The following is a 56,071-nucleotide window of genomic DNA, read 5'->3' as shown; positions in this document are numbered from 1 at the left end:
CAGGCACTCGACCATGTGCTGCATCAGGTCTGGACCGACCTACTCGGCTTTGCCGGCATTGAGGTGCACCGGCGCATCCTCGGCCTCGCCCACAATGCCGATTTCGAGACCATTGAAGACGAGGATCTGCGCGCCTCCTGCGAGGCGAAGGCGCTGAAATTCGGCCGTCACATCGCCGTCAACCGGCGCCAGATTTATAGCATCGGCGAGGTCAACCAATTGGCCGCGCTGATCGAACAGGAGAGCGGCATTTGAACGTCGGCGAGCGCCACTATCGCACCATCTGGCTGAGCAACGACGGGCGTTCGGTTGACATCATCGACCAGCGCTGGCTGCCGCATGATTTCCGCATCGAGACAATCGGCAGCGTCGCCGGCATCGCCACCGCCATCCGCGACATGTGGGTGCGCGGCGCGCCGCTGATCGGCGTCACCGCTGCCTACGGCGTTGCCATGCAGATGCAAGACGATCCCTCGGATGCGGCACTCGATGCAGTGTGGGAAACCTTGCACGAAACCCGCCCGACGGCGATCAATCTGCGCTGGGCGCTGGATGAGATGCGGCGCTTCCTGCGGCCGCTGCCACCTGCAGAGCGTGCCGCTGCCGCCTACCGGCGCGCGGCCGAGATTGCCGAGGAGGATGTCGGCCTCAACCGCGCCATCGGCGCCAATGGGCTTGAGATCATCAAGGCGATCGCGGCCCGCAAGCAACCGGGCGAGCCGGTCAACATCCTCACCCATTGCAACGCCGGCTGGCTGGCCACCGTCGACTACGGCACCGCCACCGCGCCGATCTATCTCGCTGTCGAGGCCGGCATTCCCGTGCACGTCTATGTCGACGAAACGCGACCACGCAACCAGGGCGCCCAGCTGACCGCATGGGAGATGGCCGGCCACGGCGTGCCGCACACGCTGATCGTCGACAATGCCGGCGGCCATCTGATGCAGCGCGGCGCGGTCGACATGGTCATCGTCGGCACCGACCGCACGACCGCCGACGGCGATGTCTGCAACAAGATCGGCACCTATCTCAAGGCGCTGGCCGCCGCCGACAATGACGTGCCGTTCTATGTCGCGCTGCCGTCGCCGACCATCGACTGGACGGTGCATGACGGACTGGCCGAAATCCCGATCGAGCAGCGCTCGCCCGACGAGGTGTCGCTGGTCTGGGGCAAGACGGCGGACGGCAAGATCGCCCAGGTGCGCGTGTCGCCGGAAGCGACGCCGGCGGCAAACCCGGCGTTTGATGTGACCCCGGCACGGCTGGTGACGGGTTTGATCACCGAGCGCGGCGTGGCGAAGGCATCGCGCGAAGGGCTGAAGGCGATGTTTCCGGAGCGAGGGTGAGCCAATCGCCAATTGACAACACCGCCCTGCCCTTCCATATCACCACCGTCAATGTTCTCAGGGCGGGGTGAAAGTCCCCACCGGCGGTAAGGGTCTCGGCCCGAGCCCGCGAGCGCTTTCCGCTCAAACGGAAAGGTCAGCAGATCCGGTGTGATTCCGGAGCCGACGGTTAAAGTCCGGATGGAAGAGAACGAAACGGAAGACGGCCCGCTTCTCGCGGGCTCAATCCGTATCGTGCGTCCTGATTCTGGTTCGAAACGGAAGGATGGACCCATGAATCAGCATTCCCGCAAAGACTATGAAACCGTTCGCGTCGCGGTCATTCGCGCGCGCTGGCACGCCGATATCGTCGACCAGTGCGTGCAGTCCTTCGAGGCGGAACTGGCCGTGCTCGGGGAAAGCCGCTTTGCCGTCGATGTCTTCGACGTGCCGGGCGCCTACGAGATTCCGCTGCATGCCAAGACGCTCGCCGGGACCGGCCGCTATGCCGCGATCCTGGGAGTCGCCTTCGTCGTCAATGGCGGCATCTACCGGCACGAGTTCGTCGCCAGCGCCGTCATCGACGGCATGATGAATGTGCAGCTGTCGACCGGTGTGCCGGTGCTTTCGGCGGTGCTGACGCCACTCAACTACCATGATAGCGCCGACCACCACCGCTTCTTCTTCGAGCACTTCACAGTCAAGGGCAGGGAGGCCGCCAATGCCTGCGTGCAGATCCTGGCCGCGCGCGAGCTGATCGCCGCCTAAACCCATCAAAAAGGCCGGATTTCAGCCCTGCAACAAGAATTGCGGCCGCAAAAGCGTCTAACGGTTGCGATTGCGCTGAAATCCGGCCAGAAGCATCGACGGGCTGAACGGCAAGCGGACAGCCCGCAACCATTGGCCAGAAACCAGATACGGGAGACTATTGGGTGGCTCGCATCACATTGAGACAATTGCTCGACCATGCCGCCGAATATGGCTATGGCGTGCCTGCCTTCAACATGAACAATATGGAACAGGGCCTCGCCATCATGGAGGCCGCCGAGGAGACCAAGTCGCCGGTCATCCTGCAGGCGAGCCGTGGCGCCCGCGCCTACGCCAATGACGTGGTGCTGGCCAAGCTGATCGACGCGCTGGTCGAAATCCATCCCGACATTCCGGTCTGCATGCATCTCGACCATGGCAACAACGAAGCCACCTGCGTCACCGCGATCCAATACGGTTTCACCTCGGTGATGATGGACGGGTCACTGAAGGAAGACGGCAAGTCGCCGGCCGACTACGCCTACAATTCCGGCATCACCAAGCGCGTCGTCGACATGGCGCATTGGGGTGGCGTGTCGGTGGAAGGCGAGATCGGCGTGCTCGGCTCGCTCGAGAGCGGCGGCGGCGAGCAGGAAGACGGCCACGGCGTCGAAGGCGCGATCAGCCACGACCAGTTGCTGACCGACCCGGAACAGGCGGTCGAGTTCGTCAAGGACACGCATGTCGACGCGCTGGCTGTCGCCATGGGCACCAGCCACGGCGCCTACAAATTCTCGCGCAAGCCGGACGGTGCGGTGCTGGCGATGAACGTGATCGAGGAAATCCACCGCCGGTTGCCGAACATGCATCTGGTCATGCACGGCTCGTCCTCGGTGCCGGAGGATCTGCAGGAGATCATCAACAAGTATGGCGGCCAGATGAAGCCGACATGGGGCGTGCCGGTGGAGGAAATCCAGCGCGGCATCAAGCATGGCGTGCGCAAGATCAACATCGACACCGACAATCGCATGGCGCTGACCGGCGCGATCCGCAAGGTGCTGACCGAGAACCCCTCGGAGTTCGATCCGCGCAAATATCTGACCCCGGCCATGGCCGCCATGCGCAAGCTGTGCAAGGAGCGCTTCGAGCAATTCGGCACCGCCGGCAACGCACCGAAGATCAAGCCGCTGCCGGTCTCTGAAATGGCCAAGCGCTACAAGTCAGGCAGCCTCGATCCAAAGTTTGGGTGAGGCCGGCTGACTTCGCGAGGTAGCAAAGGGCAGGAGCCGATCGGCCCCTGCCCTTTTTCATGATGGGGTGGAGGTACAGCCTGTCCCCGAACGGACACCTGGCCCAAGGGTGATTTGCCACGCCGCAAGTCAAGAAAAAGGCCGGGCGCGAATACGGCCCGGCCAAAAAGAAGGTCTACAACCTTCAGAGGGGAACACCGTCCAGCGGAATGGGAGGAAACCGCCGAACGATTTTACCTTTTTGCGCTGATTTGCGGGCTTTTGCGACGAATGGAATTCCAAAAACTGTCGGAAAGGCGAAAATTCCTTTTCTATTTCCGCGGATGTCTTCAGGCAGCTGAAATCCCCGCCTCAAGCAGATCGGCATAGTGCCGGCGCGCCACGTCGGGATGGGAACGCAGGCGGCTTTTCAGCACGTTGGTTCCGACATTGCGAAACAGCGGATTGTCGGGATCGCTCGCCGGCCCGCGCGCTTCACCCGCCAGTTCCTCGGGCAGGTTGAGCAGCGGGATCGTCGCGTCGAGCCGGGCGCTGAAAAAGAAGGGAACGGAAATCCGCTCGACGCCAGCCGGCGGCGTCACCACCCGGTGGACCGTCGCCTTGAGATAGCCGTTCGACGCCAGTTCGAGCAGTTCGCCAATGTTGACCACCAGCGTGTCGGGAAGCGGGTCGACATTGACCCAGCTGCCATCATACTCGACCTGCAGGCCCTTGTTCTCGTCCTGCAACAAAAGCGTCAGGAAGCCGCCATCCTTGTGCGCGCCGACGCCCTGGTCGTCGCCGGTCGCGTCGCGGCCGGGATAGCGTACGATCTTCATGCGGTGATTGGGCTCATCTTCATAGATCGGGTCGAAGGCGTCCTCGGCCTGGTCGAGCGACAGAGCGAAGGCTTTCAGCAGGCGGATCGCCACCGCGGTCGCCTTGGACTGCCATGCCAGCAGCGCCGGTTTCAGGTCCGGCAGTGAAGCAGGCCATTGGTTCGGCCCTTGCAGCCGCGTCCAGGCGGGAACATCAGGCCCTTGCGCAATGGCCTGGCGCTCGACGCCGATGTCGAGCTGTTCCCGCCAGTCGGCCTTGCCTTTGGTCAGTTCGCCGCCAGCGCGCGTATAACCGCGAAATTGCGAGGATTTGACCATTTCGATGGCCAGCTTGTCGGCTTCCGGCAAGGCAAAGAATTGCCGCGAGGCATCGAGCACTTCGGTGGTATCAGAAGCCGATATGCCATGGCCGCTGAGATAGAAGAAGCCGACATCGCGGGCCGCTGTACGCAGGTCGAACAGAAAGGTTCGCCGCTCGGACACGCCCTGTTCGAAACGGCTGAGATCGAGCACGGGTACGATCCTGGGCATGGTCAAGCTCCTTCCTGTCGTTCCGTGCCTACGGTGGCACGCAGGCCATTGCGATCAAAGCAACGCACGATCCAATCTCCAGGCGAATGGCAGAACGTCAGCACCGCGTTTTGCCGCCTGCAGGCAAATAACGTTCGAACGGTCATCGCTCATGCCCGATGGTCCAGCCTGGCGACCAGCCGGTCGCCGGCCCACTGGATGCCGCAGACCAGGATGATCAGGACGATGACCACTGCGACCATGACGCTGGTCTCAAACCGCTGATAGCCATAGCGGATGGCAAGGTCGCCCAGCCCGCCGGCGCCGATGGCGCCGGCCATGGCGGAAGCGCCGATCAGCGTCACCAGCGTCACCGTGAAGCCGGCGACGATGCCGGGCAGCGCTTCCGGAACCAGAACCTCGCGGATGATCGTCCAGCGGTTGCCGCCCATGGCGCGGGCCGCCTCGATCAGCCCGTGATCAACCTCGCGCAATGACACTTCAGCGATGCGGGCATAGTAGGGCGTGGCGGCGATCGACAGCGGCACGATGGCGGCCCAGGTGCCGATCGAGGTGCCGACGATCAGCCGCGTCACCGGGATCAGCGCCACCAAAAGGATGATGAAGGGGACCGAGCGGAAGCCGTTAATGATGGCGCCAAGCGCGCGGTTGACCCACAGGCTTTCGGCGATGCCGCCGCGGTCGCTGGCGACCAGCGCCAGTCCAAGCGGCAGACCGAAAACCAGCGAGATGAGGCCGGAGGCGGCGGTCATCAGGATGGTTTCCCAGATCGAACGCAGCAGAAGCTCAAACAGAATTGGCGACATGGCCAAGCACCTCCACCCGCGCATCACGGGCTTTCAAGAACGCGATCACTTTACCCAGATGACTTACGTCGCTGCCCGGCACCGCGACGAACAGCGTGCCGACAGGCTGCTGCTGGATATGGTCGACGCCGCCATGGACGAGGCGGAACGGGCCAGGCACGGCAGCGCTGAGGTCCGACAGCAGCGGGCGGCTTGCCGCTTCGCCGGCGACGTCGATGCGCAGGATTGTTTCCGCGCCGGCCGCCGGCGCAAGTCGCGCCGCCAGTTCGGCCGGCAGCTGCGGCCGGATGGCGCCGAGCAGGCTGCTCGTAATCTCGGAGCGGGGGTTGGCAAAGACCGACCACACCGGTCCCTCTTCGACGATCCGCCCGGCGTCGATCACCGCGACACGGTCGGCGATCGAGCGGATCACCTCCATCTCGTGGGTGATCAGCAGGATGGTCAGGCCGAGTTGCCGGTTGATGTCTTTGAGCAAGGCAAGGATGGAGCGCGTCGTCTCCGGGTCGAGCGCCGAGGTGGCTTCGTCCGATAGCAGCAGCGCCGGCCGCGCCGCGAGCGCCCGGGCGATGCCGACGCGCTGCTTCTGGCCACCCGACAGCGACGACGGATAGGCTTTTGCTTTCTCCGACAGGCCGACGAGGTCGAGGAGCTCGGCCGCGCGGGCCAGACGTTCCGCCTTGGGGCGGCCTTCGATCTTCAGCGGCAGCGCGACGTTCTCCCCGACGGTCTTTGCCGACAGCAGGTTGAAGTGCTGGAAGATCATGCCGATGCGCCGCCGCAGCGGTTGCAGCTCACGCTCGCCAAGCCGACTGATCTCGCGGCCCTCGATGAAAACCTGCCCGGAATCCGGCCGCTCGAGACCATTCAGGCAGCGGATCAGCGTCGATTTGCCGGCGCCGCTGCGACCGATGATGCCGAGGATCTCGCCCTTCTTCACCGTCAGCGAAACGCCGTCGAGCGCCGGCGTGGCGCCGAAACGGCGCTTCAGCTCGGTGAGGCGCACGACCTCTTCCAACACCGGAGGATAGTCCCTCGCCGCCAGTTCGGGCGATGCTTTGATATGCTGGTTCATCGAGGTTCCTGTTGCGGCCTTCCGCAAATGCGACGGCGGTCCGCTCAACAGCGGACCGCCTGCTCCTGCCAACCAGGCGCCGATCAATAGGCGCTGATCCCGGTGCCCTTGTAGACCTTGTCGAACTCGGCCTTCACCGCCTCGTTCTGGTAGGACGCGACCAGCGTCTTCACCCAGGCCTCATTCTCGTTGCCTGATTTGACGGCGATGAAATTGCGGTAGGGATTGTCGGCCACCGGCTCCTGGGCGATGCGGTTTTCCGGGCCAAGGCCGCTCTTCAACGCCCAGTCGGTGTTGACCACGGCGGCGTCGAGATCCTCCACCGAGCGGCCGACAATGCCGGCGTCGAGCTCCTTGATGACCACCTTCTTCGGATTTTCGGCAATGTCGGCGGTCGTCGCCAGGTTGCCGGTGCCGTCCTTCAGCTTGATCACGCCTTCATTCTGCAGCACGCGCAGGGCCCGGCCCTCATTGGACGGGTCGTTCGGCAGGCCGATGACGGCGCCCTCGGGCAGATCGGCGACCGCTTTGTACTTCTTGGAATAAAGGCCGATCGGCCAGACGCCGGTGTAACCCACCGGAACGATGTGGTAGCCTTGCGTCTTGATCTGATTGTCGAGATACGGCTTGTGCTGGAAGGCGTTGGCGTCGATCTCGCCGCGCTCGAGCGCCTCATTGGGCTGGGTGTAGTCGTTGAACACCACGGTCTCGATGGTCAGGCCCTTTTCGGCGGCCTGGGCGACGACGACGCGCCAGACATCCTCATCCTCGCCGCTGATGATGCCGACCTTGATCGCCTTCTTGTCCTCGGCAAAGGACGGCGTCGGCGCCGTCAGGCCGACAAGCGTGACGGCCGAGGCAAGAAGTGCCGCAAGGGCAACACGCCGGCTGATTGCTGATGAAAGAAGAGCTATGGAAGCGTTTCCGCGTTCGGACATTGTCGATCCCTCGTAATCCTGAAGTCATATCGGCGAGGCGGAATGCCAAGCCTTGATGACATCATCGACAATGCTCTGCTGCGGATCAAAGAACCGCGTTTCTTCTCAAACGCCGAGCCGGGAATATTCTCTCAAAGATTGCGCACTTGCGAGAACGGCCTCGGCCTGAGAGCCTGTTTCGAAATTCGCTCCGGCGAGTCATGTGGTGGTGTTTTCGAGAACCGTAGCGCAGCGGACATTGGTCCGTGAGCAACGGAAGCGCAGAAGACGCCATCAGATGGCCGCCGGAGTAGAATTTCCAAACAGGCTCTGACCGATCAGAACGTCTCGACCCATGGCCGAAGTTCGACCTCGAAACTCCAGGCGCTGCGATGCTGGCGGTGCGTGGCGAGATACGTCTCAGCGATCGCATCGGGCGACAGCTGGCTCTCCGGCCGCTCGGGCTTCTTGCCAACCGGCTCGATCTGGCCGTCGATGATGAAATGCGCGACATGGATGTTTTTCGGAAAGAGTTCGCGGGCCATGGACTGGGCCAGACCGCGCAGGCCGAATTTCGGCATGGCAAAGCCGGCCGAGCCCGGAAAGCCCTTGATGCTGGCGGAGGCGCCGGTGAACAGGATCGAGCCGGAACCGCGTGCAAGCAGCCGCCGCGCCGCCTGCTGGCCGACCAGGAAGCCACCATAGGCGCCAACCAGCAAGGCCTGCTTGACCGCATCGGCATCGACCTCGGCGATCGGGCCGCGCGTGCGGCCGCTGGCGTTGAACACCGCAAGCGCCAGCGGGCCTTGCTTGTCGGCGGCCTCGAACAGGCTTGCGACTGAGGCCGGATCGGCGACGTCGGTTTCAATGGCCAGCGCGCCGGTCTCCTCGACCAGCGCTGCGAGCTTGGCGGTGTTGCGGGCGGCGAGCACCACGCGAAAGCCTTCCCTGGTGAGAAGGCGCGCCAGCGAAGCACTCAAGCCTGCGCCCGCGCCGGCGATAACTGCAACTTCGGATGCCATGTCGGTTCTCCCTTGTTGATATGTTCGTCCCATAGCTGGCGTCTTGAGCGGCAAGAGACAAGAACGGCGTTGCTCGATTTTCGCCGTTCGGTGAAAAACGCTGCCGTCATATGCGACAACTCTGTCAGGGATGCAGAGCAGGCGCCACGGACAGGTGGTCGATGTCAGCGCCGCCCCTCATTGCCCTGCCGGGCATTTCTCCCCGTATAAGTGACAGGGAGAAAGGGGCCGGCCGCAACCTGGGCGCTATTCCCGCAACGTTTGCGATTAGCGAAATCGCCGATGACAGCCCCCTCGCCCCGTTTACGGGGAGAGGATGCCGGCAGGCAGGTGAGGGGCAGCGCCGACGCTGGAAAATTCTGATGCGCTGGCTTCGATCAATAAAGGCAAAAGACTTGCCTGCCCAACCGATCCGTCCGACACGTTGTTCAACGACGATTCGAGAAAGCGACCATGGAACCAATCTGGGCCGTCGGCCTGATGACCGGCACCGTGCTGGACGGCAATATCGACGTCGCGCTGATCAAGACCGACGGCGAGCGGATCGCCGATTTCGGCACCTACACGCTGGCGCCCTACCCCGTAGCGATCCGCACCTTGCTGGAAGAGACGCTGCGCCAGGCAAGGACCTGGAACTTCGATGGGCCGGAGCCGGCGATCTTTGGCGAAGCCGAAGAGGCGCTGACGCGCGCCCAGTCCGTGGCGGTGAAGAACTTGGTCGAGAGCTACGGCCTGACGATGGCCGATATCGGCGTGGTCGGCTTCCACGGCCAGACGGTGCTGCATCGTGCTCCGCAACCCGGCCGGCTCGGCGACACAAGGCAGCTCGGCGATGGCGAACTGATGCGTGCCATACTGGGCACCAAGGTGGCCTACGACTTCCGCTCGGCCGATGTGCGGGCCGGCGGGCAAGGCGCGCCGCTCGCCGCCGCCTATCACACCGCGCTGTTGCGCGAGGCCGATGCCAGCGGCGACACGGCTGTGCTCAATCTCGGCGGTGTCGGCAACATCACCTGGTGGGACGGCAAGGACACTATCGTTGCCTTCGACACCGGACCAGCCAACGCGCCGCTCAACGACTTCATCAAGTCGAAGGGTCTTGGCGACATGGATCGCGACGGCGCGCTTGGACGCGCCGGGACCGTGGACGAGGCCCGACTGTCCCGGCTGCTGCAGCACCCCTATCTGACCAAGCCCTACCCGAAATCGCTCGACCGTTTCGATTTCGGCGCCGCGATGGCGGATGGTCTGAACGCCGAAAATGGCGCAGCAACGCTGACGGCCTTCACGGTCTCCGCCGTCGGCAAGGCGCTCGACCTGTTGCCGCATCGACCCAGGAGATTGGTGGTTAGCGGTGGCGGCCGCCACAACCCGACGATGATGGCCATGCTGGCCAGCCGCGCCGGCGTCGAAGTGGTCCAGGCCGAGGCGCTCGGCTGGAAGGGTGACGCGGTCGAGGCAGAGTGTTTCGCTTTCCTGGCGGTGCGCGTGCTGCGCGGCCTGCCGATCAGTTTTCCAAGCACGACCGGCGTGCCGCAGCCGATGCGCGGCGGACGGCTCGCCGGTTAATCAGCCAGCTTTTTCTGCAGGAAGATACGGCTGCGTCCGACGGGGAAATCGGGGAGCGTGCCGAAAGGCCGATAGCCCTGGCGCTCATAGGCCTTGGCCGCCTTCGGATTGAAGGTGTCGATCCAGGCATTTTGGCAGCCGCGCGCAATGGCTTCCTTCTCGGCCGCCTGCAGCATCCGGCCGGCCATATGCTGGCCGCGGAGCCGTTCGTCGACCCAGAGCCATTGCACATAGAGCCAACCCCAGGCGGTGTATCCCGAGATGCCGGCGACAACTGCGCCGCGCTCATCGCGCACGAACACGGCCAGCGTTTTTCGCCCGGAGACGCCGACATCGCTGTCGTTGAAGGCCGCCAGCCGCTCGCCGAGAAAAGCGAGATCCTGTGGCAAGGGATCGGCGGTGGTTTCAAGCGTCGTTTTCGTCAAATGCGTTGCATTCCTGGATAGGCACTTGTAGTTTTGTTTCTTCATCCTAAACGGTTATTTTGTAAAGATAAAATGGATTTGGCCAACTCTCTCGACCTGTCGCGTCCATCCCGGACGGCGTCCCGAATTCTGGAGGTGGTGGACTCGCATACTTGCGGCCAGCCGACGCGGGTCGTCATCGCCGGCGCCGATCTGGCGCCGGGGCTCGATCCCAACGAAGCGCGCGAACTGTTGCGGCGCGAACGCGACTGGGTGCGGCGTGTCTCGGTGCTCGAGCCCCGAGGCCATCGCTCGATGTTTTCAGTAGCTCTTATCGCGCCGGCACATCCCGGCGATGACTACGGCCTCGTCTACATGGACGCCGCGACCTATCCGGACATGTGCGGTCACGCGACGATCGGAGCCGCGACGACGCTGATCGAGCTTGGCCTGGTTGGGCCGACGATGCCGGGATATTCCGGCGCCTTCGAATTCAGGTTGCGCACGCCGGCCGGCCTGGTCGAACTGCGGGCCACATTGAAGAACGGGCGCTGCGAGGCGGTGGCCTTCCGGCTCGGCTTTGCGTTTTATCTGGGCTCATTGGAGCTGCGGCTGGATGACCGTCGGACCGTGCCGGTCCATATCGCCCATGGTGGCCAATGGTACGCCTTCATTGATGTGGCGGCCGCCGGTCTTCATGTCGAAGCGAATGCGATTGACGCGCTGATCGTCGCCGCGCAAGACATCCGGACCAGGATCGCAGCACAATTGACGACGGTCGACCCGCGCAGCGGCAAGCCTCCTGTGGTCGGTAACATCGTGTGGACCGACACGCCGCGTGACCCGCAGGCAGCAGGCTTCAATGTTCCGGTTTCGGCGGCGGGATCGTTCGATCGCTCACCATGCGGAACCGCGACCTGCGCGCGCATGGCGACACTCGTGGCGCTGGGGCAACTTGAGATCGGCCAATCCTTCATCAACGAGGGATTGATGGGCACCCTGTATCACGGCATGCCGGTCAGTGCCGGCGTCCAGGACGGCATTGGCGGCATCGTTCCGCAAGTCGAGGGAAGCGCCTGGATCACCGCTCATTCGCGGCTGCTCGTCGATGAGCGCGATCCGCTCGGCTACGGCTATCTGGTCGGTGGCGGTGCAGCGGTGCTGTAGACGGCAAGGCATCCACGCCGGAACGTGACTGCTTTCGCCTGGAAACCCCGGATCTTTCGATCCGGGGTTCTTCGTGTCTGCAACGCAGCGCTTATTTGCTCAGCTTCGCCTGCAAGGCGTTGACGTCATCCGTGGTCATTTCACCGTCGGTGGTCACCTTGCCGTCGACGATCTTCCAGAGGCGGAACGGACCGGTGATGTCGCCGTATTTGTCGAAAGCGACCGGGCCGATGACGCCTTCGTAACGGATCGGCTTGCCGTCCTTGATCAGGCCGAGTGCCTTGGCGAACTCCTCCTTGCCGGCAAAGATCGGCGTGCCGGCCGGATCGACCGCCTTGTACATGGCGTCCTTGATCTTGGCCGGATCCTCGGAGCCGGCAATGGCGATGGCCAGCCCGACGATGGCGCCGGCATCATAGGAACGGTCGGCGGCCGGGTTCGACGGTTCGATGCCGGAGAACTCCTTGTAGTTCTTCATGAAATAGTCGGTGGAGGCCGTCGGGCTGGTGCCCGAGGAGGTGCCATAGGCATCCTTCAGATAATCGGCGCCGACGGATTCGATGAAGTCAGGGCTGTTCATGCCGTCATTGAGCAGGAACTTCTGCACGCCGCCTTGCGAAATCCAGGCGCGGGCGATGGTGGCACCATCGACCGGCGTGCTGACGAGATAGAGCCCGTCCGGTTCGCCGGCCATCGCCGCCGTAACTTCGGAGGCGTAGCTCGACTGTTTTTCATTGTAAGGCGTGTCGGAGATGATGACACCGCCGAGCGCTTTGTAGGCACGCGAGAATTCAGCCGCCATGTTGACGCCGAAGTCGTTGTTGACGTGGATGATCGACAGCTTCTTGAAGCCCTTGTCGATGGCATATTTGCCGGCGGCAACGCCCTGCAGCGCATCCGAGGTGATGGTGCGAAAGAAGATGCCGTTGGTCTTGCCGTCGCGGCCGAGCGTCGTCAGCGTCGGCGAGGACGAAGCCGGCGAGACCTGCACGATCTTGGCCGGACCGGTGACCGAGGTCAGGACCGGGATCGACACCGAAGAGATGATGCCGCCGATGATGACCGGCACCTTCTTGACCTGCACCAGCTGGGTCGCGGCATCGACCGCGATATTGCCCTGGCTCTGGCTGTCGCGGGTGTCGGTGGCGAGATCGCAGCCACGTACTCCGCCGGCGGCATTGATGTCGCGGAACGCCATTTCGACCGACTTGGCGCCGGCCTGGCCGTATTCGCCGGCCGGGCCGGTCAGTTCCATGACCAGGCCGACGGTGATCTTGCAATCGGCGGCGTGCGCAGCACCGGCTGCGGTCAGCAAAGCGAGCGCGGTGGTGATTTGAAGTATCGTCTTTGTCATTGTTGTTCCCCTTTCGTTACTCGAGTCTAATTTCGTCTCTCAAGCCTGTTCAGCTTTCCGGCACCTGCAGCCAGGTTTCATGCAGATGTCGCCATTCGACGCCGTTCGGCGCCGATGAACTGGTGGTGAAAACAGCACTCGACTGGCGGCGGCTGTGCTTGCCGCCACGCAGCTGCGCTTCGACGTAGAGGACGACGATCGTGTCCGTCGTCTGCCAGCCGGGCCGGATGTCCTCGATCTCGATGGCAAAGCCGTCGTCGCAAGTAGCCCGGCTGTCCCGGACATGGCCGACGACGGCCTCGCGATCGAGGATATGACCGCTCGGCGCGACCATGGTGAGGCCCTCACCCATGACGGCTTCGAAACGGCTGAAATCCACCGCGCCAGCGCGGGCCTCGACGAACCAGTCGACGAAGAAACGATGCAGGTCGACAATTTCGGCGCTGGCGCGTGAAAAGAGGGAGGTGCTCATATCCGGCCTGCATTCAGATTGTAGTGCATGATCGAACCGTGGCGACCGTGGCGGTCGCGCTCCAGCGTGTATACGTCGCCCAAGGGGCCACCGCTTTGCGCGATGACGGCAGCGATCCGCGCCCGGTCGTCGGCGTCGAGCGCGACGTCCATGATTTTCGCATTGGCGAGCGCATGCGCCTGATTGCGGGCACCAACGATGACGGCAGCCACTTGCGGCTGCTCCAATACCCAGGCGCTGGCGATGGTGGCGATATCGACGCCGTGGCGGTCGCCGACGGTCTTCAATTCCCCGAGCAACTGCTGGAACAGCTCCCAGCCGCCGAAATCGTCGATGATCAGTTTGTATTTGATCAGCGACCGGTTCTCGAGCGGCGTCTTCGGCTCGGCAGCGCGCAGCCATTTGTCGCTCAGGAAGCCGCCGGCAACGGAGCCGTAGCAGAGAAAGCTGATGCCGTTCTGGCTGGCGAGCGCGGCAAGGCTATTGGCCGGCCGCTGGTCGAGCACCGAATACTGCAGCTGCTGGCTGACCAGCGGCACACCGGTCTTGAGGATTTCGGCCAGTCGTGGCGTGTCGAAATTGGTGGTGCCGACATTGCGCACCTTGCCTTCGAGGCGCAGTTCGTTCAGCCAGCCTATCGCATCGACGTAGCCGGGCAGCGCGTAATCCCACCAGTGGAATTGCACGAGGTCGAGCCGCTCGGTCTTCAGCCGCCGCAGCGACTGGTCAACGATGCCTCTGATATAGTCGCGGCTGATGCTGGCAAGCCTTTCGAGATCGGGCACAAGCTTGGTGTGCACCTTCATCCTGGCGGCGGCATCGAGACCGCGTTCATTGGCCAGCCGCAGGCGCGCCGCCCCGATCAGCTCCTCGACGCCGGTGTAGATGTCGGCGCAATCATAGGTCCAGATGCCGGCGTCAAAAGTGGCGATCAGATCGGTCACCGCCTGTTCGCGGTCGATGGCGCCATGCCCGCCGGCCAGTTGCCAGCCGCCGCGAATGACGCGCGAGATCGTGTAGCCGGGGCCGAGTTCGAAGGTCTTGGCAGTCATCTCTTGTCACTCTTCCCTAGGCAGCGGCACCGCCGTGGTCTCGGCATGGCTGAACCGGCGCTTGGCCAGCCTGACGATCCTGAGCCGGCTGCCGCAGTTCGGATCGGGACAGGCGATCTCGGCGTCCGAGGTCATCCAGTCATTCTTGTGGGTCGGGCGTTGCTTGGCCGCCAGCAGCGGCAGCACGGCCGATATCGAGTAGATCGAAAACCCCTGCCCCGCCGGCATCGACAGCATCTCGCCCTTGAGTTCGAAATAGTCGCCAGCCTTGGCGCCGCAATAGATCGGCTTGCCCTCGGGAATGACCGCCTCGACGCGAAGATCGAAGAGTTCGAAACTGTCATCGGCCATTCAGGCCTCCACCAGGCTGAAGGTGACGTCGCAGGCGCCGTTGCGGCGGATGACGCCGCAAGCGGCGGCGAACTGGTCACGCTCTTCGGGGCGCACCTGGGCGACGACGCTGCCGGCCAACCAGCCGATCGGGAACAGCAAGCGTGCGCCCTGGCCGTAATACAGGCCGATGTCGAAGATGGCGTTCGGATTGCCGCCCCACATGCGCGGCGGCACATAGGCGAGCACGATGTCGCCGGGCTGCGGCGTCAGCGTCGCATTCTCCGCGGGCAGCGGTTTGGCATAGGCCTGGCCGTCGAGATGAGCTGATGGAACCGGGCAGGAAATCTCCGGGCCTGTCCACATCGCATGGATGCCAGGAACGATGCGTGGCTGCGCCAGATACGCCAGCAGGAAAGCGGCGTTTTCAGGGGCCTTCTCCGGCAACAGCAGTGCCGTTACGGAAAGTTTCGAGCGCGGTTCTGTGATGCTGATGGCGGGCTTGCTCATGTCAGTCCTTCGCCGATTGAAGCTTGTCGCGCAGGAAGGCGAAGGGACGGCTGATATCGGCCACCAGCGCCTCGCGTGCCGCTTGCGCATCCTGTTTCGCAAGCGCTGCAACGATGCGACGGTGATAGTGGGCGGTGTCGACCTCGCCGGCCTCGGAGAAGGCGTAGATGGCGACGCGGATGCAGGGTCCCGATTGCAGCCAGAGGCTCTCGATCATCGGGATCAAGACGGCCGACCCGCAGCAGCGGTAGATTTCGAAATGAAAACTCTGGTTGAGCGTCGCTTCGCGGTCGATATCCTTCTTGTGCTTCAGCGCCCGCATCTCGTCCCACTCACCGAGCATGGTTTCGATCCTGGCGATCTGGCGTGGGCCCATGCGCGTTGCGGCGAGCGCGATCGCTTCGCCTTCGATCAGGGAGCGAGCACGTAAGAGATCGTCGATGCGCTCCAGCGTGATCGGCGGCACGCGCACGGAGCGGTTGGGCAGCGCCTCCAGTGCCTGTTCGGAGATCAGCCGTCCGAGGGCCTCGCGCACCGGCATAGTCGAGGTGACCAGGGCATCGGCGAGCCCGCGTATGGTCAGCACCTGGCTTGGCTCGAACAGGCCGCCGATCAAGGCGCGACGCAATTCCGAATAGACGCGATCCTGCACGGTCTCGCGGCCGACCGGCGTCAGCTGGGCCGCGATCGCCTCGTTGTTTCGCTCGATGGCAGCCTTTTGCATGACATTCCCGGTCTTGGCCCGCTTTGGCCCGTTTTCGGCTTGCGGAGAAAATTAAAGCCGATTAGCGTGATCAAAGCAAGTGTGATCACAAATCAAAAAATCAGAAAGCGGCAACGACCGCTCGGCCAGAGGGGTGCATGAGCGAGACAACGGCACGACAGGACGAGACCCCCGCACCAGTGCTGGCGGCGAAGAACGTCGTCAGGCGCTTTGGCGGCCTCGTCGCGGTCAACGACGTCTCGTTTGAGGTCAGGCCGGGCGAAATCCTTGGCCTCATCGGCCCGAACGGCGCCGGCAAGACGACGATGTTCGATCTGCTCGCCGGCAGCATCCTGCCTTCCAGCGGCGACATCTTTCTCGACGGCACCCTTGTCTCGGGTGAAGCCGCTCATCTGCGCATCGGCCGCGGGCTTGGCCGAACCTTCCAGATCCCCCGCCCCTTGCCCAATCTGACGCTGATCGAAAACGTCATGCTGGCTGCGCAGGGCCAGGCTGGCGAGAAGCTGCTCGCCAACTTCCTCACGCCGCGGCGGGTCGCCGCTGAAGAAAGGGCCGGCGAGAAAAAGGCCTTGGAGCTGCTCGAGCTGGTCGCACTTACCCATTTGGCGCATGAGCCGGCGCGCGTGCTGTCCGGCGGCCAGCGCAAGCTGCTCGAACTTGCCCGCGTGATGATGGCCGACCCGGCGATCATCCTGCTCGACGAGCCGGCTGCCGGCGTCAATGCGAGCCTGCTCGAAGTCATCATCGACCGCATTCGCGACATCAACGCGCGCGGCATCACCTTCCTTTTGATCGAGCACAATATCGACATGGTGAGCCGGCTCTGCCACCGAGTTCTCGTCATGGCGAGCGGCCAGCTTCTGTGCGAAGGCACGGCAGACGAGGTGGCGCGCGATCCGCGCGTCATCGAGGCCTATCTCGGAGGCGCGGCATGAGCGAGATCGTTCTCGATGTCCGCGACCTCGAAGCCGGCTACGAGTCCGGCGTGCCGATCGTGCGCGGCGCCTCGATCACTGTCAGCAAGGGCGAGATCGTCGTCGTGCTTGGCCCCAACGGCGCCGGCAAGTCGAGCCTGATCAAGGCCGTTGCCGGTCTCGTCCCGATCACATCAGGCACGGTGACGCTGGACGGCAAGGACATCACGTCCGCACCCGCCCACACCATGGTCCGCCTCGGCCTCGCCTTTGTGCCGCAGACCGAGAACATTTTTCCACTGATGTCGGTGGAGGACAATCTGAAGGTCGCCTGCGGCATCCTGAAGCCGCGCGAGACCCCCGCCCGCATCGAGGAGATGTACGCGGCCTTCCCGGATCTTGCCCGGCAGCGCCGCACCGCCGCCGGCAATCTTTCGGGCGGACAACGGCAGATGCTGGCGGTCGCGCGGGCGCTGATCGTCCATCCCAAGGTGCTGGTGCTCGACGAGCCTTCGGCCGGCCTGTCGCCGAAATTCGTCTCGATGGTGTTCGAGATGCTGGCCGGCATCCGCAAGTCCGGCGTCACCATCCTTTTGGTCGAACAGAACGCCAAGGCCGCGCTTGCCATCGGCGATCGCGCCTATGTGCTGGTCGAGGGCAAGGACCGGCACGAGGGCGTCGCCTCCGAGCTCTGGAACGATCCTGTCGTTGCCGAACTATATCTCGGCCAGCGCCGACAGGCCTCCGAAAAAGGGAGCGCGGCATGAACCTGCAATTTGTCGTCGACGGACTTTTGACAGGCTCGATGATCGGCCTCGGCGCCATCGGCGTGACGTTGACCTATTCGATCCTGCGCTTTTCGAACTTTGCACACGGCGACTTCATGGCCTGGGGCACCTATGCGACGCTGGCCGTCGTTAGCGTCATCGGCGCGACGGTCGGCAAGGTGGCGCCGATAGCGCCGCTCTCCTTCGGCTGGCCGTTGATCGTCGCGCTCATCGTCGGCATGGCGCTGACCGGCCTGCTGGCGCTGCTGCTCGACTTTGTGCTGTTCGCGCGGCTGCGCGCCAAGGGCCAGGCGATCATCGTGGTGATGGCGAGCTTCGGCGCCTCTATGGCATTGAGAAGCCTGCTCGAATTCACCTTCACCTCGCGGCCGACCTATTTCAGCCGCGCCATCCAGATCGCCATGCCGGTCGGTTTCGGCATTCGCATCACCCCCGACCAGATAGCGCTTTTGCTGCTGACCGCCGTGCTGGTGCTCGGCGTTCATTTGCTGATCACACGCACGCAAACCGGCCGCTCGATGCAGGCGCTGAGCCAGAACGCGGCGCTGGCCCGCATTGTCGGCATCGACGTTGCCAGGGTGGTGCGCGTCACCTGGCTGATCGGCGGCGCGCTGGCCTGTGTTGCCGGCGTCATGATCGGCATTCTCATCCAGATCCGCCCGTTCATGGGGTTCGACATGCTGCTGCCGATGTTTGCCGCCGCCATCCTCGGTGGCATCGGCAGCGTGCCGGGCGCCGTTCTCGGCGGCTTGATCATCGGCCTGGCCGAAGCCGGCGCGGTGCAGTTGATCGGCGCCGAATGGCGAGCGGCAGTCTCCTTCATCATCCTGATGGCGGTGCTGTTCGTGCGGCCGGTCGGTCTCTTTGGAGTGAGGGAACGCTGATGGATCTGCTCGGCTACGGCGCTTTCTTCCTGACCACGGCGCTGATCTTCTCGCTGGTCACGCTGGGGCTTAATCTGCAGTGGGGGCTGACCGGGCTGTTCAATGTCGGCCTTGCCGGCTTCGTCGCCATCGGCGCCTACACCTCGGCGCTGTTGACCACGCCCGATGATGCCGCGCGGCTGGGTGGCTTCGGCCTGCCAATCCTGGTCGGCTGGCTCGGCGCCATGCTGGTCGGTGGCATCGCCGCCGCCATCACCGGCATGGCCACGCTGCGCCTGAGATCGGACTATCTGGCGATCACCACTTTCGGCGTCGCCGTCGTCGTGCAACTGGTGGCGCTCAATGCGCAGAAACTGACCGGCGGCCCATTCGGCATCGGCTTCATTCCGCGTCCCTTCGGCAGCCTTGCCGAAACGCCCCTGCTGTTCAACCTGTCGAACCTGGCCGTTGTCTCGACGGTGACGCTGATCGTCTATTTCGCGCTCGAACATCTGTCGCGCAGCCCCTGGGGACGGGTGTTGAAGGCGTTGCGCGAGGACGAGCGGGCGGCGATATCCCTAGGCAAGAGCGCGCGTTTCTACCGCGTGCAAGCTTTTGCCGTCGGCGGCGCCATCATGGCGCTGGCCGGCGCGCTGCAGGCGCATTTCACTGGCTTCATCGCGCCGGACAATTATCTGCCGATCCTGACCTTCCAGGTCTGGGTGATGCTGATCGTCGGCGGCTCGGGCAGCAATCTCGGCGCCATCGTCGGCAGCATCCTGGTCTGGGCGATATGGGCGGGGTCAGGCACGCTGACCAGCCTGCTGTTCCCGCCGGAACAGCAGGCGCGCGCCGCCTCGCTGCAGATCGTCGCCATCGGCATCATGCTGTGCGTTATCCTTCTGGTTCGGCCGAATGGCCTGTTCGGCGACAGGCCGTTGCGAGCGCGGTTCGACAAGGCTGCAAAAGCAGTGGCAGGCGAGAGCAAGTGACGCAGGACATGGCCGGCTCGCGCAGCCTTTCGCTCTGGCAGGCCATCGGCCGCAATCGCCGCGGACGGCCGGCTCTCAATGGCGCACTCGATGTCGATCTGGCGATCGTCGGCGGCGGCTTCACCGGCCTTTCCACCGCCTTGCACGCTGCAGAGCAAGGGCGCACGGTCGCGGTTCTCGAAGCCGAGATTGTCGCCTGGGGCGCGACCGGCCGCAATGCCGGCTTCGTGGTGCCAAACTTCGCCAAAATGGATCCGGCTGACATCCTTGCCCATCTCGGACCGGAACGCGGCGAACGGCTGATCGATTTCGCCGCCGGCAGCGCCGACCTCGTCTTCGGCCTGATCAAGCGGCACGGTATCGAATGCGACGCGCTGCAGAGCGGATGGATCCAGCCGGCGCATTCGCCGGCCGCTTTCGAAAAGGTCAAATCACGCGCCAGCCAATGGGCAGAGCGCGGCAGACCTGTCGTCACGCTGGATAGGCGGGCGATCGAGGACCTGACCGGGGTCCGTGGCTATGTCGGCGGCTGGATGGACCGTTCCGGCGGTGTGCTCAATCCCGTGGAATATGCGCGCGGGCTGGCCGATGCGGCGGAGAAGGCCGGGGCGCGCATCTTCGAGCACACGACTGTCACGTCGATCGATCGCATTGCGGACGGCTGGGCCGTCAAGACGGCGGCTGGGTCGGTGCGTGCCGGAAAGGTGCTGATCGCCACCAACGCCTATGGCGGGCCGCTGTCTCAGACGCTGCAGCGGACCTATTTTCCGCTGAAAGTTTTTCAGATCGCCACGGCACCGCTGCCGCGCGCGATACGCACGCGCCTGTTGCCGGGCGGGCAAGGCGTCGGCGACACCAGGCGCAATCTCTTCACCTTCCGCTTCGATCGTGACAACCGGCTGATCAGCGGCGGCATGCATATTTTTGGACCCGGCGCCGACACGCGGGTGCCGCAGAAAATCTGGCGCCGGCTTGCGCAGCATCTTGAGCTTCCCGACCTGCCGCCACTTGAATACAGCTGGTCGGGGATGGCGGCCGTCGAACCCGACTTCCTGCCTCGCCTCGTCGATCTCGGGCCTGGCCTGATCGCCGGCTTTGCCTGCAACGGTCGCGGCATCGCCATGACCACCGCCATGGGCAAGGTACTGGCCGACTGGGCTGGTGGAACCGATGCCGGCGATCTGCCGCTGCCCTTTGCGTCGCCGTCGCCGATCCCGTTGCATGGCCTGATGCGGCATGCGCCGAACATGCTGCTGCCCTGGAGCATGCTGCGCGACCGGCTGGACGCGGCGGCCTAGCGCTGCTCGACCGACGAGGCTTGCCGCTGATCCGCGGCAGGCCATACCGCCGCCGCGGCGGCAACCAGCATCAGCAGCGCTGCGACCACAGCGCATGTGACATATCCAAACCCGGCATAGAGCGGGCCGAAGCTGGTGGTACCGACAAAGACCGCAAAGTAGGTTACCGCGCTGTTCAAGCCCATGATGGTGCCGCGCCGCGAAGGGTCGAGCGCCGTGAGGCGCATCACCAGCACGTTCAGTCCGAAATGATTGGCGAGGCCCCAGATGGCCACCATCGCCAGCGTCAGGCCGAAGCTGCCGCTTGCCGCGGCAAGCGCCACATAGACGATGGCGACGAGCAGGTAGGCGAATGGCATGACGCGTCGTGCGCCGAGGCGATCGATCGCACCGTCAAGCAGTGCCGCCGTGCCGAAGCCGGCGCCATAGGCAAGTGCTGCCCAGCCATTGGCACTCACCGGCTGCCCCAGGCCGCTGTGAAGATGATCGCCGAGATAGCCATAGACACCGTAGAAGGCGGTCATGAAGGCGCCGCAGGCGATGAGAAGCGGCACGATACCGGGAATGCGCAACGCAGCCAGCGGCGTCGGCGCCGGTCCGCTTTTCCTGACGTCGCTCAGCGAGGTCATGGCGAGACCGACCAGGGCAAGAACCGCAAGCAGTGCTACCGCCGCGAACACGGCGCGCCAATGCACGAGGTCGGCAAGCACGGCCGACAGCGAAACGCCGGCCACCATGGACAGCGTCCAGCCGGTCAGCACGACGCCGATCGTGCCGCTTTCGCGGCCGGGCGGCGCAATTGCCGCGGCACTGGCATAGATGGCCGGCATGGCGACGCCGGCGGCAATGCCGGCGACGGCCTGGGCCGCGACAAGCGCGATCACCCTTGGCGCCAGCGCACTGGCGAGAAGCGCAACCGCCAGCAACAGCAGCGCGCCCTGCAGCATGCGGCGGGCGCCGATGCCGTCGATATAGCGGGCGAGGAACAGGGCGCTGGCCGAGGTGCCGAGGCCGAAGGCGGCCGAAGCGGCCACGACCGCCGGCACGCTGGTGCCGAAGGACGCAGCGACGGCCGGGGCGATCGGGCCCAGAACCAGCGAGTTCGAGCCGATGACGGCGATGCAGCCGGTCAGGAGATAGGCCAGCGCCGGGATCGGCTGGGATGTCGTTGCTGCTTGATGCGTGTTCGTCATGGGAGCATAGTGACCGAACTGAATTCCGCGACAATAGGGAATTTCGATATGAATGAAGAAACAGATGGCATTCCGCAGAACAGGCCTGCCGCTCGGGATCTCGACGCAATCGACCGAAAAATATTAGGCGTCCTGGTCGACGACGCCACCATCAGCTATGCCGAACTCGGCGATCGTGTCGGCCTTTCGCCGCCGGCGGCCCATGAACGGGTCAAGCGGCTTCGGCGCAGCGGCGCCATTCGCAGCACCGCCGTGATCATCGAGCCCAAGGCGGTGAAGAAGCCGTTGCTCGCCTTCGTGCATGTCGACACCAGCGGCTGGGGCAAGACCCCGGAACTGATGGCGATTTCCGAGCACCCGGAAGTCGAGGAGATCCATTCGGTGGCCGGCGATACATGCATGCTGATCAAGGTCCGCACCGAGGACACGAGGGCGCTCGAAGGCCTGCTGCAGCGCCTCTACGAAACGCCCGGCGTCACCTCGACGCGAAGTTACGTGGTGCTGTCGACCTATCTCGAGCGGCCGGTTCAGCCAGGTGTCACGACCGATTGGCCGATGCCCCGGCACATGTCCAAGCCGCTGTATTGATCTGCACCATCTTCGTCTTGCCGGAGCCACAACAATCCTTCACAAACGGCACCCTATACTGATGCTGGGCATTGCTTGGGGTACGAGAGGCGCGGCTTGGAATTCGAACTGAAAACCATCGAGGCGCTTGCTCCTGACCAGGCGTCGCTGAGCGCCGCCTCGAAGCTGACCAAGCGATCGAACTGGCCGCGCCTCGAAAAGAATGAGCAGCAGGCGCTGATCTGGGGGGAATGCCAGGGCTCCGGCTCTAACCCTTATCGCACCGTGGTCGACACCGGCGACCATGGCTACAAATGCACCTGCCCGTCGCGGAAATTTCCCTGCAAGCACACGCTGGCGCTGATGTGGATCGCCGCCACGGCGCCGGCCAGCTTCACATCAGCCGAAACGACGCCGGAATGGGTGAATGACTGGCTTGGCCGGCGCCGGAAGACGACGGCCCAGCCGGCCAGCGAAAGGCCGGGCGCGGGAGCCAATGCGTCCGGCAAGAGTATCGGCGAGGCCGCACAGCCGGATGAAAGCACCGCTATCGAAGATGCCGCGGCGGCAGAGCGCCGCGAGGCGGCGCAGCGCAAGCGGGCGGAAGACACGCGGTCTTCGGTGGCCGGCGCGCTGGACGAACTCGACCAGTGGATTGCCGACCAGCTGCGGCTCGGCCTTTCCGCCTTTGCTGATGCCAGCAGCGTGCGCTGCCGCCGCATTGCCGCGCGGCTGGTCGACATGAAGGCGACGGCGCTTGCCGGACGCATCGACGAGATTCCGGCGCGGCTGATGGCGCTGCGCAGCGAGGAGCGCCCGGATGCGGCGATCCGCGAACTCGGCAAGCTGGTGCTGCTGGCCAAGGCCTGGCGCTCGACGCCCGACGATCCCGAACTGAAGCGGCTGGTGTCGTCCTCCGAAACGCGCGACCAGGTTCTGGCCAATCCCGACGCCAAACAGGTCGACAGTCAGTGGGAAGTCATCGGTGAGAAGATCGAGACCCGCCGCGACGGCCTCGTCAGCCATTCGACCTGGCTGCTCGACCTCAAGAGTCCGACGCCGCAATTTGCGCTGCTGCTCGACTTTTTTCCGGCCTCGGCCGGCCGCCGCTCGGCCGCGTTCACGCCCGGCGACCGCTTCGATGCCCGGCTGGTGTTTTATCCCTCGCGCCAGCCTCTGCGGGCGCTGGTGGCGGAGCGCAAGGGCGATGTTGCGTCCGGCACCTGGCCCGATTTCGGCCTGAACACCAGCAGGGACCCGCTGGCGGCGCATGCATCGCATCAGGACGCCGCACCATGGTCCACCGACTGCCCGCTGATGCTGCCGGCCGGCGCGATCCTGCTCGATGAGCGCGGCGCCGCCTGGTGGCAGGCGGCGCGCGACCCGCAAGGGATCGCCCTGCCTGTCGCCGGCACCGTCGATCAAACTGTGCTTGGCCTCGACCTCGCGGCAACCGCAGCACTGTGGAACGGCGCTCGGCTCGATCTGCTCGCCGCGCAAAGCGGCTTCGGGAGGCTCGATCTGTCATGAACGAGCTCGAACTGACCGGACTGGCGACGATGCGCGACTGCTGGATCACCGGCGGAACGACGTTCGATCTGGCCCCGGCCGCGTGGAAAGACATCGCCGGCGGCGCAAACGCGGACGAGCGCGAGCGACTGTTGCTGGCGATCGCCGCGCAGGCGCTCGATGTCGGCCTGCGGCCCGCGGCGCCGAAGACGCTGAAGCGTCGCCCGCCGCTGCCAAGGCTTGGCCTGCCGCTGCTGCCGGAGCGGCTGCGGCCGCTGTTGCGGGCGGCCCTGAAGAACGCCGCCGATGCGCGGCGCAAGACGCGCGTGGCGACGCTTGTCGCCAGCCGCGGCTACGTGCTGCATCCAATGGACTGGATGCCGCCGGCATCGGATCAGAACAGCCCTGACGTCTACGCCCCCTGGATCGACTGGCAGGCCAGCGTGGAGGGGCTGAAGATTGCCCCGCAGGAACAGCTGACGGTGCAGAACTGGGACGATTTCTATCCCGCCGCGCGCCGTATCGCGCTGGCAGAGATGCGTCGCCGCGACCCGGCCACGGCCCGCAGCCTGATCGAAGCCAAGGCGCCGGGCGAACCGGCGGAAGTCCGGCTGGCGCTGATCGAACTCATGCATTTCGGCCTGACGCCCGCGGATGCGCCGTTCCTGAAAAGCCTGGCCACCGACCGCTCCGGCAAGGTGCAGGAGCTGGCGAGCCGGTTGCTGGCAAGGCTTGGTGAGCACGGCTGCGCCGGCGATGGCGGAGCCGACGATCCCGTTGCCGAACTTGCCGCCTTCATTACCGAAGGCAAATCCGGCTTCATCCGCCGCCGCACCACCCACACGCCGGCAAAACTCAAATCGCCAGCCCAGGAAAAGCGCCGCGCCGAATTGTTCGAAAACTGCAATCTGGTCGACCTCGCCACACGCTTCGGTGTCAGCGAGGCCGATTTCATCGCTGCCTGGCAGTTCGGCAGCGACAGCACCGCCGACATCTACATCGCACGAATGGTCGCCGCTTCCGGCAGTGATGCAGCGGTGGCGCAGATGGCCGATACGCTTGTCGCCGAGGGCGGCAAGCCGGCGCCTTTCGTCCTTCACCTCATGCCGCGCCTGGACAGTCGCAGGAAGCGTGTCCTGGTCAGGCTGATCCTGAAAGACACGAAATATCTTGGCGCGCTCAACCTCGCAGAAGGTGTCGAAGCGAGCTGGTTGGAATGGCCCGATCTGGCGAACAGCCAGACCTTGCCGGCATTGCGCTCCGCTGTCGCCGGCAATGACGACGCGATGAAGCGGACCATTGACGACATACTGGAAACGATGGGCTTTCTCGCCACCGCGGCAACGGCCGAAAAACTGATCGGCGACGTTGTCGCGGCCGGCATGCCGCCAGCGGCCGCCTCGCTCGCTTTCCTGCGCCTCAACGCGGCCCTGGCCGGGCCTGGGCCCAACACGTGAGCAATCGGAGAACAGCACCATGAACGCAGCCATTCGTCTCCCGGTCGAGCAGGCCTATGCGTCGGAACTGCAGGCGCTGGCGCGCAATGACGACCGCCAGAGGCCGGCGGGATGGGGCCTGTCGCCAAAGGCTGTGCTGACCTATCTGCTCGGCGGCAAGGCAAGCGACGGCACGGTGATTTCGCCGAAATATGTCGGCCGCCGCCGGCTGATGGAAACGGCTGTGGCCACGCTAGCCACCGACCGCGCGCTGCTGTTGCTCGGCGTTCCCGGCACCGCCAAGTCGTGGGTGTCGGAACATCTCGCCGCCGCCATCATGGGCGACTCGACATTGATCGTGCAGTGCACGGCCGGCACCGACGAGAACCAGATCCGCTATGGCTGGAACTACGCGCAGCTTCTGGCCAAGGGGCCGAGCCAGGATGCGCTGGTGCCGACGCCGCTCTACCGCGCCATGGAGAGTGGCAAGCTGTGCCGGCTGGAAGAACTGACGCGCATGGGTTCCGATGTGCAGGACACGCTGATCACCGTGCTGTCGGAAAAGATGATGCCGATCCCGGAGCTCAACACGTCGATCTATGCCCAGCGCGGCTTCAACATCATCGCCACAGCCAACAACCGCGACAAGGGCGTCAACGAACTGTCCTCGGCGCTCAAGCGCCGCTTCAACGTGGTGGTGCTGCCGCTGCCCGAGGACATGGCCGAAGAGGTGGCGATTGTCGCCAAGCGGGTCGACGAGATGGCCGGCGGGCTCGACCTGCCGGTGCCGAAGAATGTCGGCGAGGAGATCGCCCGCGTGCTGACCATTTTCCGCGAGCTGCGCTCCGGCGCGACCGCCGACGGCAAGGTGACGCTGAAGACGCCTTCGGGCTCGCTGTCGACCGCCGAGGCGATCGCCACCATGGTTGGCGGCCTCAGCCAGGCGGCATGGTTCGACAGCGGCAAGCTCGGCGCCGAAGGTCTTGCCGCCAGCCTCGTCGGCGCCATCATCAAGGACCCGGTGCAGGACAAGCTGGTGCTGGAGGAATATCTCGAAACGGTGCTCAAGAAGCGGCCGGACTATGCCGGCTATTACGCGGCGCTGAACGCAGCGATCTGAGGTCATGAGCGACGTCGCCTATTTCGGCATCCGCCATCACGGGCCGGGCTCCGCTGCCAGCCTGGTGCAGGCGCTGCGCGACCTGCAGCCGGTTGCCGTACTGATCGAAGGACCGAGCGACGCTTCCGCCCTGCTGCCGCTGCTGGCGCGTCCGGAAATGCAGCCGCCGGTGGCGCTGCTCTGCTATCCCGAGGACGATCCGGCAGCGACAAGCTTTTGGCCGTTCGCCGAGTTCTCGCCCGAATACCAGGCGGCGGCGTGGGCGGTGGAGAACAAGGCGGCTCTTCGGTTCATCGACCTGCCGTCATCGGCGCTCTTCGCAGCACCGGCGACCGAAGACATCGACAAGATGGATGACGCCGATGGCGCCGAGCCGAAGGACGAAATCGCCGAGGATAGGGAAACGGCTTCGCATCGCGATCCGATCGGCACGCTGGCTGAGGCCGCCGGTTATGAGGATGGCGAAAGCTGGTGGGCCGACATTATCGAGCAGAACCCGCAGCCAGGCCCGATCTTCGCGGCCATCGCCGATGCGATGACGACACTGCGCGATGGCGAAGGCACGATCGCGCCGTTCGAGGCCAAGCGTGAGGCGCATATGCGCCTCGAAATCGCTGCCGCGCGCAAGGAATTCGATGGACCGATCGCCGTCGTCTGCGGCGCATGGCACGTGCCGGCCCTGCAGGCCACGCACACGCAGAAGAACGACCAGGCGCTGATCAAAGGAATTGCCCGCCGCAAAAGCATCATGACCTGGGCGCCATGGACGGGGCCGCGTCTGGCGCTGGGTTATGGCTATGGCGCCGGCGTCGTCGCGCCCGGCTGGTGCAAGCATCTGTGGCGCACGCGCGAGCGGCGCGATGCCGCGACGCTATGGCTGGCGATGATTGCGGCGGTGCTGCGGGCGAAGGGCCATCTGGTCTCGACCGCGTCGCTGATCGAAGCCGAGCGGCTTGCCCGCACACTGGCCGCCATTCGCGAGCGGCCAAAACCCGGCTTCGAGGAATTGCGCGACGCCGCGATCGCGGCGCTGTTCAACGGCGAAGCGCTGTTGTGGGCGCTGGTTGAGGCCGAGTTGCTGCTGGGCGCCGATGTCGGCGAGATTCCGCCGGATACGCCGCTGGCGCCGCTGATCGAGGATCTGCAGCGCAATCAGAAGGCGGCGCGACTGAAGCCGGAGGCGCTGGAGCGCGAACTGTCCGTCGACCTGCGCAGCGACAGCGGCCTGTTTCGCTCGACGTTGCTGCACCGGCTGAATGTGCTCGGCGTGCAGTGGGGCCGACTGGCCGATGCCGGCCGCAGCCGCGGTACCTTTCGCGAAAAATGGACGCTGGCCTGGGAGCCGGAATATGCCGTGCGCCTGGTCGAGAACCTGATCTATGGCCCGACCATCGAAAAGGCCGCCAATGGCCGCCTGATCCAGATGCTCGGCGCCGCCGCCAGCCTCGACACGCTTGCAGCACTTGTCCAGAGCGCCATCACGGCTGACCTGTCCGAGGCCTCGAGCGCCGGCCTTGCGGCATTGGAGGCGCGCGCGGCGCACAGCAGCGAATGCCTGGAGATGCTGGCCTCGGTGCCGCCGCTCGCCGACATCATCCGCTATGGCGAGGCGCGCAAGACCGAAACCAACCGGCTGTCCGGTTTGTTGGAACGGCTGATCGTCGAAGGCGCGATCGCGCTGCCCTATGCGGTACGCGATCTGGACGAACAGGCCGCCACGACGCTCGTCGGCGCGGTGCGCAAGGCCGACGCGGCAATCCGCCTGGTCGAACCCGGCGAAGATGTGCTCGATGCCTGGCGCAACGGGCTGACCGGCGTGCTAGACGGGCCACGCTCGACGGCGTTGCTCGCCGGCTGCGCGGCGCATCTGCTCTACGAAGCCGGCCAACTGTCGGCCGAAGACGCCGCCGGACTGCTCGGGCGCAGGCTGTCGCCAGGAACGCCGGTGGCGCAGGCGGCGGGGTTCTTCGAAGGCTTCTTCAGCACTGCCGGCCAGCGGCTGATCTATGACGAGGGTCTGCGCGGCGCGGTCGATGCGTGGCTAAAATCCCTCGACGAGGACGCCTTCATCGCGCATCTGCCGCTGCTGCGTCGTGTTTTCTCCAATCTGGACTCGATGGAGCGCCGTCGGTTGATCGAGGCCGTGCTCGGCCGCGCCCAGCGCTTGCCCGCCGGCCTGACGCCGGCGCCGGATGGTGGCGAGGGTTGGCGCAGGCATCTGGAGCGGCTTAGGCCCTTGCTGGCGGGCGGAGCGTGACGATGGAAGACGAGCAAAACGAGGATGGTACCGCCGCATCGGCCGATGGCGGGCGCGAGCGGCGCTGGCGGCTGGCGATCGGTGCCGATGACGAGGCCTCTTCAGCCCTTTCCAGCGACGACAAAAAACTGTCGTCGGCGCTCGATGCGCTTTACGGCGACGGCGCCAATGCCGATGCCGATCCGCGCAAGCGGCGTGGCGGGCTTGGCCGCTCGGCGCCGCGTGTGGCGCAATGGATGGGCGACATCCGCTCCTTCTTTCCTGCTCAGGTCGTCCAGATCGTCCAGAAGGACGCCTTCGAACGGCTGAACCTGAAGCAGATGCTGATGGAGCCGGAATTCCTCAAGGCGATCGAGGCCGACGTCAACCTCGTCGCCGATCTGATTTCGCTGCGCTCGGTGATGCCGGCCAAGACCAAGGACATTGCCCGCACCATCATCACCGACATCGTCGCCAAGCTGATGCAGCGGCTGGAACAGAAGACCGCCGAGGCGATCCGCGGCGCGCTCGACCGATCGAAACGCACCAACCGCCCGCGCCAACGCGATATCGACTGGCCGCGCACCATCTCGGCCAACCTTCGCCATTACCAGCCCGAGCACAAAACCATCGTTCCGGAAAAGCTGGTTGGCTTCATGCGCAAGCAGCGCCGGCTGGTCGATCTTGACGAGGTTGTGCTGTGTGTCGACCAGTCCGGTTCGATGGCGAGCTCGGTGATCTACGCTTCGATCTTCGCGGCAGTGATGGCCTCGCTGCCGGTGGTGCGCACCAAGCTGGTCTGTTTCGACACGGCCATCGTCGATCTGACCGAAGAACTCAGCGACCCCGTCGAAGTGCTGTTTGGCGTGCAGCTCGGCGGCGGCACCGACATCAACCAGGCGGTCGCCTATTGCGCCGACCGCATCGAGCGGCCGACCAAGTCCCACTTCGTCTTGATCACCGACCTCTATGAGGGCGGCAACGGCCAGGAGTTGCTGCGGCGGCTGGCGGCGCTGGTTCGGTCTGGCGTCAATGTCGTGGTGCTTCTGGCGCTGACCGATCAGGGCCGGCCAGGCTACGATCCGGCAATGTCAGGCTCGGTCGCAGCGCTTGGCATACCGGTCTTTGCCTGCACGCCCGACCTGTTTCCCGACATGATGGCGGCGGCGTTACGGCGCGAGGACATCGGCGCCTGGGCGGCGGGCGCCGACATCAAGCTGATCCGCGCCGAGGCGGAGACACCGCAATAGCAGCGGGGCAGCTATTCAAACGAATAGGCAAACCCGTCCGCGGAAGCGCTCACCGTCACCTTGGTCATCTTTTCGCCGTCGAGCGAACGGTTCAGCACGCCGCGGCTTAGTTCCGGCAGTAGCGTGTTGGTCAGGATGGCGTCGATCATGCGGCCGCCGGACTCGATCTCGGTGCAGCGCGCCTTGACCAGATCCATGACGCCGTCGCCGATCACCAGTTCGGCGTCGTGTGTTGCGCGCAGCCGCCGTGCGATCTTGGCGAACTGATGGCGTGTAATGGCCTCGATCATCGAATCCGAGAGCGGGTAGTAGGGTATGGTCACCACGCGGCCGAGGAAGGCCGCGGGAAAGACTTTCAACAGCGGACCGCGCAGCGCCGTGTCGAGGTCGTCGAGCCCGGCGCGCACGGTGCCGTTCTTGGTGCGGTCCATGATGACTTCGGAGCCGACATTCGACGTCAGCAGGATCAGCGTGTTCTTGAAATCGATGCGCCGGCCCTCGCTGTCGTCCATCATCCCCTTGTCGAAGACCTGGAAGAAGATCTCGTGCACGTCGGGATGCGCCTTCTCGACCTCGTCGAGCAGGATCACCGAATAAGGTTTTCTGCGCACCGCTTCGGTCAGGATGCCGCCCTTGCCATAGCCGACATAGCCGGGCGGCGCGCCCTTCAGGGTCGAGACCGTATGCGCCTCCTGGAACTCCGACATGTTGATCGAGATCAGGTTCTGCTCGCCGCCATAAAGCGTTTCGGCCAGCGCCAGTGCTGTCTCGGTCTTGCCGACGCCGGAGGGGCCGCAGAGCAGGAACACGCCGACCGGCTTTTCCGGCGCGCCGAGCCCGGCGCGGCTGGTCTGTACGCGCTTGGCGATCATCTCCATGGCGTGATCCTGGCCGACGACGCGTTCGGACAAAGTCGCGGCGAGCTTGAGCGCCTTTTCGGTCTGGCTGGACAGCATCCGCCCGGTCGGGATTCCGGTCCAGTCCTGGACCACGGCGGCGACCGCATTGCGGTCGACCGACGGCAGGATCAATGGCGTTTCGCCTTGCGCCTCGGCGAGTTCGGCCATCAATTCGCGCAGCCGGGCGAGATCGGCCGCCGGATCGGCTGGAGGAGGTTCGGCCTCCGCAGGCGCCTCGGCGTCGGCCTTGGCTTTGGCAGCCTTGGTCTTGGCCGTTTCAGCCTTGGGCGGCTCTGTCTTGGGCACCTTGGTCTTTTCTTCGTCCGCCGCTGCCGTTTCGGCATCGGCCTCGGGCGCCTCCACCGTATCGAGTGGCACGCCCTCGCCGCGCAGCCTGGCGCGCAATTCGAGGATTTCGGCGACCAGCGCCTTTTCCCGGTCCCAGCGCTCCTGCGCGGCGGCCAGCGTGAGCTCGGTTTCGGCAAGCCCGGTCTCGACCCGTGTCTGCCGGTCGGTCACGTCGATGCCGATCGCCGCCTCGCGGCCGATGATGCCCTGCTCGACCTCCAGCGCCTGACGGCGGCGCAGGATATCCTCGACCTCGGCCGGCGTGGCATGCTGCGATATCGCGACACGCGCGCAAGCGGTATCGAGAAGGCTCACCGCCTTGTCCGGCAATTGCCGTGCCGGGATGTAGCGATGCGAAAGGCCGACGGCCGCCTCGATCGCCTCGTCGAGTATCTGCACCTTGTGGTGCTGCTCCAGCACGCCGGCGACGCCGCGCAGCATCAGAACGGCTACCGCTTCCGACGGCTCGTCGATCTTGACCACCTGGAAACGGCGGGTGAGCGCCGGGTCCTTTTCGATGTACTGCTTGTACTCGGCCCAGGTGGTTGCCGCGATGGTGCGCAGTTCACCGCGCGCCAGTGCCGGTTTCAAAAGATTGGCCGCATCGCCGGTTCCGGCAGCGCCGCCGGCGCCGATCAAGGTGTGGGCCTCGTCGATGAACAGGATGACCGGCGTTTCGGAGGATTGAACCTCGTCGATGACCGCCTTCAGCCGTTTCTCGAACTCGCCCTTGACGCTGGCACCCGCCTGCATCAGGCCGACGTCGAGCATGCGCACGCTGATGCCCTCAAGCGTCGGCGGCACGTCACCCTGGGCGATGCGCAAGGCAAAGCCCTCGACCACCGCGGTCTTGCCCACCCCGGCCTCACCCGTCAGGATCGGGTTGTTCTGCCGACGCCGCATCAGGATATCGATGATCTGCCTTATCTCCGGATCGCGGCCGACGACCGGGTCGATCTTGCCGTCGCGGGCGCGCTGGGTCAGGTCGGTGGCATATTTGGCCAACGCCGAATCCCCACCCGGGGCGCGGCGCGGCGTCTCGGCAGCGGGAACCGCAGTGGTGGAAGCACCACCTTCCAGCGAGCCTTCGACGACATCGGCGAACCGCGCGATGACCGCGTCGGCATCGATCTTGTCGAACTCGCCGCTGATCTTCGACACCAGGCCTTCCAGGACCGGCGTCTTCAGGCAAGCGAGGAGAACATGCGCGCTGCGGACTTCCTCGACGCCGAATTCCAGCGTTGCCAGGTTCCAGGCTTCCTGGATGGCATGAAAGATATGATCGGAAAATTCCTCGATCGAGGTGGCGCCGTAGGGCAGCTTGTCGACGGCGCGGGTCATGTCGCTTGTTAGCCGGCTTGCATCCACCCCGGCATCGGCGATCATCATCTGCACATCCGAGCGGTCGGAAAGCACCAGCTGCTCGATGAAATGGACGAGTTCGACATAAGGATTGCCGCGCAATTTGGCGGCGTCGGCCGCGGCCTTGAAGGCGCGCACACAGACAGGATTGAGCTTACCGACCAGTTCCTTGCGTTTGAAACTCTGCGATGACCGGCGCTGTTCCATCGAACGTGCTCCTGCAATCTGCCTGCCGATAACCTGCCACATAAGCAGTCACTTGACAAAGCGCGTGATTCAGCCGGTTTCTTCCGTTTGTGGAAAGTCCCGCACCCCTGGCTGCAAACAACCACGAAATTACTCCTCTCTATGCGACCCATTTCACATACAGGGTTCGGCAATCAGGCCACGGATTTCGGCACTCAAGACACGGCCGCGTTAGCTTCCGTTAATGTTTTGGGCAGTCGCTGAATTGTGGTAAAGTGCAACGGTGTGATAACGTCGGGTCACATACGGTTTCAGGGCCGGTCGCTGGGGGTAAGGTGTGATTGATCTCGCACTCTGGCTTAATCCGCTCGACGGTGAAAACCCGTCAGGGGCGGACTTGCGCAACGATCCGGCCTTTCATGAGCTGGAGCGCCTCACCGAACCGCAGATCAAGGTCGTCCATGACGGCCGCAACAAGCCCGCCGCGCAATCGACGGTTCCGGTCGACTGGCCTGCCGTGCTTGGCAAGGCGGAGGAGTTGCGTTCGCATGGCCGCGACCTTCGCCTGCTTGTCATCGTCACCCGGGCGCTGGCCAATGAGCAAGGGCTGGCCGGGCTTGCCCAGGGCCTGACCCTGATAGCGCAGACCTTCGATGCGCATTGGGAAACCATGCACCCTGCGCTGCGACCCAGCGCTACGCCACGCGATGCCGCCTTGCGCCGCATCAACGCGCTGCTCGATTTGCAGAACAGCCAGGGGTTACTGGCAGACCTGCGGCAAATGATATTCTTTTCGCCGCGCACGATCGGACCGATCAGTGGACGCGACCTGGAACAAGGCGCGCTCGACGACCGCGTCATGCTGCAGGAAGCGGCGTCGGGATTGAACAATGCCGAAAAGGCAGCGCTGGTCGCCGCTCACGGGCAACTTTTGAACCGGGTGCGCAGCGGCTGCGCGGCGCAGGCCGACCAGGCCAGCGCCGAAATGACGTCGCTGATCGCCGACGCCCAGGCCGCGATCGCGGCGCTCGATGCGGTCGACACAGCGCTCAATGTTCGCGTGGACGGCAGCGGCAGCGCCGTTCCGGAATTAAAGCGGTTTCTGCAGCGTTTGCTGACGACCCTCGAACGGTATTCGGCAGCGGAGACAGTGACGAATGGCGCAGCCAGTCCAGCGCCCGCCCCGGCGGATCCGGGACCGCCGGTCCGAAACGGTCATGGAGCCGAGACAATGGCAAGCTACGCGGAACCGAGTGCGGGGCTCCCCGACAGGATTTCCTCGCGCGACGACGTGGTGAAGTGCCTCGACCTTGTCGTGGCCTTCTACGACCGCACCGAGCCGTCGAGCCCGATCCCGCATCTGGCCCGCCGGGTGCGCCGGATGGTGCACATGGATTTCGTTGAACTGATGGAAGATCTCGCCCCGTCGGGGCTGAAGGAATTCCGGCTGCTGGCCGGCGTTCCCGACGCCAAGAAGACCGCCCAGAAGGATGAAAGGTAACAACACATGCCAGCCGAAAGCAAAGCGAAGGTCATCGAGCGAAATCGCGCCCCGCGCGTGCAGATCGCCTACGATGTGGAAACCTACGGCAGCCCGACGACGATCGAACTGCCGTTCGTCATGGGTGTGATGGCCGACCTGTCGGGCGCGTCACAGACCAGGGAAGCGTCGAAGACGGTTCTGGACCGCTCCTTCGTCGAGACAGACGCCAACCGGTTCCCCAAGTTCATGGAGGCGCTCGGACCCAGGGTCAAGGCGCGGGTAAAGAACACGCTGCCGCAGGCCGAAGGCCAGGAGCGTGACGAAGAACTGGCGCTCGATCTGACCTTCACCAAGATGGGCGATTTCGCACCCGACAAGATCGCCGAGCAAGTTCCGCAACTGGCCGAGATCCTCAAGATGCGGCGCCAGCTGGAGGAACTGCTCGGCTTCATGGACGGCCGGGTCGATGCTGAAAAGCGCATCGCCCAGTTGCTGAACAACCAGCCGCTGCTCGGCCAGATCGCCAGCCAGGCGCTGGCCGACGACAAGGGTGAGGAATAGACCATGGCCGAACAGCAAAAGACCGCAGCAGCCGTCGCCGAGGCCGAAGCCGTCGACCTGGGAGAGTTCAGCCAACTGCTGGAGAAGGACTTCAAGGTCAAGAAGGACGACAGCGAGAAGCTGCAGCAATTGGTGCGCAACCTGGCGCTGGCGGCGCAGTCGCGCTCCGAGACGACAACCATTTCGTCCAACTCGATCAAGTCGATCAAGTCGCTGATCGCCGGCATCGACAAGATGCTGACGACGCAGGTCAACGAGATCCTTCACGCGCCGGAAGTGCGCGAGATGGAAGGCACATGGCGCGGCCTTTGGTATCTCATCAACAACACCGAGACGGATGCGAAGCATCTCAAGATCCGGGTGATGAACATTTCCAAGGAGCAACTGGCCGACACGCTTGAAGACTATGAAGGCCAGATGTGGGACCAGAGCCCGATCTTCAAGAAAGTCTACACGGACGAGTATTCGATGCTCGGCGGCGAGCCGATCGGCTGCGTGGTCGGCGCCTATGAATTCTCGAACCACCCGCGTGACGTCGGCCTGCTGCGCAACATCTCCGGCATCTGCGCCTCGGCCCACACGCCGTTTATCGCAGCCGCCTCGCCGCGCCTGTTCCGCATGGACAGCTGGCAGGAACTGCCGAACCCGCAAGACCTGCAGATGATCGTGAACAATCCGGCCTATGCCTCGTGGCAGTCGCTGCGCGAGAGCGAGGACGCCCGCTATATCGGCCTGACCATGCCGCGCGTTCTGGCGCGGCTGCCCTATGGCGCGGACACCGTCCCCGTGAAGGGCTTCTCCTTCGAGGAAGAGGTGCAGGGCGATCACCACAAATATGTCTGGATGAACGCCGCCTTCCCGATGGGCGTCAACATCAACCGCAGCCACAAGCTCTATGGCTGGGGCACCCAGATCCGCGGCGTCGAGAATGGCGGCACGGTGCTCAACCTGCCGGTGCACTCCTTCCCGACCGATGACGGGTCGATCGCGATGAAATGTCCGACCGAAGTCGCCATCGATGACCGGCGCGAGGCTGAACTGGCCAAACTTGGCCTGATGCCGATCCTGCACCGCAAGAACACCGATCTGGCCGCCTTCATCGGCGCCCACTCGCTGCAGGACGACGAGACCCGCGCCGGACGCCTGGTCGATCCCGACGCCCAGTCCAACGAGCGTCTGAGCGCCAACCTGCCCTATTTGTTCCCGGTCTCGCGCTTCGCGCACTACCTCAAGGCGATCGCGCGCGACAAGATCGGCTCGTTCAAGGAACGCTCCGATATGCAGATCTGGCTGACCGAGTGGATCAACCGCTACGTGCTGGCCAACCCGGCCTTCGCCGACGACAAGGCGCGCGCCAAGCGCCCGCTTGCCGCCGCCGAGGTGCAGGTGGACAGCGTGGAAGGCCGGCCAGGCTACTACAATGCCCGCTTCTACCTGCGTCCGCATTACCAGCTGGAAGGCATCAACGCGTCACTCCGGCTGGTGTCGGAACTACCGTCCGTGAAGACTTGATTTGCAGCAATGACAATTGGTTTTTTTGAAAGCGGTGGAGAAAGACAATGCCTGTAAAGATTGATGGTTTTCTAAAGGTTCCGGATATCAAGGGTCCCAGCACTCGCGACGGCCATGAAGACGAGATCGAAATCCATGGTGTCGACTACAAGATGGTCGCACCCTTCGATCCGAATTCGCTCTCACGCCGTGGCCGCGTGTCCATGGGCATGATCAAATTCATCAAGCACTACGACAAATCCTCGCCCTATCTGAAAAAGGCCTTGTTCGAGAACAAGGCCCTGGACGAGGTGGTGTTCTCGGCGCGACGGACCATCGATGGCGAAACCAGCGACTATCTGGTCGTCACGCTGACCGACGCCTCGGTCATGGAATACGACATGTCGCAGGCCGAGGATGAGGAAGACCTGATCCAGGAAGAAGTCAGCTTCGCCTACAAGAAGATCAAGTTCGTCTATGACGGCAATGATGAAGCCGAAATGGATGTCTATGTCGGCAAGTGAGACGCGGGCAAAGCGTCCCGGCACGGAAAGACCCCAGGCCGGCGGCAGTTCACGGGCCAAGAGCGAGGCGGTCCAGCCTTCCCTTTGGGATCGCCTCGTCAATGATCTGCCCGGCCTGAGTTCGGAGATAGACGGGCTCAAGCGGGCCCTGCAAGAGGAGCTTGGCGAGCAGCGTCTGGAAGAGCTTTTGGCGGACGGTTCGCGGCTGATCGACGCCGACGCCGCGCTGAGCCCCGATCAGAAGCGACGGGTGCATCGGCTGGTGTTTCAGAACCGGCACCGCGGCGAGCTCGAAAGCCGCGGCATCGTGGTTTCGGCGAGCGTGCTGCGCGAGGCGGTGCGACGCGACATCGAGGCGCTGTTCAACACCGAGCGCTTCGAAGCCATGCCGCTGCTGTCCGACCTTGAAAGCGAGCAGATCGGGGACAACCCGCCATCGCTCGCCGATTTTCCGGAGGTCCGGCGCAGCGTGGTCAACTATGGCGTGCCGTCCTTCTCGGGCCGTTCGTCGCGCGACTTCGATCGCGACACGCTGGCGCGCGAAATCCGTGCCGTGCTCGCCACGTTCGAACCGCGTCTCAAGGAGAGCGAGACAAAGGTCACGGTGAACCTTGGCGACAAACTGGGCCTGAAAATCGAGATCGACGCCGTGTTGATCATGACGCCGACGCCGGAGCGCATGCGCCTGCGTACCATGATCAATCTCGACAACGGCATGGCGCGAACCGAATTCAGGGACGCCTGAGATGGATCGGGTCTTCGTCGAATATTACGAGGAAGAACTGACCCACATACGCGGGCTCGCCGCGGAGTTTGCCGATATGCATCCGGCGGTGGCGCGCAATCTGTCGCTCGATACGGTTCCGTGTCCGGATCCCTATGTCGAGCGGCTGCTCGACGGCGTCGCCTTCCTCGCCGCGCGCACGCGGATGAAGGTCGATGCCGAGCGCTCGCGGTTCTCCCGCAGCATTCTCGATGTCCTCTATCCCGACCTGGTCACGCCGGCGCCGGCGACCGCGATGGCGGTGCTGAAACCCGGCCAACAGGTGCAGACGATGCTTGCCGGTCATGTCGTCAATCGGGACACGCGGCTGGTTTCCAGCCTGCAAGCCGGCCTGTCGACACGCTGCACATTCACCACCGCGCAGGAGGTGACGCTGTGGCCGATCGCGATCACCTCGGTCAGCTATTTCCAGGATCGCAGCGCGCTTGCCGCCGCGGGAATAGGCGCGATCGGAAAGCAGGGCGGCGAAGCGGCGCTACGCATCACGCTGGCTCGGACCGGAAAAGGCAAGCTCGACGAACTGGCGCTCGACCGGCTCGATTTGTATTTCGCCAACCGCACCAAGGCGCCGCTTTTGTTCGACGCGATTTTCGGCGCCTGCTCGGCGCTCGGCGCGCGGGCGGAAGGCAAGACCAATCCATTGTCGCCTTTGCCGGCGCCGGAAATGGTCGGCATCAGCGACGCCGAGGCAATGATGCCGCGCACACGACCGACATTCGAGGGCTACCGGCTGCTGCGCGAATATTTCATCATGCCCGAGCGCTTCCACTATGTGCGCGTTTCCGGGCTGCAGCCGGTCGTGCGCAAATGCCAGGCCGGGCTTGAAATCGTCTTTATGTTTCGGCGTCCGGTGCCGGAACTGTCCGACCTGACACCGGCCGATTTCGAACTTTTCGCGACGCCGATCATCAATCTGTTCGAGCGCGAGTGCAACGTCATCGAGCTTGACGCGCGCAAGACGCGGCAGGTGCTGCATGCCGACCGCACGCGGGCGCGGGATTTTGAAATCTACCGGGTCCTGCGGGTCGAGGACGCCGACGCCGAGGGTCCCGACGCCGAGATACCAGAGCTCTTCAGCCTTGGGCAAAACCGCGGCAGCGGCTGGGTGTATTCGACGGAACGGCGTCCGCGTCGGGCAACCGAGGATGAACGGCGCCAGGGCGTGACCCGCACCTCATACACCGGCGACGATGTTTTCCTTGCCGTGTCCCGTCCGGTCGGCAGTACCGCCAGCCGGCCGCTCAAGCGCGTCGACATCGTGGCCCTGTGCACCAATCGCGACCTGCCGATCCTCGACGACACGCCGACCTTGACGCTGGAGGCCGGCGACCCGGTGGAGTCGATCCGGCTGCTCGGCGCCTTGCGTCCGCCGCAGCCGGCGATACCGGCGGCGCTGCCGGCGAGCGCCGAAGGCGAGTCGCGCGCCGACGATCTGGCCTGGCGGCTGGTGTCGCAGCTGGCGCTCAATTTCCTCAGCCTCGCCAAGGAGGGTCGCGGAGTCGACCCGCTGCATGCCCTGCTCGATCTCTATGCCGATCGCGGCGATCCCGGGCTCACCCGCAATGTGCGCTCGATCGTGCGCATCGACTCGCGTGCGGTGATCGAAAGGCTGGCGATCGAAGGGCCGATGTGTTTCGGACGCGGCACCGAAGTGACGCTGCATGTGGACCAGTCGGTGCTGGCCGGGCAAAGCACGCTTTTGCTTTCGGCCCTGCTGGCGCGGCTGTTTGCCCGTCACGCCGGAATAAACGGGTTCGTGCGGACCCGCACGCGGTTGCTCCAGAAACAGGAGGATGTGCCATGGCCGATGACGCCCGGCAATCGCTACCTGATCTAGCGCAGCCCGTTCCGGACCAAGCCGAAGCGCTGTCGGCAGCGTTCGACTTTTTCGAACTGCTGCGCCGGCTGGAACGGCGCGGTGGCCTGTTCGGCCATTCCGGCCGGCCGGACCGCGAGCCGGCACGGCTCGGCCAACATGTGCGTCTGGCCTTCTCGGTCCAGGACGTGGTCGAATTCCTTGAACCGACGGACAAGGCGCCGGCCCGGGTCACGGTTGCAAACCTTGGCCTGCTCGGCCCCGAAGGCCCGATGCCGCTGCATCTGACGCGCTGGGTGCTCGATCGCCTGTCGCAGCGCTGGTATGGCGGGGCCGACGCCTTGCAGACGAGCGACACGACATTCGTCAACTTCGTCAACATCCTGCAGCACCGCATGATCGCCCTGTTCTATCGCGCCTGGGCGGATGCGCATCCGGCGGTGCAGGTCGAACGCGCGGTCGGCGGCCGCGTCCGCTCCATGTTGCAGTCCATGGCCGGCATCGGACTTCCGGGCACCCAGAATGCCGAGCTTGATGCGGTGAAGCTTCGCCAGGCCGCGTCGCTGGCTGCCCAGGTCGACGGCCCCGAACGGCTGACCCTGTTCCTCGCCGAAGCCTTCAAGATGAAGGTCGTGCTCAAGGAGTTCGTCGCCGCCTGGATGACCATACCCGCGGCACTGCAGACCCGTCTCGCCGGGGCCTACGCCTCGCTTGGCCGCAGCGCAACGATCGGTCCGCGCAGCTTCAGCCGGCAAAGCCGGATCGAACTTCGCATCGGTCCACTCGGATACAAGGACTACAAGGCTTTCCTGCCGGGTGGTGAGCGCCTGAAGCTGCTGAAGCAGGCGGTGCGCGATCTGGTCGGCGAAACGCTCGACGTCGACCTCAGGATCGTGCTTGCCGGCGAGGCCGTGCCGCCGGCCAGGATCGGCACCGTACAGCTTGCCCGGACGGCCTGGCTTGCGCGCCCCGCTGAAAGGGGAGATGCTGACGACATGCGGCTGCGCACCATAGTCGGGTGGCGGCCGGAAACGGCGGGAGTGGCGGCATGAGCTTGCTACTGACGCTCGAGCAAGGACCGCGCGCGCAAGTGACGCGACAGGCTCGGCTGGACGAAGGTGAGTTGGTGATCGGCCGCAGCTCCGACGCGGACTGGCAGATCAACGATCCCGACATGTTCGTTTCCCGCGCCCACTGCAAGATCACCGGCAGACAAGACGGATATTTCGTCACCGACACTTCGAGCAGCGGGCTGTTCATAAACGATTCCGACAGCCCGCTGGGGCCGGGAAATTCGACGCGCCTGCAGAACGGCATGCGGCTGAGACTGGGCGACTATGTGGTCTGGGTCGATCTGCAACCAGCAGCGGCCAAACCAGTGGCTTCCAGGCCATCGACGACAGAAATGCAACCACCGGCCTCGCGGGTGCCGGTCAGCATCGGCCGCGACGATTTCTTTTCGGCCACGACCGAACAGGAACCCGGGCGGCCGCGCCCCGCCGACCTGCCCAATCCGTTCGAGCAGCCAACCCCCGGCGCGTTCGAACGCGCGCGTTCGGCTGAACGCAGTTCGCCGGCTTTCGACGATCCCTTCAGCCTCGACCCGGTGGCGACGCCTGCCGCCAATGCAGGCATCGACGGTGGCAGGCGCGGCAGCCCGCTGTTCGACGATCCATTCGGCCTCGATCCCGCCGCTCCAGAGCCGAAAGAGGTGGGCAAAGCGGCTGCCGACAAGCGGCCGGCATTCGATGACGGTTTTGGCTTCGGCCCTGCCGGGATAACCGCCCCCATCAATGGCACCGACACGGCCGGGACGAGCGAAATCGCCGCCGGGGCGCCCTCCCCGGCGCCATGGGATTTGCCTGGTGGCAAGGTCGAGCCGTCTCCCTTGCCACCGCAACGCGCCGCTGCCAGACCCGGTGCGGCGCAACCGCCGGCCAGACAATCCGACGCGGCGCTGCGCGCCGCATTCCTGCGCGGCATGGGCATCGACGAAGCCGACTTTCCCGGTCGCGATGCGGTGGCCGAGATGGAGAAATTCGGCCGCGAATATCGCATGATGATGGAAGGCCTGATGCAGCTTCTGCGCAAACGCGCCGAAGAGAAGGGCAACGCCCGCGTCGCGCAAACCGTCGTCGGCGCGTCCGAAGTCAATCCGCTCAAATTCCTGCCCTCGGTGGACGACGCCCTGGTGACCATTCTGGCGGATCGCAGCCCCGGATTTCTCGGCGCCGAAGCGGCGATCGCGGATGCCGTGCGCGATCTGGCGCAGCATCATGTTCGCGCCTGGCGCGGTGTGCAGGGGGCGCTGCGCCGGATGATCGACCGCTTTGACCCGGCGGCGATCGAAGAGGAGCTGAAATCGAGCTCGGCGATCGGCACGCTGTTGACCGGCGGGCGTGGCGCCAAGCTGTGGGAACTCTATCAAAAACGCCACCGCGAAATCGCCCAAAGTGCGGAGACGCGCTTCCTGGGAGAAATCGGCACTGATTTTCGTGATGCATATGAGGAGGAGTGAGACATGATCGATAGACGCGAATTCATCGTCGCCCTGGGGGCAACCGGATTGCTTACAGCCTGCCAAAGCGGGCCGCCGAAACCGTCGGTGATTACGGTCAACGTGACCGGCGGCGCCGGCATGAACCCCGGACCGGGCGGCGGCGACAGGCCGGTGACGGTGCTGGTCATGCGGCTGCGCAGCACCGGCAAGTTCAATTCGGCCGACTACTTCGCCCTGCAAGGCGACGCCGGCTCGGCACTTGCCGGCGATCTCATCGGCTCCGACCAGATCGCCGTTGGACCGGGCAAGAGCGCGTCGAAGACGATCACGGTTGAGCCGGACGCGGCGGCGCTTGGCTTCGTTGCGCTGATCCGCGAACCTGGCGGACACAACTGGCGCACGACCAAATCTGTTTCGGCGGGATCGAAATTCACCGTCAATGTGACGCTGGGCAGCGGCGGCATTTCCGCCTAGCGCGACCAAAGGCAGGGATATTATGCAAAGAGTGGCGGCATGAGTGACGCAAACAGGGTGCTGTGGTCGGAAGGCCTGTTTCTGCGGACCCAGCATTTCCAGCAACAGGATCGCTTTTTCGAAGCGACGGTGCGCGGCGCGTTGCAGGCCGGGCAGTTGCATACGTTCGGCTTTCGAACGCTGACGCTCGACCCGGCCTTGCTCGACGCCGGCCAGATCTCCGTGCTGACGGCGCGCGGTATCTTTCCCGACGGAACGCCGTTCGCGATCCCCGACACGATGGACGCGCCCCGGCCGCTCGCGATCACGCCAGACATGGGCGAGGGACCGGTGCTGATCGCCCTGCCCCTCGAGCCGCCCGAAGGCGTCGGCTTCGACCCTGCCCATGCCGAGCCGTCCGGCGCACGCTATCGCGGGCGGATCGTCTCGGTGCGCGATGCCGTGCATGGCGGCTCCGATCCCGAGGAAATCGAGATCGCGCGGCCGCAGGCCGTGCTGCTGGCGCCCGGCAAAACGGTTGGCGGCTACACGGCGCTGCCCGTAGCCGAGATCAAGGGCGTTCGCGCAGATGGCGGGGTGGCGCTGGACGACACGTTCCTGCCGCCGACCTTGGTCATCGGCGCGGCCTCCTGGTACAGCCGGCTGCTGCAGGAGGTGGTCACCGGTCTCGATCAGATCGCCGAAGCGCATGGCAAGATGGTGCTGGGCGGCCCGGGGCGCAGCGTCGAGGACCTTTTGATCCTCAATCTGGTCAACGCCGCGCGGCCGCGGCTGGCGCACATGCTGGCACAGGACGTCTACCATCCGTCCGAGGTCTACATGGAACTTGCCGGTCTCGCCGGTTCGATGGCCACCTACGGCTCGAGCGCGCGGCGCCTGGGCGAGTTGCCGGTCTATGATCACATGGCGCCGGGTCCTGCCTATTCGGCGCTGGCGGACGCGCTGCGCTCGCTCATCCTCAGCCTGCGCTACATCGAGCCGAAGTCGCGCGCTCTGCCGGTCATGCGCCATGCCACCAATGTCTGGAAAATCCGCATCGACAACCCCAAGCTGCTGGTGGCGAGCCGGATCGTCGTGCGCATCGGATCCGAGCTGTCGGAGGATGCGCTGCGCAAGATATTCGTCAACCAGGCGACCGTCGGCTCGGCCAGCGAATTCGAGGGGCTGTGGAAGTCGCGCCTGCCGGGCATCCCGCTGAAGCCACTGCATTCGCAACCACGCGAAATCCCCTATGACGGCGACCGGCTCTGCCTTGAACTCGACCAGAAAAGCGAGCACTGGGCCTCGCTTCTCGAAGCGCCCGGTTTTGTGATCGGCGTTTCGGGCGTTCTGCCGAGCGAACCGCAGGTCGACTGCTACTCGGTCAACAGGTGAGATGATGAGCCGCGACGATCCTTTCGGACTGTCCGAGGATCGCGAGCGTACGCGCATACGCCTTGGCGGACCGCCGGCGCCGCGTGCGATGCCGCTGTCGCCGTCAGCCGCCTTTGCGAAGCGCACGCGCGCGCACCCGAACATGCTGGTCAACGCGTTCTCGCCTTTGCTGGAATTTGCGCCCGAACTGGAAAACGCGCTGCCGCCGGAGAATCCCGAAGCGCTGCGGACAAGACTGCTCGAAGAGCTTGTGCGCTGCCGCGACGCCACCATGGCGGCCGGCTCTTCGCTTGAACGGGCCGATCAGGCAGCCTGGCTGGTGGCCGCCCTTCTCGATGACCTGGCGCTGAACACGCCCTGGGGCGGCGCCAGCGCATGGCCGCGCCAGCCACTGGTGGTCATGCTGCGCGGCGACGTCGATGCCGGCGCGCAGTTCTTTGCGCGTCTCGAAGAGCTGGAGCGTCACCCCAACCGGGATCGCGACATGCTGGAATTGCAGTACCACTGCATGGCGCTCGGCTTTCGCGGCAAGTATCGCGTGCCTGGCCGCTCCGGCGACCGCTCGCTCAATGCCGTTCGCGTGGCCGCCGCACGTTTCCTGCGCGACACCGACGCCGAAGGGGCGCCGCTGTCGCCGAACTGGAAAGGCGTCATCGCCTCCGACGAGCCACAGCGCTTCATCATCCCGATCTGGGTGATGGCAGCGGCCGCGGCAGTGATTGCCACGGCGGTCTATGTCGGGCTGTCGATGGGGCTGAGCAGCCAGGCGGTGGAGCTTTCGGCGCTGGTGCGCGCGCTGCCACCGCCCAATCGCACCGAAGTCACGCGCGCTTCGCCGAAGGTCGAGCCGCCGCCACTGCAAACCGTGGATTTTGCGCTGCTGCCGGAATTCCAGGCAGCGGCACCTGCCGATCTCAGGTCGGCTCTCAAAGGCACCGAGAGCGTCTCGCTGGCAAAACTGTTCATTCAGGCTTCCAACCCCGAACTGTTCCAATCGTCGCGCGCGCAACTGACCGAAGGGTTCGAACCGCTCATCGCTTCGATCGCCAAGGTGATCCTCGAGAACCAGGAGCTGATCGGAAAGATCACCGTGGTTGGTCATACCGACGGTATTCCGCTGCAGAAGACCAATCCCCTGTCCACCAATCAGCGACTGTCGGAAGCCCGCGCTGCGGCGATCGCCGACATGCTGGTCCAGAATGGCGTGCCGCAGGATCGCGTCCGGTCCGAAGGCCGGGCCGCCACCGATCCGGTAGCCGACGACAGTACGCGCGAAGGCCGGGCCTTGAACCGTCGCCTCGAAGTGCTGGTCGAGAAGAGGCTGTGACATGTTCATCCTGCGCTTCCTCTGGGCAGTCCTGACATCTCGCTTCCTGTGGACGCTGATTGGTCTCGCGCTGCTTTCGCTGATCATCTGGGTGTTCGGCTCGATCGTCAGGGTCGGCGACTACGTGCCGATGGCGTCGGATACGGTGCGCATCGTCATCATTGCGCTGCTGGTGATCTTCTGGCTGATCTGGTTGATCGTCGCGCAGCGCCGCGCGATCCGCGCCAACCGCATGTTCGTCGCCGAAATTTCCGCCCCGGTGGAGGAAAAGCGGCTCAGCCCCGGTGAGGAGAGTGTCGCCGCGGTCGGCGCCAAGTTCCAGGACGTGATGGTCGAGCTGAAGCGGCGCAAGCTCGGCGGCCGCAAGTTCCTGCGCGAAATGCCGTGGTACGTGATTGTCGGCCCGCCGGCGACCGGCAAGACGACGGCGTTGCGCCAGTCTGGGCTCAACTTTCCGATCGACCTGACGGATGATCTGCAAGGGATCGGCGGGACGCGCAACTGCGACTGGTTCTTCTCCGAAAACGCGGTGATGATCGACACCGCCGGCCGCTACGTGCAGCAGGAGAGCCAGCCGGACGTCGACGCCGTAGAATGGCTGGGCTTCCTCGACCTGTTGAAGAAGCATCGCGGCCGCCGCGCGCTGAACGGCGTCATCGTCGCGCTTGGGATCGATGCGCTTTCCGAGGGCGACGAAGCCGTCAAGGCGCATGGCCGCAAGATCCGCCGGCGGCTGGCGGAACTTGAGGAGCGGCTCGAAATCCGCCTGCCGGTCTATCTGATGCTGACCAAGGCCGATCTCATCAAGGGGTTCGAGGCCTTCTTCGGCGGCCTGTCGACGGCGGCGCGAGAACAGGTCTGGGGAACGACCTTTCCGCTCGACGCGCGCGTCGACGCCAAGACGATCGCGGGCGAAATCTCGACGCTGTCGAGGGAGCTCGAAAAGCGGCTGGTGCCGCGGCTGGAAGACGAAGACAAGCTCGCCGAGCGCGCCGAGATCTTCCGCTTTCCGGCGCAGCTGCAGAGCCTGTCCGAACCGATCCAGGTGCTGGTCGAAGCGATGTTCGGCGAGAGCCGCTACGAAGAGGCCGCCTGGCTGCGTGGCCTCTATCTGACATCGGCGACGCAGGAAGGCGCACCGATCGACCGGCTGACCGCGGCACTCGCCTCCTCCTTCGGCCTGCCGGCGCGCCGCTCGATGCCGACGCCGCGTTTCGAAAAGCGCAGCTTCTTCCTGAAGAACCTCTTGACCGAGGTGATTTTCAAGGAAGCCGGGCTCGGCACGTTCGACCCGCTGGCGCAGCGCCGCCGCGCCTGGATTTGGCGCGGTGCAGCGGCCGCATGTGCCGCCGCTGCCCTGCTGGCCGGCGGCGTGTTCACCTGGTCCTATTATGACAACCGCAACGCGATCACCGCCCAGGCAAGCCAGTTCGTGGCGCTGCAGGCGCCGCTGACCGCGGCAGCCGCAAGCCCGGCCTCGGTCGAGCAGCCGGCGATCGACGGCGCCCTCAATGCACTGGCCGAGGTCGCCAATGCCAGGACGGCGGCGCCCGACAATGCACAGGATCTGTTTGGCCCCTCGGCCTCGGCGGAACTGGTGCGGGCGCAGACGGACACTTACGACCATGCGCTGCGCAACGTGCTCGAGCCACGCATGGTGGCGCTGCTCGAGGCGACCATGTGGCGACAGATCCGCGATCCGGATTTCATGCTGGGCGCCCTGAAGACCTATCGCATGATGACCGGCCTGTCGCAGATGGACCCCGATTTCGTGCAGAACTGGTGGGTGAACGACCTGCCCGAATTCGCGCCGGCCGCACCTTTTCCGACCGCTGACGCCGAAGAGCACCAGCTTGCCGCGATCCGCCGCATGGCGGTCGACGACAGCTACACCAAGCCCGACCAGGCGCTGGTTGCCGAAGCGTTGAAAACGGTTTGCACGGTTTCGCTGCCGGCGCGCGCCTACAAGCAATTGCTGGCCGATCCGGCGGTCGCAGAACTGAAGGAGTGGATCCCCGCGAATTTCGCCGGCCCCAACGGCGCCAAGGTGTTTGCCCGCCGCTCCGACAAGACGCTGCGCGTCGGCATTGCCGGCGCTTACACCTATGCCGGTTTCCATGACGCCATCCTTGACCGGGTCGAGGATGTCGCCGCCCAGGCGGCGCTCGACCGCGCGGTCTTTGCCGGCGGCTGTTCGGAAAATTCCGAGACCTCGGTGTCGGCGCTGTCGGAAGATATTCTGAAGCTCTATTACGACGACTACATCGCGCAGTGGGACAGTTTCCTGCGCGACATGAGGCTGGCGCCGCTGACCGATCTGAACGTCGCCAGCGAGAATCTGAAGGACCTTTCCAGCGCCGATTCCGCATTGAAGCGGCTGGTGACGGCGGTCGTTCAGGAGACGGAACTCACCCGCTCGGACGAGGCGCCCGCGGGAGACGACAAGGCCGCCGCGAAAGGCGGCTCGAAACTGCTCGGCAAGCTGGGCAAGCTGGGCAAGATCGTCAAGGTCGGGGCAAAACTGCTGCCCCGCACGGGATCTGCCGGCGAAGTGGACCTGACTGGCACGCTGGTCGCCGAACATTTCAAACCGCTCAAGGGCGCCATTGCCGAGGTCGACGGCCAACCGCCGGCGCTTGACGCCGCGGTGGTGGCGCTGACGGCATTGTCCAACGTGTTGCAGACGGTCACCGCCAATCCGGATCCTCAGGACGCTATCAAGAAACAGGGCGGCCTCGCCGAATTGACCGGAGCCGTCGCCCGGCAGGCGCAGATCCTGCCCGATCCGATCGACGACTGGCTGGGCGGCATCGCCGGCGACACCAGCGGCCTGACGCAGAAAGCGGTGGCATCGGAGCTCAACGCCATCTGGCGCGCCGACATCCTGCCATTCTGCCAGGCTGCGCTCAACGACCGCTATCCGTTCAGTCCCGACAGCGCGGTCGATGTGAATGTCAAAGATTTCGCCCGCCTGTTCGGACCGGCCGGGCTGATCGATGCCTTCATCAACGATCATTTGATCGGCTATGTCGACACCTCGGCGCAGCCATGGAAATGGCGCGCCGATTTCGGCCTCGATCCGTCCGCGCTCGCTGCCTTCGAGCAGGCCAGGCGGATCCGCGACGATCTCTTTCCCGGCGGCCAGGGTCCGGTGATGAGTTTTACGCTGGAACCGAAGGACCTGTCGCCCAACGTCACCCGGGTGACGCTCAATCTCGATGGCCAGAACCTCGTCTATTTCAACAACGCGACGCGGCCGCAGCCGATGACCTGGCCCGGCAAGGACGGCACCGGCGTCATCTCGCTCGCCTTCCAGCCGATCGACGGCTCGCCCGAAATCATGCTCAACGAGACCGGCAGCTGGGCCTGGCTGAGGATGCTGAAGGGCGGCCGGTTCACCGGAACCTCGCTGTCCGACGTCTATAGCCTGCGGCTGGGAACGAAAGGCCTGTACGCCGATTTCGAGCTCAAGGCCGCCAGCGTCGAGAACCCCTACAACCTCCAGATGTTCAAGAAATTCTCATGTCCGCCGCAGATATGAACACCGGCTTCTTCGGCAAGATTCCGGCGACCGGAGATTTCGTCACCGCGAACCTGCCACGGACCTTCATCGACCGCTGGGATCGGTGGATGTCGATGGAACTGCGCGAGAGACCGGACCAGGGAGAATTGGATTCGCGTGTCTGGCGCTTCACGGTGCCGGCTGGCATCTTCTGCGATCAGCCTTGTGCCGGCGCGTGGCGGATGAGCGAGGACCGCGTAGGGCGCAGATATCCATTCGTGGTCGCCGCCGTGGGATGCTCGCCCCGCATGGACGACGAATGGTTCGATACGGTGTCCGGGATCGCAGGTGACGCGGTGTCGCGCTACTGGACGAGTGCCATAGTCGCCGAGCGGATCAAAGCGGTTCAGCCGCCGCCAGCCAACCATGTGGAGCCCAAGATCGTCTTCTGGTGCGACAGCTGGAGCGTCCACGAATGCCATTTCAAAGATATTCATGATCTGGCCGACAACGGGCTGCCCGTCATGCGCACAGTGCCTCTGCCGGTGGGGGAAAGCTGATCATGGCCATTACCGTCTTCGCCGAGAACATGGGATTTTTCCACAAGGGCAGCAATGGCAAGGGCATCGCGCCGGGTGATGTCTGTCTGTCGCCGCCGTCACCGCCGGCAGGCCCGGTTCCGGTGCCCTATGTCAATATGCTGTCCTCCTCCGACCTGTCGAATGGCACTAAAAGCGTCAAGATCGACGGCGAGCCGACGGCGATCGAGAATTCTTCAGAGATATCGACCAGCACCGGCAACGAGCCGGCAACCCAGGGTCTTGGCGCCGGCGTGATCACCCACAAGATCAAAGGCAAGGGCGTCTTCAAACTGTGGTCGTTCACGGTCAAGGCGGAGGGCAAGGGGGTCGACCGCCACGGCGACATGATGGCTCAGAACACGGCCAGCGATCTGCCCAACTGTATCGACCAGACGGCGATCAATACCTTCAAGGCACTGCTGAGACGCAAGGGTATCGCGCCCGGCCCCTGCCCGAGCAAGCCTTACGACGCGACGGTCCACAGGCCGGACAAGGATCCTTCCCCGGCGCAGAAGAAGGCAGTCCGCAACAAACCATGCTGGGAATGCAAGCGGGACGACAAACGGGTGAAGCGCGCTCACTGGCGCACCACGCGAGCGAGTGGTGGACCGATTGTACGATACGAGGATCCCGTCCACGGAAAAGATATGGCGCGCGGCAAAGGCCATATGACTCACGATCACCAGCCGCCGCTGTGCGTGGCTTGGGCGCTTGGCGGATGCAATATGAAACTTGCGGATTTTAAGAAGTATTTTGAACGGGCAAGCAGGGTCAAACCTCACTGTGAAGCGCATTTTCGCAGTCAGGGAAGTCAGGCCGAAGCCTATGCGGCCAAGCTGTAGGGAGAGGTGAGCGTGATCGTGATCGCCAAGAGCTACGACGACATCCAGCAGCGCTACATCGCCGAACTGCGCGCCCTCCTGCCTGAAATCAAAGCCTGGTGGAGCGGGATCGTCGCAGCCGAAACCTTCGATGTGATCTCGCTCATCTGGCCGACTGGGATTTCCGGGCACCCGCGTTTTCTGCATGTCTTTCGGACGCACTATTTCGAGGTGGAGAACCTGAACCGAAAGAACGAGCACGAATTCGTCGAGCAGGCCGAGAAGTCGCCCGAGGAAAAATGGGGTGTCGACGACCCTGGCGACAGCCCCCGCTATGCCGGCCACATAGACTTGCTGGTCGATGATATCCCCAGCAAGGCGCCCGATCTGGCAGAAGTGGTCAACGGCTTCATTTTCGTACCAATCGGGATTGACCAGGACGAAGAGATCACCTGATGGCGCTGATCACCTATTTTGAAACCGACCGCGGCATTCGCCGCCTGCTATGCCAGCCCGGCTACGTCGAGCCTCGGGATGCGAAAATCGCGGCGCGCAAGCTTACTCAGAGTTCCGGGCGGCACCAGGAACTTTTCGACGGCTACCTGGAAGACATTCAAATGGCCTACGAAATCGCGGTGCCCTGGTGGGCCGACACGGTCAAAGCGCAACAACAGGAAGGGTTGGATCGCGACGAGGCTATCCGCAAGGCGTTCAACAAACGCGCCGCCGGCGCTGCCGCGCATGGGAACGTGGTCTGGATCGTACGCAATTACTGGCTCGATTGCTGCGACGCCAACAAGAACTCTGGAGAGGTCGTCTATCCCGAAACCCTGCTTCTGCAATGGCTGATCGACGCCAAGAAGAAGGAACTGGTGCGCCTGATCGCCTGTATGCCGTACTGGCCGATCGGCATGGATGAGAACAGAGCCTGGTGTTGAGCGATGAGTTTCGCTGTCTGGTTAGAGAATCGCACCCCTTTCGCTGTCGGGTCTTACACGCTGCCTGATGCGGACGGTCAGGAGGTCTTCCTGGGCCTTTTCTCGGTGAGCTTCCAAGGCGCGGCGGAAACGACCATCCTGGAACCGGCCGAGGAACAATTGTTGGTGACGCTCAGCGATGTCTTTTTCGGCGATCCTGCCCTTTCATCGACGCGCTACGAAGCCGATATCGCGATGCTTAAGCCCGGCGTCGACGTCATCGTCAACGGCACCGCATATGCGCCGAACGGAAAACCGGTTCGAGAAATGCAAGCAGGGCTTAAGTTCGGGCCATTGCAAAAGGTGCTCAGTGTCGTCGGCGACCGCATTTACGATGCCGGAAGCTATAGCGCGCCACACCCTTTCACACGGATGCCTATCGTCTATGAACGCGCCTATGGCGGCACCACCGCCGATCTGAAGACCGATCCTCGCAATCCGCTGGGAGTGGGTTTCGCGCATGCCCGCTCGGCTGATCCAGCGGTTAAGACGCAGGCGCCGAACATTACCTACCCGGCCGAGCCATTTATGAGCCCCTCGGACAGGCCGCGGCCGGCCGGTTTCGGGGCGCTCGGGCGCGGGTGGCAACCGCGCCTGCCGTTGGCGGGGACCTATGATCAGGCTTGGATCGACACGCAGTGGCCCTTGCAGCCGAAGGACTACGATCCGCGCTACAATCTTGCGGCGCCGGCGGACCAGCAACTTCCAGATATCAACGGTGGCGATCAGGTCACTCTGATAGGACTCACGCCCGGAGGCAGGTGGAATTTCAAACTCCCACGCGTGGTCGCGCCCATCCGGCTGATCTTCGATGACCGTGTCGAAGACCAAATTTTCAAGCCGGATACGATCATCATCGAGCCCGACATATTTCGGGTGACGCTGAAGGCTCGGGTGGCTGTCACGACGCGGCGCAACCGGCCTGCGCTGCGCGAACTTGTCTTCGGTCACGTCACGCCGGCGCTGATTGCGGCGAAGCGAAAAGGTAAGGACTATTTTGCGCTGCGCGGGACCGACGGCACCATTGCCGAACGCCCGGCGTGGTTGCCATGAAGCGGCCATTGTATATCGTCGGCGGTGGCGCGGTGACGCCCGCCGGCCTGAACCGGCGGCAAACGCTTGCCGCCATCCGCGCCGGGCTCTCCGCCTATGAAGAGTACCTACTGGCCGAGCCTATGGGTGCGTCGCAGATCGTCTCGCGAATTCCCACTCACTGGTCGCTGAGAACCACGGATTGGGACTGGCTGGTCAACATGGCGTCGCGCGCCATTATGGACGCGCTCGCATCGACGGCGGCAGATCCGCGCACGACCGTGCTGATCTTGGTGCTGCCGGAGCAGTTCAGGAACCATGCGGCCTTCGAAGAAGTCGATCCTTCTGGCTTCCTGAACGCCATTGTAAGCGCATGCGGCGGCCCATTCCATGAGGCGTCGCGCGCGATCGACGGGGGTGCGGCGGCAAGCATTGGAGTGCTTGACCGAGTGTCCGAGATGCTTGCCCAACCTGGGGCAGAGCGCGTCCTGCTCGGCGGCGTCGACAGTCTGGTCAACGACAAGGATATCGCTCGGCTCGCCGAGGCGGGACGGCTGAAGGGCTCTGACAATGCTCAAGGGCTTGTTCCCGGAGAGGCAGCAGCCTTCGTTTGCCTGCAATCGAGGCCGGATCCGAAATCGCCGGGTCTCGCCGCCGTCCACGGCGCCGGTTTTGCTCAGGAAGCCGATACTGTTCTGACAGAGCGGTATAGCCAGGGCAAGGCGCTGCTTGGTGCGCTTCGCGGTGCGCTGAATGGGACAGGCAATGGTCCGCGCGAGTCCGACATCGTCTTTGTTGTCAGCAATGGCAATGGGGAGCGCTATAGCGGTTGGGAGGCAAACATCGCGCGGTCTCGCTTCTATCGCACAAGGCGGGAAATCTTGCCGATTGCCTATCCGGCAATGACTGTCGGCGAGGTGGGAGCGGCTGGCGGGGCGTTGGCTCTGCTCGTGGCTGCCGACAGTTTTACCGCCGGCTATGCGCCCGGTCCGGTCGCTATGTGCGAGGTTGCGTCCGAAGGCGGATTGCGCGCAGCGGCGCTGGTCAGCCGGGTCAAGCCCAGCTGAATTACATCCAGGCGGGGAAGCGCTGCGTGCGCCGCCAGTCGGCCAAGGGGAGGTCGCGGTTGTCGAAAGAGGCGCGGATGGCGGCGAGCCTCAGCCGACGCATAGAGCGGAATACGGCGTGTTTGCCAGGTCCCTGCCCATCATCCCACCACGCACTCGCGCGCTCGGCCATGGGAAGCGGCGAGTCCTCGATCTTGGCGAATTGCTTTCCAAGCAGCGCGGAATCGACAGTGAAGACGTCGGTGTCGTTGAAATCGACCTCGAACAGATCGCGCCAAGCGAGGCCCGCGGCATAGGCGGATTGGGGTTCGCGCATGCGTTCGACCAGCCATGGGACGATCGATCTGTCGCCAAGCATTCCAACGGCGGCTAGAGCCGGCTGTCGCAATGCCGGTTGATTCAGGCATTTCTGAAGCCAGGCCTTTGCGGAAGTTCCCGCCGAGGCGAGTAACCGGATGTCGATTACCTCACCCTGCGGAACACTGGCAGAGGCGAGCAATTCATCAAGGACAGGCAGAGCTGTGCGGCCCGCGCCGAGCAGACAAGCGGCGAAAGAGGCCACCAACCGCTCCTGCGGCTGGTCGGCAGAGAGGCACTCGGTTACCGCCGGAAGCAGATCGCGGCGGCGCAACGCGCCGGCCAACCGCAGTACGCGGATTCGGACCTCAGCCTTGCCATTGGCGGCCAGTTCGCCGAGGCTCGGCCCGGCATCGGCGCGATGATGCCAGAGCGCCGCAAGCCCGACGCATTCGAGCATTGTCTCCCTGGAGCCGATCCACTTGGCGACGAAAGGACGGAGTTTTTCGTGCGGTGTCCGAGCTATGGCACCTGATATGCCTTTGATTCCGGTCTCGCCAAGCGCCGCGCCGGCCTCGATCACCTCGGCAAGCGGCTTTTCCAACCCCCAATGGAGCGCCAGGCAGGCCATCACAAAAAGTTCTGGGGCTTCCGGATAGTCGGAGAAACGCGCACTCGCCGCCGTCCACGCAGCCTCGCCGGATGCGAACAGGCCTTCAAGATTGGCGTCGAGCCGCTGGTCTATACGGCCGATATCGATTTCGCCCAGAAGCGGTCCGTCGATCTCGTGGCGCCGCCGCGACCAGAGGAACGCGGCGTCTTCCACGTGCTGGTCCACCATGGCGGGGATCGTCGCAAGGCGCTGCATCGGCTCGGCCTAATTCAGGTGAACGGCTGCACCTCGTATCCAGTTCGTACCGGTTGCATGACTGTTGAGCTGTGTGCCACGGATAGAGACGCGCCCGTTCTTCTCTAGAATGATGGATGCCAAGCCGCATCTGAGCTCGATGCGATCGCGCGCGTCCAGTGTCACCGCCTCGCCGTCGCGCAACACTTCAACCGGGTGTGGACCGGGGCGCGGATCGACTATCCGCCCGACCACAAGCGGTCGGGCGGGGTCACCCGCTTCGAACAGCAGCGCCACTTCCGAGCCGACAGAGGAAGCGTCGAGAGCGGCGAGGCTGCGGGCCTTGAGCGCCGTGTCGCTGGGATTGCCTACGAAAACGACGAGCGGCGAGCCCTCATCGAAACCGATGAGCAAACCGATGACCACGCCGTCAACACGCTCCATGACGTCCATCGCTCGACCCTCAATTGTTGTAGACGCTGCTGCCCTTGATCTTGGTCTTGCCGTCGGCCTTCACGTCTATATCGCCGCTGCCGTCAAGCCTTATGTCCTTGCCCTTGATGCTGATCGTGCCATCCTTTTTGAGGATGATGCTGGCGTCGCCGCATTTCAGCGTGATCTCGTCAGCCGCCTCGACATAGAGCTTCTTGCCGAACTTCATCACGCCGTCTTCGCCGACGATCACACTGCTCGCCTTGGCGACTTTTAGCGAATAGGCTCCGCCGACTTCGATCCCCTCGTCCGCCGCAATCTTGGCCAGACGCGCCTTGCCAACCTGGGAGGAATGGGCGCCGCCGACAGTAAAGCTCTGGTCGGCGGCGACGTCAACCGTCTGTGCGGCGCCGATCTGCCACTTGTCTGCCGCACCAATCGTGTGGCTCTGCGCAGCACCTACAGTGACCGACCGCGTCGCACCGATCGTATTCGCTTGCGGGCCACCCACGGTCCTCGTCTCCGACGCTCCAACCGAATCGACCCGGGCCGCGCCAACGGTCACTGTCTGGACGATCGCAACCGTCTGCGTGTGGTTGGCGCCTATGGTCTCCGTCGAGTTCGAACCGATGCCTATCGTCTCGTTCGACCCAACCGTCAGCGACCGGTTCGTCCCCACCGTCTCGGTGTCGTTGTTGCCGATATTGGTGGTCTGGTCGACGCCGACCTTGACGGTCTTGTTGTTGCCGACGTCCTCATCGAGGTTGTGGCCGACCGAGTGCTTGGCGTCGTGGTCGATGCGGTCCGACTGGTCGTGCTGGACCAGCTTGGTGCGGTCGTGCTTGATCAGAAGGTTGTGGTCCTTCTGCGCCTGGAAATTGACCAGTTCGGAGCCGGCCTTGTCCTCGAACATCAACTCATTGTAGCCGCCACCGCCCTTGGAGGAGTCCGACTTCCAGCCCGATTGCGTGGCGCTGCCTGGCAGGCCGTAAGGCGGCATCTGCGAGGCGTTGTAGACCCTGCCGGTGATGATCGGCAGGTCCGGGTCGCCCTCGATGAAATCGACGATCACCTCCTGGCCGATGCGCGGGATCTGGATGAAGCCCCAGCCGCTGCCGGCCCAGGTCTGCGAAACGCGCACGAAGCAGGA

The 56,071-nt window shown here is 64.4% G+C and carries 53 protein-coding genes and 1 riboswitch (2 of these 54 running past the window's edge); of the genes, 36 read left to right on the top strand and 17 right to left on the bottom strand.

The window, feature by feature from the left end; all coding sequences use genetic code 11:
* From mtnK to fba, 4 genes are all read left to right on the top strand, one after another.
* On the top strand, positions 1-255 hold the end of the coding sequence (gene mtnK, locus AC1DX6_RS18050) for an S-methyl-5-thioribose kinase (protein ID WP_477315687.1). The gene continues 1,020 nt to the left of window position 1, outside the view; only the last 255 of its 1,275 coding nucleotides appear in the window; its start codon lies off the left edge, out of view; it ends in the stop codon at positions 253-255.
* Positions 252-1,346, top strand: coding sequence for an S-methyl-5-thioribose-1-phosphate isomerase (gene mtnA / locus AC1DX6_RS18045; RefSeq protein ID WP_477315685.1), 1,095 nt, complete (start codon positions 252-254; stop codon positions 1,344-1,346). The genes mtnK and mtnA overlap by 4 nt, the downstream gene beginning before the upstream one ends.
* Before the next feature lie 49 nt (positions 1,347-1,395).
* A riboswitch (FMN riboswitch) is annotated at positions 1,396-1,542 on the top strand.
* 77 nt (positions 1,543-1,619) lie between these two features.
* Positions 1,620-2,093, top strand: a complete 474-nt coding sequence (locus AC1DX6_RS18040; protein WP_477315683.1) for a 6,7-dimethyl-8-ribityllumazine synthase — start codon at positions 1,620-1,622, stop codon at positions 2,091-2,093.
* A gap of 164 nt (positions 2,094-2,257) precedes the next feature.
* The gene (gene fba, locus AC1DX6_RS18035; protein WP_010914722.1) at positions 2,258-3,322 is read left to right on the top strand and encodes a class II fructose-bisphosphate aldolase; all 1,065 of its coding nucleotides are present in this window, start codon (positions 2,258-2,260) and stop codon (positions 3,320-3,322) included.
* Between the two features lie 329 nt (positions 3,323-3,651).
* Here fba and AC1DX6_RS18030 read toward each other — a convergent pair whose 3' ends face one another.
* The 4 genes from AC1DX6_RS18030 to AC1DX6_RS18015 all read right to left on the bottom strand — a co-directional run bounded on the left by AC1DX6_RS18030 (position 3,652) and on the right by AC1DX6_RS18015 (position 7,487).
* Positions 3,652-4,671 (bottom strand): isopenicillin N synthase family dioxygenase, encoded by a 1,020-nt coding sequence (locus AC1DX6_RS18030; protein WP_477315681.1) that lies wholly within the window; start codon positions 4,669-4,671, stop codon positions 3,652-3,654.
* 149 nt (positions 4,672-4,820) lie between these two features.
* A complete protein-coding gene (locus AC1DX6_RS18025) occupies positions 4,821-5,477 on the bottom strand; it encodes a methionine ABC transporter permease (protein WP_477315679.1) in 657 nt (218 codons plus the stop codon).
* Positions 5,458-6,549: a methionine ABC transporter ATP-binding protein gene (locus tag AC1DX6_RS18020; RefSeq protein WP_477315677.1), complete on the bottom strand. Its 1,092-nt coding sequence runs from the start codon at positions 6,547-6,549 to the stop codon at positions 5,458-5,460. Before AC1DX6_RS18020 ends, AC1DX6_RS18025 begins: the two co-directional genes overlap by 20 nt.
* 83 nt (positions 6,550-6,632) lie before the next feature.
* On the bottom strand, positions 6,633-7,487 hold the full coding sequence (locus AC1DX6_RS18015) for a MetQ/NlpA family lipoprotein (protein ID WP_477315675.1): 855 nt from the start codon (positions 7,485-7,487) through the stop codon (positions 6,633-6,635).
* Between the two features lie 42 nt (positions 7,488-7,529).
* On the opposite strand from AC1DX6_RS18015, the gene AC1DX6_RS18010 reads away from it, so the two are divergent.
* Complete coding sequence (locus AC1DX6_RS18010) at positions 7,530-7,736, top strand: hypothetical protein (RefSeq protein ID WP_477315673.1); 207 nt, start codon at positions 7,530-7,532, stop codon at positions 7,734-7,736.
* Positions 7,737-7,804: 68 nt separating this feature from the next.
* Here AC1DX6_RS18010 and AC1DX6_RS18005 read toward each other — a convergent pair whose 3' ends face one another.
* Positions 7,805-8,488 (bottom strand): SDR family NAD(P)-dependent oxidoreductase, encoded by a 684-nt coding sequence (locus AC1DX6_RS18005; protein WP_477315671.1) that lies wholly within the window; start codon positions 8,486-8,488, stop codon positions 7,805-7,807.
* Between the two features lie 453 nt (positions 8,489-8,941).
* Between AC1DX6_RS18005 and AC1DX6_RS18000 the strand changes: the two genes are divergently transcribed.
* On the top strand, positions 8,942-10,057 hold the full coding sequence (locus AC1DX6_RS18000) for an anhydro-N-acetylmuramic acid kinase (protein WP_477315669.1): 1,116 nt from the start codon (positions 8,942-8,944) through the stop codon (positions 10,055-10,057).
* On the opposite strand, the gene AC1DX6_RS17995 is transcribed toward AC1DX6_RS18000, so the two are convergent.
* Positions 10,054-10,482 carry a GNAT family N-acetyltransferase gene (locus AC1DX6_RS17995; protein ID WP_477315667.1) on the bottom strand — a complete coding sequence of 143 codons (429 nt, stop codon included), beginning with the start codon at positions 10,480-10,482 and terminating at the stop codon, positions 10,054-10,056. The two genes, AC1DX6_RS18000 and AC1DX6_RS17995, sit on opposite strands and share 4 nt — an antisense overlap.
* 72 nt (positions 10,483-10,554) lie before the next feature.
* Between AC1DX6_RS17995 and AC1DX6_RS17990 the strand changes: the two genes are divergently transcribed.
* Positions 10,555-11,628: a proline racemase family protein gene (locus tag AC1DX6_RS17990; protein WP_477315665.1), complete on the top strand. Its 1,074-nt coding sequence runs from the start codon at positions 10,555-10,557 to the stop codon at positions 11,626-11,628.
* A gap of 91 nt (positions 11,629-11,719) precedes the next feature.
* Here the strand turns inward: AC1DX6_RS17990 and AC1DX6_RS17985 are convergent, their stop codons facing one another.
* From AC1DX6_RS17985 to AC1DX6_RS17960, 6 genes are read right to left on the bottom strand one after another with little or no spacing between them, the layout of a single operon-like run.
* Complete coding sequence (locus AC1DX6_RS17985; RefSeq protein WP_477315663.1) at positions 11,720-12,982, bottom strand: ABC transporter substrate-binding protein; 1,263 nt, start codon at positions 12,980-12,982, stop codon at positions 11,720-11,722.
* Between the two features lie 49 nt (positions 12,983-13,031).
* A complete protein-coding gene (locus AC1DX6_RS17980; RefSeq protein WP_477315661.1) occupies positions 13,032-13,454 on the bottom strand; it encodes a hypothetical protein in 423 nt (140 codons plus the stop codon).
* Entirely contained in the window at positions 13,451-14,506 is a 1,056-nt protein-coding gene (locus AC1DX6_RS17975; RefSeq protein ID WP_477315659.1) for an aldo/keto reductase, read from the bottom strand. The genes AC1DX6_RS17980 and AC1DX6_RS17975 overlap by 4 nt, the downstream gene beginning before the upstream one ends.
* A 6-nt stretch (positions 14,507-14,512) precedes the next feature.
* Complete coding sequence (locus AC1DX6_RS17970; RefSeq protein WP_477315657.1) at positions 14,513-14,857, bottom strand: TIGR04076 family protein; 345 nt, start codon at positions 14,855-14,857, stop codon at positions 14,513-14,515.
* Positions 14,858-15,346, bottom strand: coding sequence for a DUF3830 family protein (locus tag AC1DX6_RS17965; protein ID WP_477315655.1), 489 nt, complete (start codon positions 15,344-15,346; stop codon positions 14,858-14,860). It lies immediately after the preceding gene.
* A 1-nt stretch (position 15,347) separates the two neighbouring features.
* Positions 15,348-16,070 (bottom strand): GntR family transcriptional regulator, encoded by a 723-nt coding sequence (locus AC1DX6_RS17960; RefSeq protein ID WP_477315653.1) that lies wholly within the window; start codon positions 16,068-16,070, stop codon positions 15,348-15,350.
* A gap of 137 nt (positions 16,071-16,207) precedes the next feature.
* On the opposite strand from AC1DX6_RS17960, the gene AC1DX6_RS17955 reads away from it, so the two are divergent.
* Genes AC1DX6_RS17955 through AC1DX6_RS17935 form a run of 5 tightly spaced genes read left to right on the top strand, consistent with a single transcriptional unit; the run spans position 16,208 to position 20,925 of the window.
* Complete coding sequence (locus tag AC1DX6_RS17955) at positions 16,208-17,005, top strand: ABC transporter ATP-binding protein (protein ID WP_477315651.1); 798 nt, start codon at positions 16,208-16,210, stop codon at positions 17,003-17,005.
* Positions 17,002-17,751 carry an ABC transporter ATP-binding protein gene (locus tag AC1DX6_RS17950; RefSeq protein ID WP_477315649.1) on the top strand — a complete coding sequence of 250 codons (750 nt, stop codon included), beginning with the start codon at positions 17,002-17,004 and terminating at the stop codon, positions 17,749-17,751. Before AC1DX6_RS17955 ends, AC1DX6_RS17950 begins: the two co-directional genes overlap by 4 nt.
* Positions 17,748-18,656, top strand: a complete 909-nt coding sequence (locus AC1DX6_RS17945; protein ID WP_477315647.1) for a branched-chain amino acid ABC transporter permease — start codon at positions 17,748-17,750, stop codon at positions 18,654-18,656. The genes AC1DX6_RS17950 and AC1DX6_RS17945 overlap by 4 nt, the downstream gene beginning before the upstream one ends.
* Entirely contained in the window at positions 18,653-19,627 is a 975-nt protein-coding gene (locus AC1DX6_RS17940) for a branched-chain amino acid ABC transporter permease (protein WP_477316462.1), read from the top strand. The genes AC1DX6_RS17945 and AC1DX6_RS17940 overlap by 4 nt, the downstream gene beginning before the upstream one ends.
* Before the next feature lie 8 nt (positions 19,628-19,635).
* Positions 19,636-20,925: an NAD(P)/FAD-dependent oxidoreductase gene (locus AC1DX6_RS17935; protein ID WP_477316460.1), complete on the top strand. Its 1,290-nt coding sequence runs from the start codon at positions 19,636-19,638 to the stop codon at positions 20,923-20,925.
* Here AC1DX6_RS17935 and AC1DX6_RS17930 read toward each other — a convergent pair.
* Positions 20,922-22,118, bottom strand: a complete 1,197-nt coding sequence (locus AC1DX6_RS17930) for an MFS transporter (RefSeq protein ID WP_477315645.1) — start codon at positions 22,116-22,118, stop codon at positions 20,922-20,924. The genes AC1DX6_RS17935 and AC1DX6_RS17930 overlap by 4 nt on opposite strands.
* Before the next feature lie 48 nt (positions 22,119-22,166).
* Here AC1DX6_RS17930 and AC1DX6_RS17925 point away from each other — a divergent pair, with 48 nt between their 5' ends.
* The 6 genes from AC1DX6_RS17925 (at position 22,167) to AC1DX6_RS17900 (ending at position 30,236) form a co-directional block, all read left to right on the top strand.
* Complete coding sequence (locus AC1DX6_RS17925) at positions 22,167-22,706, top strand: Lrp/AsnC family transcriptional regulator (protein WP_477315643.1); 540 nt, start codon at positions 22,167-22,169, stop codon at positions 22,704-22,706.
* A 96-nt stretch (positions 22,707-22,802) separates the two neighbouring features.
* Positions 22,803-24,215, top strand: a complete 1,413-nt coding sequence (locus tag AC1DX6_RS17920; RefSeq protein ID WP_477315641.1) for an SWIM zinc finger family protein — start codon at positions 22,803-22,805, stop codon at positions 24,213-24,215.
* Complete coding sequence (locus AC1DX6_RS17915) at positions 24,212-25,651, top strand: DUF5691 domain-containing protein (RefSeq protein ID WP_477315639.1); 1,440 nt, start codon at positions 24,212-24,214, stop codon at positions 25,649-25,651. The genes AC1DX6_RS17920 and AC1DX6_RS17915 overlap by 4 nt, the downstream gene beginning before the upstream one ends.
* A gap of 19 nt (positions 25,652-25,670) precedes the next feature.
* Positions 25,671-26,750, top strand: a complete 1,080-nt coding sequence (locus tag AC1DX6_RS17910; RefSeq protein ID WP_477315637.1) for an ATP-binding protein — start codon at positions 25,671-25,673, stop codon at positions 26,748-26,750.
* A 4-nt stretch (positions 26,751-26,754) separates the two neighbouring features.
* Complete coding sequence (locus AC1DX6_RS17905; RefSeq protein WP_477315635.1) at positions 26,755-29,007, top strand: DUF5682 family protein; 2,253 nt, start codon at positions 26,755-26,757, stop codon at positions 29,005-29,007.
* A gap of 2 nt (positions 29,008-29,009) precedes the next feature.
* Positions 29,010-30,236, top strand: coding sequence for a VWA domain-containing protein (locus AC1DX6_RS17900; protein WP_477315633.1), 1,227 nt, complete (start codon positions 29,010-29,012; stop codon positions 30,234-30,236).
* Between the two features lie 11 nt (positions 30,237-30,247).
* Here AC1DX6_RS17900 and tssH read toward each other — a convergent pair whose 3' ends face one another.
* Entirely contained in the window at positions 30,248-33,052 is a 2,805-nt protein-coding gene (tssH, locus tag AC1DX6_RS17895) for a type VI secretion system ATPase TssH (RefSeq protein WP_477315631.1), read from the bottom strand.
* Between the two features lie 316 nt (positions 33,053-33,368).
* On the opposite strand from tssH, the gene tssA reads away from it, so the two are divergent.
* Genes tssA through AC1DX6_RS17805 form a run of 18 tightly spaced genes read left to right on the top strand, consistent with a single transcriptional unit; the run spans position 33,369 to position 53,345 of the window.
* Positions 33,369-34,532: a type VI secretion system protein TssA gene (tssA, locus tag AC1DX6_RS17890; RefSeq protein ID WP_477315629.1), complete on the top strand. Its 1,164-nt coding sequence runs from the start codon at positions 33,369-33,371 to the stop codon at positions 34,530-34,532.
* A gap of 6 nt (positions 34,533-34,538) precedes the next feature.
* Positions 34,539-35,075, top strand: coding sequence for a type VI secretion system contractile sheath small subunit (gene tssB / locus AC1DX6_RS17885; RefSeq protein WP_477315627.1), 537 nt, complete (start codon positions 34,539-34,541; stop codon positions 35,073-35,075).
* A 3-nt stretch (positions 35,076-35,078) separates the two neighbouring features.
* Positions 35,079-36,587, top strand: coding sequence for a type VI secretion system contractile sheath large subunit (gene tssC, locus AC1DX6_RS17880; RefSeq protein ID WP_477315625.1), 1,509 nt, complete (start codon positions 35,079-35,081; stop codon positions 36,585-36,587).
* Positions 36,588-36,634: 47 nt separating this feature from the next.
* A complete protein-coding gene (locus tag AC1DX6_RS17875) occupies positions 36,635-37,090 on the top strand; it encodes an Hcp family type VI secretion system effector (RefSeq protein WP_477315623.1) in 456 nt (151 codons plus the stop codon).
* Positions 37,077-37,835: a type VI secretion system baseplate subunit TssE gene (gene tssE, locus AC1DX6_RS17870; protein WP_477316458.1), complete on the top strand. Its 759-nt coding sequence runs from the start codon at positions 37,077-37,079 to the stop codon at positions 37,833-37,835. Before AC1DX6_RS17875 ends, tssE begins: the two co-directional genes overlap by 14 nt.
* Position 37,836: 1 nt before the next feature.
* Complete coding sequence (gene tssF, locus AC1DX6_RS17865) at positions 37,837-39,711, top strand: type VI secretion system baseplate subunit TssF (RefSeq protein WP_477315621.1); 1,875 nt, start codon at positions 37,837-37,839, stop codon at positions 39,709-39,711.
* On the top strand, positions 39,675-40,742 hold the full coding sequence (tssG, locus tag AC1DX6_RS17860; RefSeq protein WP_477315619.1) for a type VI secretion system baseplate subunit TssG: 1,068 nt from the start codon (positions 39,675-39,677) through the stop codon (positions 40,740-40,742). The genes tssF and tssG overlap by 37 nt, the downstream gene beginning before the upstream one ends.
* Complete coding sequence (gene tagH / locus AC1DX6_RS17855) at positions 40,739-42,208, top strand: type VI secretion system-associated FHA domain protein TagH (RefSeq protein WP_477315617.1); 1,470 nt, start codon at positions 40,739-40,741, stop codon at positions 42,206-42,208. Before tssG ends, tagH begins: the two co-directional genes overlap by 4 nt.
* 3 nt (positions 42,209-42,211) lie before the next feature.
* A complete protein-coding gene (gene tssJ / locus AC1DX6_RS17850) occupies positions 42,212-42,664 on the top strand; it encodes a type VI secretion system lipoprotein TssJ (protein ID WP_477315615.1) in 453 nt (150 codons plus the stop codon).
* Between the two features lie 39 nt (positions 42,665-42,703).
* Positions 42,704-44,038 carry a type VI secretion system baseplate subunit TssK gene (gene tssK / locus AC1DX6_RS17845; RefSeq protein WP_477315613.1) on the top strand — a complete coding sequence of 445 codons (1,335 nt, stop codon included), beginning with the start codon at positions 42,704-42,706 and terminating at the stop codon, positions 44,036-44,038.
* A 4-nt stretch (positions 44,039-44,042) separates the two neighbouring features.
* The gene (gene icmH, locus AC1DX6_RS17840; protein WP_477315611.1) at positions 44,043-45,365 is read left to right on the top strand and encodes a type IVB secretion system protein IcmH/DotU; all 1,323 of its coding nucleotides are present in this window, start codon (positions 44,043-44,045) and stop codon (positions 45,363-45,365) included.
* A gap of 1 nt (position 45,366) precedes the next feature.
* Complete coding sequence (gene tssM, locus AC1DX6_RS17835) at positions 45,367-48,906, top strand: type VI secretion system membrane subunit TssM (protein WP_477315609.1); 3,540 nt, start codon at positions 45,367-45,369, stop codon at positions 48,904-48,906.
* A complete protein-coding gene (gene tagF / locus AC1DX6_RS17830) occupies positions 48,888-49,427 on the top strand; it encodes a type VI secretion system-associated protein TagF (protein ID WP_477315607.1) in 540 nt (179 codons plus the stop codon). The genes tssM and tagF overlap by 19 nt, the downstream gene beginning before the upstream one ends.
* Positions 49,428-49,429: 2 nt before the next feature.
* Positions 49,430-50,290 carry a DUF4150 domain-containing protein gene (locus tag AC1DX6_RS17825; protein WP_477315605.1) on the top strand — a complete coding sequence of 287 codons (861 nt, stop codon included), beginning with the start codon at positions 49,430-49,432 and terminating at the stop codon, positions 50,288-50,290.
* Positions 50,291-50,302: 12 nt separating this feature from the next.
* Entirely contained in the window at positions 50,303-50,725 is a 423-nt protein-coding gene (locus AC1DX6_RS17820) for a hypothetical protein (RefSeq protein WP_477315603.1), read from the top strand.
* Positions 50,725-51,207 carry a hypothetical protein gene (locus AC1DX6_RS17815; RefSeq protein ID WP_477315601.1) on the top strand — a complete coding sequence of 161 codons (483 nt, stop codon included), beginning with the start codon at positions 50,725-50,727 and terminating at the stop codon, positions 51,205-51,207. Before AC1DX6_RS17820 ends, AC1DX6_RS17815 begins: the two co-directional genes overlap by 1 nt.
* 3 nt (positions 51,208-51,210) lie before the next feature.
* The gene (locus tag AC1DX6_RS17810; protein WP_477315599.1) at positions 51,211-52,299 is read left to right on the top strand and encodes a DUF2169 family type VI secretion system accessory protein; all 1,089 of its coding nucleotides are present in this window, start codon (positions 51,211-51,213) and stop codon (positions 52,297-52,299) included.
* Positions 52,296-53,345 (top strand): hypothetical protein, encoded by a 1,050-nt coding sequence (locus AC1DX6_RS17805; protein WP_477315597.1) that lies wholly within the window; start codon positions 52,296-52,298, stop codon positions 53,343-53,345. The genes AC1DX6_RS17810 and AC1DX6_RS17805 overlap by 4 nt, the downstream gene beginning before the upstream one ends.
* A 1-nt stretch (position 53,346) precedes the next feature.
* Here the strand turns inward: AC1DX6_RS17805 and AC1DX6_RS17800 are convergent, their stop codons facing one another.
* The 3 genes in view from AC1DX6_RS17800 to AC1DX6_RS17790 are tightly spaced (at most 10 nt apart) and all read right to left on the bottom strand, a layout consistent with a single transcriptional unit that may run on beyond the window.
* Positions 53,347-54,510, bottom strand: a complete 1,164-nt coding sequence (locus AC1DX6_RS17800; protein WP_477315595.1) for a hypothetical protein — start codon at positions 54,508-54,510, stop codon at positions 53,347-53,349.
* A gap of 9 nt (positions 54,511-54,519) precedes the next feature.
* Entirely contained in the window at positions 54,520-54,942 is a 423-nt protein-coding gene (locus AC1DX6_RS17795) for a DUF6484 domain-containing protein (RefSeq protein WP_477315593.1), read from the bottom strand.
* Between the two features lie 10 nt (positions 54,943-54,952).
* Positions 54,953-56,071 carry the 3' portion of a type VI secretion system Vgr family protein gene (locus AC1DX6_RS17790; protein ID WP_477315591.1) on the bottom strand. The gene runs 1,212 nt beyond the window's last position, so the window shows 1,119 of its 2,331 coding nt (coding positions 1,213-2,331); its start codon lies beyond the right edge, outside the window; the stop codon is at positions 54,953-54,955.

The organism is Mesorhizobium sp. P2_C4 (genome assembly GCF_056404575.1).
Note: the sequence above shows the minus strand (reverse complement) of the source record. Positions and strands in the feature narration are given on the sequence as shown.

What these genes read in the sequence shown, in the direction of transcription:
- AC1DX6_RS18030 (WP_477315681.1), bottom strand. Translation starts at nt 4,671, where the DNA reads ATGCCCAGGATCGTACCCGTGCTCGATCTCAGCCGTTTCGAACAGGGC.
- AC1DX6_RS17945 (WP_477315647.1), top strand. Translation starts at nt 17,748, where the DNA reads ATGAACCTGCAATTTGTCGTCGACGGACTTTTGACAGGCTCGATGATC.
- AC1DX6_RS17915 (WP_477315639.1), top strand. Translation starts at nt 24,212, where the DNA reads ATGAACGAGCTCGAACTGACCGGACTGGCGACGATGCGCGACTGCTGG.
- AC1DX6_RS17910 (WP_477315637.1), top strand. Translation starts at nt 25,671, where the DNA reads ATGAACGCAGCCATTCGTCTCCCGGTCGAGCAGGCCTATGCGTCGGAA.
- tssJ (WP_477315615.1), top strand. Translation starts at nt 42,212, where the DNA reads ATGATCGATAGACGCGAATTCATCGTCGCCCTGGGGGCAACCGGATTG.
- AC1DX6_RS18040 (WP_477315683.1), top strand. Translation starts at nt 1,620, where the DNA reads ATGAATCAGCATTCCCGCAAAGACTATGAAACCGTTCGCGTCGCGGTC.
- AC1DX6_RS17985 (WP_477315663.1), bottom strand. Translation starts at nt 12,982, where the DNA reads ATGACAAAGACGATACTTCAAATCACCACCGCGCTCGCTTTGCTGACC.
- tssB (WP_477315627.1), top strand. Translation starts at nt 34,539, where the DNA reads ATGCCAGCCGAAAGCAAAGCGAAGGTCATCGAGCGAAATCGCGCCCCG.
- tssH (WP_477315631.1), bottom strand. Translation starts at nt 33,052, where the DNA reads ATGGAACAGCGCCGGTCATCGCAGAGTTTCAAACGCAAGGAACTGGTC.
- tssE (WP_477316458.1), top strand. Translation starts at nt 37,077, where the DNA reads ATGTCGGCAAGTGAGACGCGGGCAAAGCGTCCCGGCACGGAAAGACCC.
- AC1DX6_RS17990 (WP_477315665.1), top strand. Translation starts at nt 10,555, where the DNA reads ATGGATTTGGCCAACTCTCTCGACCTGTCGCGTCCATCCCGGACGGCG.
- AC1DX6_RS18005 (WP_477315671.1), bottom strand. Translation starts at nt 8,488, where the DNA reads ATGGCATCCGAAGTTGCAGTTATCGCCGGCGCGGGCGCAGGCTTGAGT.
- tagH (WP_477315617.1), top strand. Translation starts at nt 40,739, where the DNA reads ATGAGCTTGCTACTGACGCTCGAGCAAGGACCGCGCGCGCAAGTGACG.
- tssM (WP_477315609.1), top strand. Translation starts at nt 45,367, where the DNA reads ATGTTCATCCTGCGCTTCCTCTGGGCAGTCCTGACATCTCGCTTCCTG.
- AC1DX6_RS17925 (WP_477315643.1), top strand. Translation starts at nt 22,167, where the DNA reads ATGAATGAAGAAACAGATGGCATTCCGCAGAACAGGCCTGCCGCTCGG.
- AC1DX6_RS17980 (WP_477315661.1), bottom strand. Translation starts at nt 13,454, where the DNA reads ATGAGCACCTCCCTCTTTTCACGCGCCAGCGCCGAAATTGTCGACCTG.
- AC1DX6_RS17810 (WP_477315599.1), top strand. Translation starts at nt 51,211, where the DNA reads ATGAGTTTCGCTGTCTGGTTAGAGAATCGCACCCCTTTCGCTGTCGGG.
- AC1DX6_RS17815 (WP_477315601.1), top strand. Translation starts at nt 50,725, where the DNA reads ATGGCGCTGATCACCTATTTTGAAACCGACCGCGGCATTCGCCGCCTG.
- AC1DX6_RS17900 (WP_477315633.1), top strand. Translation starts at nt 29,010, where the DNA reads ATGGAAGACGAGCAAAACGAGGATGGTACCGCCGCATCGGCCGATGGC.
- AC1DX6_RS17950 (WP_477315649.1), top strand. Translation starts at nt 17,002, where the DNA reads ATGAGCGAGATCGTTCTCGATGTCCGCGACCTCGAAGCCGGCTACGAG.
- tssF (WP_477315621.1), top strand. Translation starts at nt 37,837, where the DNA reads ATGGATCGGGTCTTCGTCGAATATTACGAGGAAGAACTGACCCACATA.
- AC1DX6_RS17960 (WP_477315653.1), bottom strand. Translation starts at nt 16,070, where the DNA reads ATGCAAAAGGCTGCCATCGAGCGAAACAACGAGGCGATCGCGGCCCAG.
- AC1DX6_RS17935 (WP_477316460.1), top strand. Translation starts at nt 19,636, where the DNA reads ATGGCCGGCTCGCGCAGCCTTTCGCTCTGGCAGGCCATCGGCCGCAAT.
- AC1DX6_RS17825 (WP_477315605.1), top strand. Translation starts at nt 49,430, where the DNA reads ATGGCCATTACCGTCTTCGCCGAGAACATGGGATTTTTCCACAAGGGC.
- AC1DX6_RS17795 (WP_477315593.1), bottom strand. Translation starts at nt 54,942, where the DNA reads ATGGACGTCATGGAGCGTGTTGACGGCGTGGTCATCGGTTTGCTCATC.
- AC1DX6_RS18025 (WP_477315679.1), bottom strand. Translation starts at nt 5,477, where the DNA reads ATGTCGCCAATTCTGTTTGAGCTTCTGCTGCGTTCGATCTGGGAAACC.
- AC1DX6_RS18020 (WP_477315677.1), bottom strand. Translation starts at nt 6,549, where the DNA reads ATGAACCAGCATATCAAAGCATCGCCCGAACTGGCGGCGAGGGACTAT.
- tssC (WP_477315625.1), top strand. Translation starts at nt 35,079, where the DNA reads ATGGCCGAACAGCAAAAGACCGCAGCAGCCGTCGCCGAGGCCGAAGCC.
- AC1DX6_RS17965 (WP_477315655.1), bottom strand. Translation starts at nt 15,346, where the DNA reads ATGAGCAAGCCCGCCATCAGCATCACAGAACCGCGCTCGAAACTTTCC.
- AC1DX6_RS17975 (WP_477315659.1), bottom strand. Translation starts at nt 14,506, where the DNA reads ATGACTGCCAAGACCTTCGAACTCGGCCCCGGCTACACGATCTCGCGC.
- AC1DX6_RS17800 (WP_477315595.1), bottom strand. Translation starts at nt 54,510, where the DNA reads ATGCAGCGCCTTGCGACGATCCCCGCCATGGTGGACCAGCACGTGGAA.
- AC1DX6_RS17930 (WP_477315645.1), bottom strand. Translation starts at nt 22,118, where the DNA reads ATGACGAACACGCATCAAGCAGCAACGACATCCCAGCCGATCCCGGCG.
- AC1DX6_RS17805 (WP_477315597.1), top strand. Translation starts at nt 52,296, where the DNA reads ATGAAGCGGCCATTGTATATCGTCGGCGGTGGCGCGGTGACGCCCGCC.
- AC1DX6_RS18000 (WP_477315669.1), top strand. Translation starts at nt 8,942, where the DNA reads ATGGAACCAATCTGGGCCGTCGGCCTGATGACCGGCACCGTGCTGGAC.
- tagF (WP_477315607.1), top strand. Translation starts at nt 48,888, where the DNA reads ATGTCCGCCGCAGATATGAACACCGGCTTCTTCGGCAAGATTCCGGCG.
- icmH (WP_477315611.1), top strand. Translation starts at nt 44,043, where the DNA reads ATGAGCCGCGACGATCCTTTCGGACTGTCCGAGGATCGCGAGCGTACG.
- AC1DX6_RS17955 (WP_477315651.1), top strand. Translation starts at nt 16,208, where the DNA reads ATGAGCGAGACAACGGCACGACAGGACGAGACCCCCGCACCAGTGCTG.
- AC1DX6_RS17970 (WP_477315657.1), bottom strand. Translation starts at nt 14,857, where the DNA reads ATGGCCGATGACAGTTTCGAACTCTTCGATCTTCGCGTCGAGGCGGTC.
- AC1DX6_RS17875 (WP_477315623.1), top strand. Translation starts at nt 36,635, where the DNA reads ATGCCTGTAAAGATTGATGGTTTTCTAAAGGTTCCGGATATCAAGGGT.
- tssK (WP_477315613.1), top strand. Translation starts at nt 42,704, where the DNA reads ATGAGTGACGCAAACAGGGTGCTGTGGTCGGAAGGCCTGTTTCTGCGG.
- tssG (WP_477315619.1), top strand. Translation starts at nt 39,675, where the DNA reads ATGGCCGATGACGCCCGGCAATCGCTACCTGATCTAGCGCAGCCCGTT.
- AC1DX6_RS17905 (WP_477315635.1), top strand. Translation starts at nt 26,755, where the DNA reads ATGAGCGACGTCGCCTATTTCGGCATCCGCCATCACGGGCCGGGCTCC.
- AC1DX6_RS18010 (WP_477315673.1), top strand. Translation starts at nt 7,530, where the DNA reads ATGCCAAGCCTTGATGACATCATCGACAATGCTCTGCTGCGGATCAAA.
- AC1DX6_RS18015 (WP_477315675.1), bottom strand. Translation starts at nt 7,487, where the DNA reads ATGTCCGAACGCGGAAACGCTTCCATAGCTCTTCTTTCATCAGCAATC.